The sequence below is a fragment of the Paenibacillus sp. S02 genome, assembly GCF_019454065.1.
In the GTDB taxonomy this organism is placed as follows: domain Bacteria; phylum Bacillota; class Bacilli; order Paenibacillales; family Paenibacillaceae; genus Paenibacillus; species Paenibacillus polymyxa_B.
The window spans coordinates 1453339-1511009 of sequence record NZ_CP073682.1; the positions used below are offsets into that span (position 1 = coordinate 1453339).

54 protein-coding genes, 6 tRNA genes and 2 riboswitches (2 of these 62 only partly in view) are annotated in these 57671 nt (G+C 44.9%); of the genes, 41 read left to right on the forward strand and 19 right to left on the reverse strand.

Annotated elements, in window-relative coordinates; genetic code table 11:
* The 6 genes from KAI36_RS06320 to KAI36_RS06345 all read left to right on the forward strand — a co-directional run.
* On the forward strand, window positions 1-155 hold the 3' portion of the coding sequence (locus KAI36_RS06320) for a hypothetical protein (protein ID WP_220027278.1). Its footprint begins 64 nt before the window's first position; only the last 155 of its 219 coding nucleotides appear in the window; the start codon falls outside the window, past its left edge; its stop codon occupies window positions 153-155.
* A 145-nt stretch (window positions 156-300) separates the two neighbouring features.
* Window positions 301-801 carry a hypothetical protein gene (locus KAI36_RS06325; protein WP_220027279.1) on the forward strand — a complete coding sequence of 167 codons (501 nt, stop codon included), beginning with the start codon at window positions 301-303 and terminating at the stop codon, window positions 799-801.
* Window positions 802-957: 156 nt separating this feature from the next.
* Window positions 958-1521, forward strand: coding sequence for a hypothetical protein (locus KAI36_RS06330; RefSeq protein ID WP_258382261.1), 564 nt, complete (start codon window positions 958-960; stop codon window positions 1519-1521).
* 304 nt (window positions 1522-1825) lie between these two features.
* Window positions 1826-3241, forward strand: a complete 1416-nt coding sequence (locus KAI36_RS06335; RefSeq protein ID WP_220027280.1) for a tetratricopeptide repeat protein — start codon at window positions 1826-1828, stop codon at window positions 3239-3241.
* A 176-nt stretch (window positions 3242-3417) separates the two neighbouring features.
* Window positions 3418-3621 carry a hypothetical protein gene (locus tag KAI36_RS06340; RefSeq protein WP_220027281.1) on the forward strand — a complete coding sequence of 68 codons (204 nt, stop codon included), beginning with the start codon at window positions 3418-3420 and terminating at the stop codon, window positions 3619-3621.
* A 73-nt stretch (window positions 3622-3694) separates the two neighbouring features.
* On the forward strand, window positions 3695-4117 hold the full coding sequence (locus tag KAI36_RS06345; protein ID WP_372239070.1) for a hypothetical protein: 423 nt from the start codon (window positions 3695-3697) through the stop codon (window positions 4115-4117).
* Window positions 4118-4881: 764 nt separating this feature from the next.
* Here the strand turns inward: KAI36_RS06345 and KAI36_RS06350 are convergent.
* Window positions 4882-5289 carry a MerR family transcriptional regulator gene (locus KAI36_RS06350; RefSeq protein ID WP_064798174.1) on the reverse strand — a complete coding sequence of 136 codons (408 nt, stop codon included), beginning with the start codon at window positions 5287-5289 and terminating at the stop codon, window positions 4882-4884.
* Between the two features lie 229 nt (window positions 5290-5518).
* Between KAI36_RS06350 and KAI36_RS06355 the strand changes: the two genes are divergently transcribed.
* The 3 genes from KAI36_RS06355 (at window position 5519) to KAI36_RS06365 (ending at window position 9832) form a co-directional block, all read left to right on the forward strand.
* Entirely contained in the window at window positions 5519-6463 is a 945-nt protein-coding gene (locus tag KAI36_RS06355) for an MBL fold metallo-hydrolase (RefSeq protein WP_076294990.1), read from the forward strand.
* A 1057-nt stretch (window positions 6464-7520) separates the two neighbouring features.
* A complete protein-coding gene (locus KAI36_RS06360; RefSeq protein WP_220027282.1) occupies window positions 7521-8402 on the forward strand; it encodes an AraC family transcriptional regulator in 882 nt (293 codons plus the stop codon).
* A 101-nt stretch (window positions 8403-8503) separates the two neighbouring features.
* Window positions 8504-9832, forward strand: a complete 1329-nt coding sequence (locus tag KAI36_RS06365; RefSeq protein ID WP_220027283.1) for a prolyl oligopeptidase family serine peptidase — start codon at window positions 8504-8506, stop codon at window positions 9830-9832.
* Window positions 9833-10125: 293 nt separating this feature from the next.
* Here the strand turns inward: KAI36_RS06365 and KAI36_RS06370 are convergent, their stop codons facing one another.
* Entirely contained in the window at window positions 10126-10914 is a 789-nt protein-coding gene (locus tag KAI36_RS06370) for a polysaccharide deacetylase family protein (RefSeq protein WP_220027284.1), read from the reverse strand.
* Between the two features lie 371 nt (window positions 10915-11285).
* Between KAI36_RS06370 and KAI36_RS06375 the strand changes: the two genes are divergently transcribed.
* Window positions 11286-11660, forward strand: coding sequence for a PH domain-containing protein (locus tag KAI36_RS06375; RefSeq protein ID WP_220027285.1), 375 nt, complete (start codon window positions 11286-11288; stop codon window positions 11658-11660).
* A gap of 114 nt (window positions 11661-11774) precedes the next feature.
* On the opposite strand, the gene KAI36_RS06380 is transcribed toward KAI36_RS06375, so the two are convergent.
* The gene (locus KAI36_RS06380) at window positions 11775-12095 is read right to left on the reverse strand and encodes a hypothetical protein (protein WP_220027286.1); all 321 of its coding nucleotides are present in this window, start codon (window positions 12093-12095) and stop codon (window positions 11775-11777) included.
* Window positions 12096-12287: 192 nt separating this feature from the next.
* On the opposite strand from KAI36_RS06380, the gene KAI36_RS06385 reads away from it, so the two are divergent.
* From KAI36_RS06385 to KAI36_RS06410, 6 genes are all read left to right on the forward strand, one after another.
* Window positions 12288-13253, forward strand: coding sequence for a carbohydrate ABC transporter permease (locus tag KAI36_RS06385; protein WP_023987573.1), 966 nt, complete (start codon window positions 12288-12290; stop codon window positions 13251-13253).
* On the forward strand, window positions 13250-14071 hold the full coding sequence (locus tag KAI36_RS06390) for a carbohydrate ABC transporter permease (RefSeq protein WP_025721535.1): 822 nt from the start codon (window positions 13250-13252) through the stop codon (window positions 14069-14071). Before KAI36_RS06385 ends, KAI36_RS06390 begins: the two co-directional genes overlap by 4 nt.
* Window positions 14072-14196: 125 nt before the next feature.
* Complete coding sequence (locus KAI36_RS06395) at window positions 14197-15558, forward strand: ABC transporter substrate-binding protein (protein WP_220027287.1); 1362 nt, start codon at window positions 14197-14199, stop codon at window positions 15556-15558.
* 255 nt (window positions 15559-15813) lie between these two features.
* A complete protein-coding gene (locus tag KAI36_RS06400; protein WP_220027288.1) occupies window positions 15814-16398 on the forward strand; it encodes a TetR/AcrR family transcriptional regulator in 585 nt (194 codons plus the stop codon).
* 23 nt (window positions 16399-16421) lie between these two features.
* Window positions 16422-17786, forward strand: coding sequence for an HlyD family secretion protein (locus tag KAI36_RS06405; RefSeq protein WP_023987577.1), 1365 nt, complete (start codon window positions 16422-16424; stop codon window positions 17784-17786).
* Window position 17787: 1 nt separating this feature from the next.
* Entirely contained in the window at window positions 17788-19011 is a 1224-nt protein-coding gene (locus KAI36_RS06410; protein ID WP_220027289.1) for an ABC transporter permease, read from the forward strand.
* Between the two features lie 95 nt (window positions 19012-19106).
* Here KAI36_RS06410 and KAI36_RS06415 read toward each other — a convergent pair whose 3' ends face one another.
* Together KAI36_RS06415 and KAI36_RS06420 are read right to left on the reverse strand one after the other, a co-directional pair.
* Entirely contained in the window at window positions 19107-21704 is a 2598-nt protein-coding gene (locus tag KAI36_RS06415; RefSeq protein ID WP_258382262.1) for a glycine betaine ABC transporter substrate-binding protein, read from the reverse strand.
* Window positions 21679-22902: a quaternary amine ABC transporter ATP-binding protein gene (locus tag KAI36_RS06420; RefSeq protein ID WP_029516322.1), complete on the reverse strand. Its 1224-nt coding sequence runs from the start codon at window positions 22900-22902 to the stop codon at window positions 21679-21681. The genes KAI36_RS06415 and KAI36_RS06420 overlap by 26 nt, the downstream gene beginning before the upstream one ends.
* 515 nt (window positions 22903-23417) lie before the next feature.
* On the opposite strand from KAI36_RS06420, the gene KAI36_RS06425 reads away from it, so the two are divergent.
* Together KAI36_RS06425 and KAI36_RS06430 are read left to right on the forward strand one after the other, a co-directional pair.
* On the forward strand, window positions 23418-23981 hold the full coding sequence (locus KAI36_RS06425) for a GbsR/MarR family transcriptional regulator (RefSeq protein WP_220027291.1): 564 nt from the start codon (window positions 23418-23420) through the stop codon (window positions 23979-23981).
* A 154-nt stretch (window positions 23982-24135) separates the two neighbouring features.
* Entirely contained in the window at window positions 24136-25617 is a 1482-nt protein-coding gene (locus KAI36_RS06430) for a carboxylesterase/lipase family protein (RefSeq protein ID WP_220028065.1), read from the forward strand.
* A gap of 167 nt (window positions 25618-25784) precedes the next feature.
* Here the strand turns inward: KAI36_RS06430 and KAI36_RS06435 are convergent, their stop codons facing one another.
* The 6 genes from KAI36_RS06435 to KAI36_RS06460 form a co-directional block, all read right to left on the reverse strand.
* Window positions 25785-27815 (reverse strand): methyl-accepting chemotaxis protein, encoded by a 2031-nt coding sequence (locus KAI36_RS06435; RefSeq protein WP_220027292.1) that lies wholly within the window; start codon window positions 27813-27815, stop codon window positions 25785-25787.
* 242 nt (window positions 27816-28057) lie between these two features.
* Entirely contained in the window at window positions 28058-29005 is a 948-nt protein-coding gene (locus KAI36_RS06440; protein WP_076292438.1) for a DMT family transporter, read from the reverse strand.
* A gap of 172 nt (window positions 29006-29177) precedes the next feature.
* Window positions 29178-29322: riboswitch (FMN riboswitch) on the reverse strand.
* 121 nt (window positions 29323-29443) lie between these two features.
* The gene (locus tag KAI36_RS06445; RefSeq protein WP_071639930.1) at window positions 29444-30139 is read right to left on the reverse strand and encodes an ABC transporter permease; all 696 of its coding nucleotides are present in this window, start codon (window positions 30137-30139) and stop codon (window positions 29444-29446) included.
* Entirely contained in the window at window positions 30132-31055 is a 924-nt protein-coding gene (locus KAI36_RS06450; RefSeq protein WP_076292440.1) for an ABC transporter ATP-binding protein, read from the reverse strand. The genes KAI36_RS06445 and KAI36_RS06450 overlap by 8 nt, the downstream gene beginning before the upstream one ends.
* Before the next feature lie 108 nt (window positions 31056-31163).
* On the reverse strand, window positions 31164-32108 hold the full coding sequence (locus KAI36_RS06455) for a sensor histidine kinase (RefSeq protein WP_220027293.1): 945 nt from the start codon (window positions 32106-32108) through the stop codon (window positions 31164-31166).
* Window position 32109: 1 nt separating this feature from the next.
* Window positions 32110-32817, reverse strand: a complete 708-nt coding sequence (locus KAI36_RS06460) for a response regulator transcription factor (RefSeq protein WP_220027294.1) — start codon at window positions 32815-32817, stop codon at window positions 32110-32112.
* Window positions 32818-33085: 268 nt separating this feature from the next.
* On the opposite strand from KAI36_RS06460, the gene KAI36_RS06465 reads away from it, so the two are divergent.
* From KAI36_RS06465 to KAI36_RS06475, 3 genes are all read left to right on the forward strand, one after another.
* Entirely contained in the window at window positions 33086-33589 is a 504-nt protein-coding gene (locus KAI36_RS06465; RefSeq protein ID WP_220027295.1) for a DUF6933 domain-containing protein, read from the forward strand.
* A gap of 100 nt (window positions 33590-33689) precedes the next feature.
* A complete protein-coding gene (locus KAI36_RS06470) occupies window positions 33690-33998 on the forward strand; it encodes a hypothetical protein (RefSeq protein ID WP_025722058.1) in 309 nt (102 codons plus the stop codon).
* A 212-nt stretch (window positions 33999-34210) separates the two neighbouring features.
* The gene (locus KAI36_RS06475) at window positions 34211-35842 is read left to right on the forward strand and encodes a formate--tetrahydrofolate ligase (protein ID WP_220027296.1); all 1632 of its coding nucleotides are present in this window, start codon (window positions 34211-34213) and stop codon (window positions 35840-35842) included.
* A gap of 24 nt (window positions 35843-35866) precedes the next feature.
* On the opposite strand, the gene KAI36_RS06480 is transcribed toward KAI36_RS06475, so the two are convergent.
* Both KAI36_RS06480 and KAI36_RS06485 read right to left on the reverse strand, forming a co-directional pair.
* On the reverse strand, window positions 35867-37597 hold the full coding sequence (locus KAI36_RS06480) for an ABC transporter substrate-binding protein (RefSeq protein ID WP_220027297.1): 1731 nt from the start codon (window positions 37595-37597) through the stop codon (window positions 35867-35869).
* A 108-nt stretch (window positions 37598-37705) separates the two neighbouring features.
* A complete protein-coding gene (locus tag KAI36_RS06485; RefSeq protein ID WP_025722055.1) occupies window positions 37706-38698 on the reverse strand; it encodes an ABC transporter substrate-binding protein in 993 nt (330 codons plus the stop codon).
* A 234-nt stretch (window positions 38699-38932) separates the two neighbouring features.
* Here KAI36_RS06485 and KAI36_RS06490 point away from each other — a divergent pair, with 234 nt between their 5' ends.
* The 6 genes from KAI36_RS06490 to KAI36_RS06515 all read left to right on the forward strand — a co-directional run bounded on the left by KAI36_RS06490 (window position 38933) and on the right by KAI36_RS06515 (window position 45741).
* On the forward strand, window positions 38933-39565 hold the full coding sequence (locus KAI36_RS06490; RefSeq protein WP_220027298.1) for a LysE family translocator: 633 nt from the start codon (window positions 38933-38935) through the stop codon (window positions 39563-39565).
* Between the two features lie 110 nt (window positions 39566-39675).
* Window positions 39676-40953, forward strand: coding sequence for an outer membrane lipoprotein-sorting protein (locus KAI36_RS06495; RefSeq protein ID WP_025722053.1), 1278 nt, complete (start codon window positions 39676-39678; stop codon window positions 40951-40953).
* A gap of 258 nt (window positions 40954-41211) precedes the next feature.
* Window positions 41212-42408, forward strand: a complete 1197-nt coding sequence (alr, locus tag KAI36_RS06500; RefSeq protein ID WP_220027299.1) for an alanine racemase — start codon at window positions 41212-41214, stop codon at window positions 42406-42408.
* Window positions 42409-42701: 293 nt separating this feature from the next.
* Window positions 42702-42983 carry a CopG family ribbon-helix-helix protein gene (locus KAI36_RS06505; RefSeq protein WP_007429334.1) on the forward strand — a complete coding sequence of 94 codons (282 nt, stop codon included), beginning with the start codon at window positions 42702-42704 and terminating at the stop codon, window positions 42981-42983.
* 6 nt (window positions 42984-42989) lie between these two features.
* Window positions 42990-43340, forward strand: coding sequence for a type II toxin-antitoxin system PemK/MazF family toxin (locus KAI36_RS06510; protein WP_007429335.1), 351 nt, complete (start codon window positions 42990-42992; stop codon window positions 43338-43340).
* A gap of 178 nt (window positions 43341-43518) precedes the next feature.
* Window positions 43519-45741 (forward strand): Tex family protein, encoded by a 2223-nt coding sequence (locus tag KAI36_RS06515; RefSeq protein ID WP_220027300.1) that lies wholly within the window; start codon window positions 43519-43521, stop codon window positions 45739-45741.
* 104 nt (window positions 45742-45845) lie between these two features.
* On the opposite strand, the gene cmpA is transcribed toward KAI36_RS06515, so the two are convergent.
* Window positions 45846-45980 (reverse strand): cortex morphogenetic protein CmpA, encoded by a 135-nt coding sequence (gene cmpA / locus KAI36_RS06520; RefSeq protein WP_007429337.1) that lies wholly within the window; start codon window positions 45978-45980, stop codon window positions 45846-45848.
* Between the two features lie 144 nt (window positions 45981-46124).
* On the opposite strand from cmpA, the gene KAI36_RS06525 reads away from it, so the two are divergent.
* From KAI36_RS06525 to KAI36_RS06535, 3 genes are all read left to right on the forward strand, one after another.
* A complete protein-coding gene (locus KAI36_RS06525; protein WP_071639939.1) occupies window positions 46125-46637 on the forward strand; it encodes a SprT family protein in 513 nt (170 codons plus the stop codon).
* A gap of 44 nt (window positions 46638-46681) precedes the next feature.
* Window positions 46682-46757: transfer RNA gene (locus KAI36_RS06530), tRNA-Asn, on the forward strand.
* A 1-nt stretch (window position 46758) separates the two neighbouring features.
* Window positions 46759-46847, forward strand: a tRNA-Ser gene (locus KAI36_RS06535).
* A gap of 179 nt (window positions 46848-47026) precedes the next feature.
* Here KAI36_RS06535 and KAI36_RS06540 read toward each other — a convergent pair.
* On the reverse strand, window positions 47027-47902 hold the full coding sequence (locus KAI36_RS06540; protein ID WP_220027301.1) for a Cof-type HAD-IIB family hydrolase: 876 nt from the start codon (window positions 47900-47902) through the stop codon (window positions 47027-47029).
* 69 nt (window positions 47903-47971) lie between these two features.
* A complete protein-coding gene (locus tag KAI36_RS06545; RefSeq protein ID WP_068939853.1) occupies window positions 47972-48733 on the reverse strand; it encodes a DeoR/GlpR family DNA-binding transcription regulator in 762 nt (253 codons plus the stop codon).
* A 243-nt stretch (window positions 48734-48976) separates the two neighbouring features.
* Between KAI36_RS06545 and KAI36_RS06550 the strand changes: the two genes are divergently transcribed.
* The 6 genes from KAI36_RS06550 to KAI36_RS06575 all read left to right on the forward strand — a co-directional run bounded on the left by KAI36_RS06550 (window position 48977) and on the right by KAI36_RS06575 (window position 50962).
* Window positions 48977-49048, forward strand: a tRNA-Glu gene (locus KAI36_RS06550).
* 86 nt (window positions 49049-49134) lie between these two features.
* Window positions 49135-49210 (forward strand) — tRNA-Lys (locus KAI36_RS06555).
* 15 nt (window positions 49211-49225) lie between these two features.
* A tRNA-Leu gene (locus KAI36_RS06560) sits at window positions 49226-49308 on the forward strand.
* 163 nt (window positions 49309-49471) lie between these two features.
* Window positions 49472-49927: a MarR family winged helix-turn-helix transcriptional regulator gene (locus KAI36_RS06565; RefSeq protein ID WP_103048855.1), complete on the forward strand. Its 456-nt coding sequence runs from the start codon at window positions 49472-49474 to the stop codon at window positions 49925-49927.
* Window positions 49928-50111: 184 nt separating this feature from the next.
* Window positions 50112-50516, forward strand: coding sequence for a helix-turn-helix domain-containing protein (locus tag KAI36_RS06570; protein ID WP_220027302.1), 405 nt, complete (start codon window positions 50112-50114; stop codon window positions 50514-50516).
* A gap of 62 nt (window positions 50517-50578) precedes the next feature.
* Window positions 50579-50962: a helix-turn-helix domain-containing protein gene (locus KAI36_RS06575; protein ID WP_013309253.1), complete on the forward strand. Its 384-nt coding sequence runs from the start codon at window positions 50579-50581 to the stop codon at window positions 50960-50962.
* Window positions 50963-51057: 95 nt separating this feature from the next.
* On the opposite strand, the gene KAI36_RS06580 is transcribed toward KAI36_RS06575, so the two are convergent.
* Both KAI36_RS06580 and KAI36_RS06585 read right to left on the reverse strand, forming a co-directional pair.
* Window positions 51058-51306 carry a hypothetical protein gene (locus KAI36_RS06580; protein WP_013309254.1) on the reverse strand — a complete coding sequence of 83 codons (249 nt, stop codon included), beginning with the start codon at window positions 51304-51306 and terminating at the stop codon, window positions 51058-51060.
* A gap of 296 nt (window positions 51307-51602) precedes the next feature.
* Window positions 51603-52340 (reverse strand): urease accessory protein UreF, encoded by a 738-nt coding sequence (locus KAI36_RS06585; RefSeq protein WP_220027303.1) that lies wholly within the window; start codon window positions 52338-52340, stop codon window positions 51603-51605.
* Between the two features lie 263 nt (window positions 52341-52603).
* Here KAI36_RS06585 and KAI36_RS06590 point away from each other — a divergent pair.
* Window positions 52604-52686 (forward strand) — tRNA-Leu (locus KAI36_RS06590).
* A 146-nt stretch (window positions 52687-52832) separates the two neighbouring features.
* Here the strand turns inward: KAI36_RS06590 and KAI36_RS06595 are convergent.
* Entirely contained in the window at window positions 52833-53318 is a 486-nt protein-coding gene (locus KAI36_RS06595; RefSeq protein WP_220027304.1) for a glutathione peroxidase, read from the reverse strand.
* 466 nt (window positions 53319-53784) lie between these two features.
* A riboswitch (cyclic di-AMP (ydaO/yuaA leader) is annotated at window positions 53785-53957 on the forward strand.
* A 115-nt stretch (window positions 53958-54072) separates the two neighbouring features.
* Here KAI36_RS06595 and KAI36_RS06600 point away from each other — a divergent pair.
* The 4 genes from KAI36_RS06600 to kdpB all read left to right on the forward strand — a co-directional run.
* Window positions 54073-54468, forward strand: coding sequence for a hypothetical protein (locus KAI36_RS06600; RefSeq protein WP_023987603.1), 396 nt, complete (start codon window positions 54073-54075; stop codon window positions 54466-54468).
* A gap of 182 nt (window positions 54469-54650) precedes the next feature.
* On the forward strand, window positions 54651-54728 hold the full coding sequence (locus KAI36_RS27660; RefSeq protein ID WP_071559652.1) for a potassium-transporting ATPase subunit F: 78 nt from the start codon (window positions 54651-54653) through the stop codon (window positions 54726-54728).
* Window positions 54729-54878: 150 nt separating this feature from the next.
* Complete coding sequence (kdpA, locus tag KAI36_RS06610) at window positions 54879-56555, forward strand: potassium-transporting ATPase subunit KdpA (protein WP_220027305.1); 1677 nt, start codon at window positions 54879-54881, stop codon at window positions 56553-56555.
* A gap of 37 nt (window positions 56556-56592) precedes the next feature.
* Window positions 56593-57671 carry the 5' portion of a potassium-transporting ATPase subunit KdpB gene (gene kdpB, locus KAI36_RS06615; RefSeq protein ID WP_220027306.1) on the forward strand. The gene runs 952 nt beyond the window's last position, so only the first 1079 of its 2031 coding nucleotides appear in the window; its start codon is at window positions 56593-56595; its stop codon lies beyond the right edge, outside the window.

The following is a 57671-nucleotide window of genomic DNA, read 5'->3' on the forward strand; positions in this document are numbered from 1 at the left end:
TCCTTGAAAGCAAGGTGCAGTACCGGAAGATTGTTAAGGCTGGCATAGCTCAGTGGGTCAAAGACCTGCAAGCTGGAAATATAAAAATGCAGACGGTCCAGGACTTGGATCGTCTGATTGAGCTGGATATAAAGCTTCAAAAGGATGAGTTGTAAAAGCATATAATAATCTTGTTAGTTAATGCATAAATATGGATTTATTAAACAATATTAAGATTTTATTGTAAAATAAATTAGAAACATGGAATCTTTTAGTAGAATGAGGTGGTAGTTTAATATATTAAGGAGGAATAGAGGTATTATGAAGAAGAAACATTTAATTGCGTCAGCCTTATCTTTGGGTTTGCTAGGAGGAGCTATTGCTGTACCCAGTGCGATCTTTGCGGATTCAGATGCTGCAACTAATTCCGCAAATACATCGACGTACGCGACCCACGATGAGGTGAAAACACCTGGTAATCATGATATAAGTCTTTTTAGAACAAAAGATCTTTTTAATGTGAACCTTGACGGCAAGTCGCCATTAACAGAGTTCTCCATAGATCCTGGATATGGTCATGTTAAGATTCGTGTAAGAAACAACACCAAAGCTACGCTTATTTTTACCTTAAAGCATGTCGACAGTGGGAAAGATTATTTTACCAAGTATGTGGGTGCTGGTGATACATTTAATTGGTATAGCACAGATGGGTTTTCAAGCGGATTGCGCTCAGGAAAATATGAAATACAGTGGCGTGCCGGCGGAGCTTATGTAGACGCCTCAGCATGGGCTATATCAGCCACTAACCCAGATGAACTTTAATTAAACCAAGCTATAAAGTTTTGTATAAGAAAAGCTAACTAGTAGCTCGCTTGATTGGAGAAGTTTCTTATACTGCAACGAAGCAAGGAAAGCTTCAGGCCATTCGGTTTGAAGCTTTCCTTGCTTCGTTTATAACTCAAAGGAGAAATGATATTGGTGAAAAAGAAAAAAAATTTTTCATCAGCCTTATCTATTAGTTTGTTGGGGGCTGTTGTTGTGCCGAGTGTGATCTGTGCAAGTTCAGATGCGTCTGATTCTGCAAATACATCCAGTATTGCGACCAAAAATGCTGTTAAATCAACTATTAGTGACCAAGTCATAACTCCTCAAAAATCAAGAGATGTTTTTGATGACATTTTCGACAAAAAGGACCCAGTATCACGTTTTGTATTAGATCCGGGATACGGGCATCTTAAAATTTTTGCCAAAAATAGAGGTGGTTCAACCATTACCTTTAGCCTGGTGCATACAGACAGTGGAAAACAATATATTGTTAAGACTATTGGTGCTCATAAAAAATTGTTCTGGGATAGTGTAAATTCTTTTTCACAAGGGCTGCGCTCAGGAAATTATGAAATACAATGGAGAGCTAACGGCGACATTGTGCATGTCACAACATGGGGTGTATCAGGAAATGATTCTGCAGATACATCCACTACGGCGACCCAAGATGCTGGTAAAACAACTACTGGTGAACATGTTTACTCCACAAGCTACTGATGGACAAATTGTTGATCGTCCAGTAGCTGGCAAACAGTCACCTACAAAACGCCCGAGGTGACGTGGAAGCTGCTGGAGCAATGGAAGGGTAAGCCGGTTGTGCTCAATTTTGAAAATCTGTTTGTAATCCCACCCTGCTGGCTAAAGCCAGTGGGGTGTTTTTTGTTTACAGGAGTGCTCTTATGACAAACGCAGTATTTCTACATAATTCGCAAAAAAAGATATTGACAACTGGTTAATTGCTGGACAAAAATAGTAAATGATTATAAAATACTGGAATTTCTATGCGAAGGGTGGCTATGACATGAAGCATACACCTACGATTCGAGCAGAATTAGACAGATATCTACAGCAAGAGGGTTTGAACATAGCGCAGTTTGGACAAATTGCAGGCATGAATAGGGGAATAATAAGTGCTATTGTAACAGGGAATAAGTCTATGTCTATTAACCAACTGGATCGAATTACTGAGGCTATGGGTTTACCGGAAGGTCACTTTTATGACTTGTTCATAGAAAACTACATCATCGACCATCCTCCGAATATGAGGCGAATCGAGCCATTTTTGTTTCGCTGTGCGGAGTTGGACAAGTTGGATGCGATCCGTCGAGTGGTGGGAGCCATCATGGACAATCTACTATATTCACCCAAACTATTTGAAATTGCAGAAGAATTATTGGCACAGGGACGAAACGCGGCTGCATTGCTGCTCTATGAGAGGGTAGCTGAAGCGGAGAAATATCAACATTCAGAACGATTGGCAGTCTGTCAGTATCGTATATTTACGATTCAAGTTGGTGACGATCAAAGTCGTAATCTCAAGGCAGCTACGTTGTTCGAGCCTTACATTGAACGTCTGGATGAAATGGACCAACTTGACGCACTGAAGGATTTAGCTAACGTGTACAGGTCTTTGCGTAAATGGGACAAGGTTGAGGAAGTAGCAAGAATAATGAGAGCTAAAGCGGAAATTCAATATATTTTGAAACATGAACAGAAGAGTCGAGAACGTAATGAATCTACTAAGAAGCTGACTCGTCCTTTGTTTGTATACATTTCCTATGCTGACCTGCTGTGTGCAAGTGTCTATGAAGCCCAAGGCGATTATCAACAAGCTCTACAATATACATACGCCTATGCTAATTTAGATTGGGTTAAAGAAACAGATGAAGATACCCAACACTGGATTGGCTTGTTTAAGCACTGGGCAAAAGCTAATGTTATTGTGAATAAGCTTTTATCCGGAGATACAAAGATGCTACAAGATTATGTTGAATATATTGATACGGCGGAGGATACAACTGAAGAAGACAGGGTCATCCAACTGCTGAATATTATGATAGCGGCTAACCGATATGATATCGATGTTAGTAATATAATTAAACGCTTTGAAGCGGACATGGTATCATTATCGCAACACTCATCAAGTGATATGTATACTCAACAAGTGGTACCAGATTATTTTGCGTGGTGTGGTTACGAGTTAGCTCATTATTATTTACATCGAAGTTTTTACGATGATGGTTTTAAACATTTGATGTATTCAATGGTAAGTTATCATACACTAAATAATGAGACTTATTTTATAAATTGTATGGGGCTATTTTTACATTTTCGGGATCATGCAGTTCCTGAAACCAAAGCAGCATTTTTAAATCTCATTGAAAAGGTGTGGATGAACAATGTTAAAAAAAATGGTACTGTTGATCATCGCGGCTAGCTTTTTATTTATCGTTACTGTACCCGTTCACTCGCATGATATACGGCCTCAAGTACAGCATGGGGGCGCTTAAACGTAAGCAGTGCAAATCCCCGCTAACCTTAACTGGTGGGTGGGGATTTTTTATTGAAGGAATTACCACACCGTTCACCGAATGAATTATCGAGGTGATCAGCATGAACCATACATATAAAGTGTTAAACTCAGATATCGAACTATTTGCAGCTGCATTAAGCCAGGTAAGAGTATACGTTGTTCAGTCATTGGGAGAAGACGTGGTATCGGTTGTAGACTATGGAGGGACAGTAGAAAAGTTTTCGCCCGATACGATTAAGATTGCCGGAGCGTACTATATGCGGAATCAGTTTGAATTAGAGTAGATATGAAAGGACCTACCAGATTGTAGACGGTAGTCTCTTTAAGGTAGACCATATCAAAAAATAGAAGGGGAAAATGATGAAGAAAAGAATATTTCTGTTCTCGGTTTTGTCTTTAAGCATGGCGATTACGGTAGGGGCTACTTCAGCTTCAACAAGTAAAACTAGCGAAAACATCATAATTAATCAAAGATCGAGCGGAGGCGCAACTGTAGGAGAGTCCTTTGATGTCCCTAAGGGATGGGGGCATGTTAAACTTCGTATGAAAAATCACTCTAATCATCCAGTAAAAGTAAGTTTAACTCATAACGGTTCAAACAAACTATATATTGAAGCATTAGTAATTGCTCCTCATGACACAGTTATTTGGAAAAGTACTGATGAAGGTATCACCAACGGTTTGCGTTCTGGAAACTACACACTTCAGTGGAGAGGCAGTGATTATAAAGTTAATGGGGAAACATGGGGAATAGCTGATTCACAGCCTGGAAACCTCTAAATTACCCTGCTATACAACTTGTCCTTCAAGCCATTTGGTGAGGAAGGTTAATTATGTGTTTGTTCAAGCCAGCAAGTGAATTAATCCCCTTAATTGGTCGGGAGAGCTTTTTTCATTGATCAGTTTGAATTTAGAGTAGATATGAAGAATTAGGTGTCGGGATGGTTAGCTGATATTATTGCTAGAGCTATCGAGCTATATTCCTTTAATAACTGTGATTAACAACGATTAATGACGGAGGAAGAATGAAAAGAAAGTGGTATTTAAGACCAATGGTCATAATTTTAATGATCCTCATAACTCCACCGATAGGCTATTTGAATGTGTTCTTCAATAAAAAGAAATTTGAACCATCTGAACGCTTAGGCTATTTGACAATAGCCACAGTATTCGCTGCCCTATGGTTAACAAAATTTCTACCGAATCCATGGCGAATTCCCGCTATAATAGTTGTTGCACTTATTGGGATGTTCATATTCAGAAAAAATAAATAGTCGAGTAATAAAAAAGCTCTGCAAACCTTAATTGGTCGGCAGAGCTTTTTAATTAAAGAAATTGTTTACAGACGGACATTCAAGGTGCTATGAATCCACTTTTTAAATGTTCGATGAAAATAAAGTTTTGATAACTACAACAAAAGAAACAATGGTAGCCTAGGACGGGAAAATAAAGCCCTAGACTATCGCTATTTCATTGAACTAACGTTACCCGTTAGTTCAATCAATTCTGTTGCCATCGTATATGCTGGTGGTGAACCAGGTCTTCTACATTACTATATCGTCTTTCGTAAGTTTTTGGTACAGGGCTATCTTCTCGTTGGCAAGGGAAATCATGCACTCAAGTTCCTGCCGCTTGGATTTCAGTTCCACCAGATGCTTTTCAAGAATTTCTATCCGTATGTGTAAGGCAGGAGTAAAATTAGCAACTTCTTCCCCTTTTTGAATTTTATCCAGTACACATCCGTCACGAGTAAATTCCGTAATCTCCTCAAGCGACAATCCCAATTTTTTTAATCTAATTAAACATTGTATATATGAAACCTCACTTTCGGTATAAATGCGTGTCCTTCCATTTCTTCGATTTGGTTCCTGTAGCACTCCAATTTTTTCATAATAGCGAATCGTATAAGGAGTTAGCCCCGTTCTTTCTGATACTTGACTTATAGTAAGCATTGTTTTTTTATGTCACTCCTTTTTTCTAAACCAAAATTTAAAACTATTATACATCTTTAAGTCAACTCGAAGTCGATATTTGCACCTCTAACTTCATTTCAAAAATTTGTGCTTGATTTCTAGTTGACTCTAACTTGTAAGCTAAAGTTGCTAATTGATATACATGAAACATAAAAAACTAAAGATAAAAGGAAATGGTGTCAAACTTATTTTGATGGAGGCATAAACAATGAACAACAAATATTTCACGATTCAACAAGCAGCGGAAGGTATCTGGGGTGCTATTTCGGTACCTGGTAGTGGTTCGCTGGGGAATGCAGCAATTATTGACATTGGGGATTTGACCGTTGTTGTGGACACAACCAACCTACCGCATTCTGGTGCTTTGTTACGTCAAACCGCAGAACAATTAACGAATAAACCAATTAAATATGTGATCAATACTCATTTCCATGGAGATCATGTCAACGGCAATCAGGAATTCATGGAAAGTGATTTTATATCTACCGTTTGGACAAGAGATTTGCTATCTGAAATGGGTAAAGTGAATATTGATCTAATGCAACAAAACATTCAGAAGTTAATAAATAGCCTACATCAAGTACGTTCACAAGAAAAAAATCCGCACATGTTAACCGAAATCGGCTATGATCTTTCCGTGCAGAGAGCCCTGTATGATGCTATCCCTTCCCTTCGTAGGGTGATACCCACGATAACTTTTGACGATAAACTAGTTATAAAAGGAGCAAAACGCACTGTCGAAGTTTTATCTTACGGAGGCGGCCATTCTTTAAGCGATGCCGTTATTTACGTGCCTGAAGAACGAACCTTGATTGCTGGTGATTTAATAACCAACAAGACGATTCCGGTCATGCCATACGGTAATCCCTACGCTTGGATACGCATCCTTAGACGCATTCAAAGAGATCTGAAGGTAGATACTGTCATTCCCGGGCATGGAGATGTGTCCACTCCAGATAAAATCCTAGATGTCATTCGCTTTTTAGAAAAAACGATCGCTTATGTGTCTGAAGCTGCGACGAGCGGAAAACCAGAGTCTTACTGGTTAAATGAAGGTGTATTAAATGGCTATGAAGATTGGCATCTAGCTCAGTATTTCAGATGGAATTTTCGCTGGCTCTTCAATACAATGCTTGTTCAAAATAATAGATGAGACACAACTAGCACTCCCTTTAACTCCACCAGATTCACAAAGCCAGTTCTGAATGTCAACCCGGCAGCACGTTTGGGTATTTTCAAACGTAATTGGCAGTCTGCTTGTTAGGTTAACCTGCCACGTTAGCTTAACATCGCCGTTCAGTCTACAACTTTTCAGCAGGCTGCCTTAATATGTTAGTTCTGGAGATAAAGACGCGGAGGTGTACAGAAAGCATAAAAGTTAGTTGCTTGCTTTAGAGCAAAATAACTATATTATGGGGCCGGATAAGTCTACACTACGAGATATCGTCATTCTGGAGAGTTGGGAGCGGGATAGAGCATACCTATGCCGTCAAGAGAAGGTGAGATATTTTAGAAAATTAAATTCTCAGAAATATCATTGCTACTTTGTATACCCCATTATACAATTGTAAGGAAGTTGTTGATTAGAATGAATTATGTGGGGGGCAACATGGTTATTTGAATCACAAAAAATCACATGAAAAATCACAATTCCGGCGAATGAGGGCGGATGTAGACGAATAAAACTTTCTGAAGATAAGCCCAAACAAGCTATACAATAGAAGATAAGTTTTACGACGTTCCTCTGCGAGAGTAAATCAAAGATGGGCGGAATGATGTAATAGGTTTGAAAAAACCTTATGCATCAAGGGCTTCTATGATTAGAAGCCCTGTTTGACCACATAGCATATAACCAAAGGCTGATTATGGACTCTCTCATAATCAGCCTTTTATAATGATCAAAAATGCAGTGTTATATTTACACATGATTTATAAGATTTTTTTGTTTCATTACGTTTAATATGAAAGCGTTGACATGGATTTCAACCCACTATATACTTAGCTTAATTAAATGAATAGTATTAGGATTGTTACTGTTACGCAGGCAAAACCTAAGGAACAAAATGTTAAGATCTAAGGATCTTATGTATTTTGTTATACTTAGGTTTTTTTGTTTATAGAGAGAGGAAGGTTAAATACAAGTGGTTTCGGCACTCTGCTGAAGCCATTTTCTTCTATTTATATGTTCACATCTGAGAGGAGCGACAAATTTGGAATACAAATATGAGCTGGTCCAGGCAGACAATCATTTTCCGTTAAAAATTATAGTTCATTCCTCAAATGAACCAGCGTACATACCTGGGCATTGGCACGACAGCATCGAAATATCCTATGTGCTTTCAGGAAGAATCGATAATATCTATATTGATGGCGCGAGTTATAGCTCCAAAGAAGGAGATATTGTGCTCATTAATTCGAATGCCATTCATTCCTTTTCTGTAGCTAAGGGAAAAGGAAGAGAGGCTATAACCGTTCTGATTCCTTCTGAATTTATTGGAGCAAATGTTAACGACAGTAACCCCATTTCATTTGACTGTATATCCATTTTCGAAACTAACGAGCAGAGATTACAGCATTTTGCGGAGCTGCGTGATTTGTTAAACACCTTATTTGTGGCTTATCTCAACCAGCATAATGACTCTTTAGCACATATCCATTTAACATCGCTATCTTATAAACTGGTGTATCTGTTATTAATGCATTTTAAAATTGATAATGAATCTATCCGTGGCTTTAACTCCGATAAATATTTGGAGCGGCTGACGTTGATAACCAATTATATCAAAGAGAATTACGATCAAAGCTTATCCTTGGATTCGATAGCCCAGGTTTTTAGTTTGTCTCCCGAATATTTGTCCCGTTTTTTTGTCAAGCATGTAGGGATGACCCTATTTCAATATATCAATGCCATCCGTCTGGAGAGATCTTATCGTGTTCTTATGAATACGGATCATTCCATTATACAAATTGCGCTGGAGCACGGATTTCCGAACGAGAAGTCTTTTGCCAGGGTATTTAAGAAGGTTTTTCAGGCAACACCGCATCAATATCGAAAAGAGAACAAGAGGCATTCTGGAGCAAGGAGTCAGTAATTGACCTGAATTAGGCTAATAAAAGACAGGATGCAAATAAAAAAAATTATTAAAATAAATAATGTAAGCGTTTTATTAATGGACCTGGGAGGTAAGACATCATGTTTAAACGGTTTCAAAAGGCTGCTAAAACAACTATGTTACTCACTTTAGCTATCGGTACGACTCTTGCTTTCAGCTCCGGTGCATGGGCCAAGGATGTAAAGATACAGTCCACCTCATACCGGACGGTTGCGGAGGTTAAGGATTGGGGAGCAGCCATTACGAAGATCATTGTTTACCTGGGTAAGCCAGTACCTAAAGATGCGATAACAAAGGATACATTTAAGGTCCATGTGGGAAGAAGCGACAACAGGCTTGTAAATCCCTTTATTGAGAATGGCAACCGGAAAGTCACCAAGGCCTATGTATCGGACAAAAGTGGCAACCCTGTAAATAAAACCGGAAGCTACGTTGTATTGGAAATGGAAATCGGTCCGGCCTTAACACTAAGCTCCGCTATTCATTATGATGCGGCAGGCTCCGGGTTTAATGCATGGAATGATAACAAATACACGATCACGCAGCAAAAAGCTATTAAAACCAAATCAGGAACGATTTCCGGCTTGAAGATTGATACTTCCGCAGGAGAGATACGGAAGCTGGTTGATCAATTTACAACTGGCAAAGCTACTTTTGACGGTGTTACTTTAACGTATGTGGACTACGCACCGGCACAAGACAAAGTGAAAAACCCTCTAGTGATCTGGCTGCACGGTATGGGTGAGGGAGGTACCGATCCGACGATTCCGATTTCCGGAAATAAAGCAGCGAATTTTGCTTCTAAGGATATCCAATCTTATTTTGGCGGGGCTTATGTGTTGGCACCTCAGACCCCAACCTACTGGATGGATGGCTTTACAGGCTTTGGAGATGGAACCTCCAAGTACGAGCAAGCATTGATGTCCTTAATTAAGGAGTACGTGGCCAAGAACAAAGACATTGATACAGATCGAATCTACATTGGCGGAGACTCCAACGGTGGTTACATGACTATGCTGATGATCCGTGATTATAAAGATTATTTTGCAGCGGCTGTGGTGGCCTGTGAAGCCTTAAAGGATAGCCTTATAACCGATGAACAAATTAACGAAATGAAGGACCTGCCGATCTGGTTTGTGGCTGCCAAAACCGACACCGTAGTACCGCCCAACGATTATACGATTCCGACCTACAACCGTTTAGTGAATGCCGGAGCAAAGGATGTTCATATGTCGTTATTTGATAACGTAGTGGATACTTCTGGTTTGTACAAGAAGAGCGACCAAACACCGTATGAATACAACGGCCACTGGTCCTGGATTTACGTGTATAACAACGAAGTATCGAAGGTGATTGACGGAAAGAAAACAACCATGATGCAATGGCTGGCCTCCAAAACATTGGACTAAAAGGTATAGCTATGTAAATAAAATGGGTATTTAAACCACGATTCAAGTGAATATGGCTAATCTAAGCAAATGAAAATAGCAATATGATGTAATAGGCTTCTTTAAAGTTCAATGAAAAACTATTGAAAAATAGATTATGCTTTTGGGAAGCCAGCCTTACCGTACATTCTCTGAGTCATTCGTTAACAACACATTATCGCTCGGAGTATTATCAGTTCCTTATTGGGTTTTCGCAAAATCCTCATGTATAAAACTCCGTCAACAAATAATTGACGGAGTTTTATTGCTCTCTTTTACTTATTCACTTCAATCAGCCCATCCGGTTTTTCCCGATTAGAGAGTAATTCGGATACCGTAACGAAGGTATAACCTCTCTTCTTGAGCTCGGGGAGAATAATTTTCAAGGCTTCAACGGTTTGTGTACTTTGATGTACATAATCGTGCATGAGGACAATGTCGCCGTTACGGGCGTTGCGAAGGACCTTATTAGCGATGCGATGCACACCAGGCTTTCGCCAATCTAAGGTATCCTGATGCCAGGACCATAAAATAATTTTCAGCCCTTTCTCCTTGGAGAGCTTAACCAGCGAATCAGTATAGGAGCCGCCGGGCGGCCTAAAAAGATGGGTTCCCGTGCCAGTTGCCTGAACAATGCTCGCCTGAGCTTGATCCAATTCGGACAGAGCTTTGTTGCGGGAAATATACTGAAAGGATGAGTGAAGGAAGGTATGGTTGCCAATTTCATGCCCTTCTTCTCGTTCCCGCTTGACAAGGTGAGGCAGCTTTTCTACACGACTGCCGACGACAAAAAATGTCGCTTTAGCATCATATTCTTTAAGCAAATCCAAAATGGCAGGCGTGTTGCTTTCGTCCGGTCCGTCATCGAATGTGAGAGCGATAAGCTTACGATGGGTAGGAACTTCCCATACAATGTCGCCCCGTTCTTCGTAATAGGCCCTTCCCTTTGTAGGAGTAGGGGAGGCGTATGATGGGGCTTGTGCATTGGTAGATGGAGTGGGACAAGAGCTGATACAGAGTAAAGAAACAGCGATTCCAGCGCACAGCAAACGGTTATATTTCATAAGGCTTCTTCTCCGTTCTAACGTATTCTCACATTAGCTTGCCAAGAAGAAGCATATACCATTCCTCGTTTCTGAAATTCATCAATTCCAATCACTTAAAATTAGATCTAATTGCTTCTTCAGCAAGGCGCAGATTACGGAGTTATGCTCAAAAAGAGTGATAGCTTGCTTGTTGATAACATCCTGTACCCATGTTAAGTTGTACATATCCATCCTTGGTTTCAATGTGCAGTTGAGGTAGGTCATTGTCCAGTTCGTGAGAGTCTTAATCTGACGAAAAATGAAGAGGTCGACGGGACAAGCCGCAAAAGCTGATCTGAGGTCAAGGAACTGCGACTCGTTCCTGAACTTCGAACAGGAGATGAGACGGGATGAAAACAAATGAAAAAGAGTTGCGGGCTATTAGTCTGACATTAGAAGCGGGCGAACACATCCGATCATATATGGGGTGTACGTATGATTTGCAACAGAGCTCCCAGAAGATATCGCTTCATGGAATGCTGGCAGTGACGTCCGAACGAATCATCTTTTATTCCTGCACTATGGGTACTCCTTGGGTCAAGTTCATCAATTATCACCATATTTCACTGGCTAAGCTAGATAAGGATTTGTCGGATTCTAGGGGGAACATCACGCTGATCAATCAGGGTGTGAACGAGGTGTTCACCCACCTGCCGAGTGGAGATTGTATAGAGGGCTTTGTAGCTGTACTAGAGCAAGAAGCAGGTATCTCTTGTGAGAACTAATGATTATGGAAAACGAATAACTAAAACCTCCAACTTCGTAATGTGCCAAGAAGGCTCCTTACAGAATTTGGAGGTTTTTTTGTCTTTTAATTAGAGAGAGATAGGGATCGAGCGCTAACTCAACAGGGTTATAACCAATAAATTATATAATACCAGCGGCAGAATGACATTGTTGTAGGCATAGGAGCGATCAGGGGTTGTGGTGCCTGAGAAGGGGGAGTGATATTGCTGAGGGGCTCTCAGATATAAATGATCCGCATCGATGTGCACAATCGTTCCTTCATATACTTGATGATCCATCGTTTGTACTCTAACCGTGTGATTCATGTAGGGGCTTAATTGATAATGCAAATGATCGCGGATATTATTGAGTTCCGCCTGTAATTCCGGTCTAGCTTGATATAAAGTTTGCGGACTGACGGTGTTGTACGGCATTCGCCTCTAACCTCCATACCATGTAATGATGCATCGTATGCAGGAGTCTATGTCTTTGTGCTCATACCTATAGAGAGTTGCTTTTACAAAAAGAAAAAACATTAACATTTTACTCCAGCCCACTTGACGTTCCCTTTACATCGAAACGATACACTTACTGAGGTTGGTTTGAAAAGAAAGGGGCGATCCGTTTTGGGTGAGCTTAACAAATCTATGGGACTGGGGACGAGGAGTCAGCAACAGACTTCGTCTAAAGCCCGCATACGCACGGGTTCGCTAAAAATTCAAAGACTGCGCGAAAACGCGCTGGCGTATACCTTTTTGGCTCCATCGCTTATTTTGTTTGCTGTATTTATGTTTTATCCGATGATCAAGTCCGTTTATCTCAGCTTGCATTCTACAGATCCCGCAGGAAACGTTGCAGCTTATGTGGGGTTAGATAATTTCACTACACTTTTCAGCTCGGGACTGTTTCTGCAAGGGATTAAGGTGACACTCCTGTTTGCACTGCTAACAGTACCAGTAGGTATTTTATTGGCGCTGGTACTGGCTGCACTTACACACAGTAAATTACGGGGAATGCGTATCTTCCAGTTTGCCTTTTCGCTGCCGATGGTGTTGTCGGTCGGTTCATCTGCGGTCATTTGGAAATTTCTTTTTCATCCGACACTGGGGATGTTCAACTATGTGCTTTCCCTACTACATATCAATCCGGTTCCATGGCTGACCAGCCCGGATTGGGCGCTGTTCTCAGTAGCCATGATGACCATCTGGATGAATCTAGGCTTCAATTACATTATCTTATCAAGCGGACTTCAAGGGATTCCAGATGACATGTATGAAAGTGCCAAAATGGACGGAGCTGGCCCGCTCGTCACGTTCTGGCGTATCTCCATGCCACTGTTATCACCGACAATCTTTTTTGTGACTGTAGTTTCCATCATTGGAGCCTTCCAGTCTTTTGCTCAAATTAACATTTTGACCAAAGGCGGCCCGGTGAACAGTACGAATGTATTCGTGTATTCCATCTATCAGGAAGCTTTCGTTAATTTCCGGTTCGGTACGGGGAGCGCGCAGGCGATTGTCTTGTTTGCTGTCATTCTGCTGCTCACGATGATTCAGTTCAAATGGGTGGAAAGAAAGGTGCATTACCAATGAAACGACACCTAAATTCAACACTGCTGTATGTGCTGCTTACGATTGCAGCTGCTCTCATTTTGTATCCGGTTATATATACGTTTTTTATGGCAGTCATGTCGCCGGAGGAAGCAAGCGCTTATCCACCAAGCTTTCTTCCACATTCTTTTCATATGGCGAATTTCACTGAAGTGTTTGAAATTGTTCCGATTGCAGCCTTTATTGGAAATACATTTCTCATTTCGGGTCTGACCATGATTGGGCAGCTGATTACAGCCAGCTTGGCGGCCTACGCCTTTGCCAAAATGGAATTCAAGGGGAAAAACTTCATTTTCAGCATGTTTGTAGCGACGATGATGATCCCTTGGGAAGTGACCATTATTCCGAACTACCTGACGGTACGAAGCTGGAACTGGCTTGATACATATCAAGGATTGACGGTTCCTTTTCTGGCGACGGCATTCGGGACATTCTTATTAAGGCAATTTTTTCTCCAGCTTCCCAAGGAACTGTTTGAGGCGGCTCGTATGGATGGGTGCGGGCATATCCGTTACTTTCTGTTCCATGTGCTTCCGTTATCGCGCCCTGCGCTCGGAACACTGGCTGTGTATTCGTTCCTGAATATGTACAATTCGTACCTCTGGCCTTTACTGATCACCAATAGCGAGAATATGCGTACGGTACAGATCGGAATCTCCATGCTCGAATTTCAGGAATCGACTTCATGGAATCTGGTATTTGCGGGTACGGCCCTAGTCATTTTACCGTCTCTGCTTCTGCTGATCTTTGGACTAAAACAGTTGGTTCGTGGAATGGCAGCGGGTGCGCTTAAAGGCTGAGCACATTTGTCAAATGAAAAGCAACACCTGCGCAAGCAGCCCATATACAGAGCTTCAACACACAAGAATATCGCAAGAGAATGCTAATTCAAGAATCATTTAATCAAAGGGAGAGAAGAGAGATTATGAGATTTTTTCGTCTGAAAAGTGCATTGACCCTGCTTATTCTGACTGCCATGGTGGTTGCAGCAGGTTGTAGCAATACTGCTGCAGAGAAGCCGAGTAATGGTAGTGATGGGGCAGCAGCGGCTTCTCCAGTGAAGCTGACTTGGTGGCATTCGATGTCCGGTAACGGTGAAAAAGCAATCAAGCAGATCGCTGCTGACTTTAACGCCAGTCATAAGGACATTCAGGTAGAGCCAGTATATCAAGGCAAATATGATGACAGCTTGAACAAGCTGAAAGCATCGCTTGGATCCAATAGCGGACCGGACATCATTCAGGTATACGAAATCGGCAGTAAATTTATGATCGACTCCAAAATGATCACACCCGTACAACAATTTATTGATGCAGATAAGTTTGATCTGTCGCAGCTAGAGCCGAATATTACACGATACTACACGATTGATGGTAAATTGAACGCCATGCCGTTCAATACGTCAAACCCGATTTTATATTACAACAAGGACGCGTTCAAAGCCGCAGGACTTGATCCAGCTAATCCTCCGAAAACGTATGATGAGTTCGAAAAGGCTGCAAAAGCCTTGAGCAAGGATGGTAAATCCGGTGCTTCCATTGCCATCTACGGCTGGTTCATGGAGCAACTGTTTGCCAATCAGAACGCGGATTATGTGAATAATGGCAATGGTCGTGATCAAGCGGCAACGGAATCCATGCTAAATTCGGATGCCGGTGTAAAAACGCTGACGTGGTGGAAGAAAATGATCGATGAAAAGGTTGTATCCAATCTGGGACGTAACTCGGACGATACGGCAAAGGCTTTTTCCGCAGGACAAATTGCGATGACGCTGGATTCCACCGCTTCGCTACGTAATATTGTGGAGCAGGTTGGCGATAAATTTGAAGTAGGCACAGGATTCTTGCCAAGAGCCAATGAGGCTAAAGAAGGCGGCGTGGTTGTAGGCGGCGCAAGCTTGTACATCATGAACAACAAGCCCGAAGCTCAGCAGAAGGCAGCATGGGAGTTCATTAAATTCGTCGCTTCCCCAGCTGTACAGGCACAATGGAGTGTAAATACCGGGTACTTCCCGATCACGAAAGCAGCCTATGACGAGAAGGTACTCAAAGACAATATGGTAAAATATCCGCAATTCCAGACGGCGGTTGACCAATTGCACGCATCGGCACAATCCACCGCTACACAGGGCGCAGTGATGGGTGTATTCCCAGAAGCGCGTCAAATCGTAGAAGGTGCAATTGAGGCCGTTCTGAGTGGTCAGCAACAGCCAAAACAGGCATTGGATCAAGCTGCACAAGAAATTACAGGCAAAATTGCTCAATACAATCAAACCGTAAAAAAATAGTTGGCCTTCCCTTAAAATCGGTTGATAATCTGTAGAATGGCCCCCTTATCATCCGATTTTATGACATAACGGATCGAATGAGTGACCCCCTCACTTATTCGATCCGTTTTTGCATTTTCATTTTTAGAATGAGTGTTTAGACGGAATGTCTAAAATGAATTATTTTCATTTTTCCTATTGCTGGATAACTAAAAATGGGCTTATAATGAATACATAATTTTTGTACTGGACGGTCAGTTCAAAAAAGGAGGAAGCATGAAACAGCAGACAAAGGAAATTATTTTTAACGGCGCACTTAAAGCTTTTTCCGAACGAGGCTTTAATGAAACAAATATGGAGGAAATCGCCAAGGTATGCGGCATAGCTAAGGGCACCCTGTATTACAATTTTAAAAACAAGCAAGAATTGTACATTTACATTTTGAAGATGGGGATGGAGCGTTTTGTCCGGGATATCCATGAAGCAATGGCTCATACTCCTAAAGATCAGGTGGAGCTTAGGGTTCGTAAGCTGATCCAAGTACATATTGAGTTTATTGTGAGAGAGCCGGACTTTTGCCGTCTATTGGTCAGTAAGGGCTGGGTTTCGCAAGAGCAGCATTTTAATATTAGGCAGGTGCTGGCTGATTATTTTGATTTTATGGAGGCAGAGATTGATTCCGGTAAGTTATATGGGAAAATTTCAAGTAAGCTGGATGCCAAAACAACAGCCAATTGCTTATTTGGGATTTATATTTTTGCTCCAATGCGGTCTATGGTTTGGGGCGAAACGATGAATCTGCAAGAGGTTCGAGAAAGTATTGAAGTATTTGTGTGTAATGCATTGGGCATGCAACATTAATAGACAGATGGAGTGATGAGAACATGAAAGCTAAAAAATATACGATTTACGTCGTACTTATTATTTTAATCGCGGTTGGAATATATGCCTTGACTGCTTTTCCACGGGGTGGAAGCAGCTTGTCTGCGGATCAGTCTTCTTCCATTCCTACGGCTTATGTGGAGTCGGATACCCTCAATGCCAGCTTTAAAATGGCAGGACGGATTGACCAGATGCTCGTCAAAGAAGGCGATCAGGTTAAAAAGGGGCAGGTGTTAGCCCATCTGGAAAGTCGCGAGTTGGAAGATAAGGTGAAGCAGGCACAGGCGGCATTGTTGGCAGCCAAGAGTAATGTATCCAAAGCAAAAGCTGGAGTGTTGCAGGCTCAAGCAGGCGTAGGTCAGGCACAGGCTACTGTGAGCGCCGCTCAGGCCAAGAAGAGCCAAGGTACGACATCGGTCAGTGTGACCGCTGAGGCTTCCTCCAGCCAGATTGAACAGGCCAAAGCGGCTGCGAACGCCGCCAAGGCAAAACTGGATGCCCTCAAGAGCGGGGCAAGACCGCAGGAGCTTGAGCAATTGCAAGTATCTGTGAAGATAGCCAAGGAAACGCTGGACCTGACCGTTAAAAATCTGGAGCGTGCCAAAAAGCTTCAAGAAGCCGGAGCAGCAACCCAGGCATCTTTGGATCAAGCGACATTGGAACATCAACAGGCAGTGGCCAAGTATAATGCAGAGTCGCAAAAATTGGATATGGCACGGGAGGGAAGCCGCAAGGAGGAAATTACGGCGGCTGAAGCTCAATACCGTCAAGCCTTGGCTGCGGTGAAGGAAGCACAGGCAGGAGCGGGCAAAGTTGCTGTGCAACAGGAAGATGTCAAAGCTGCTCAGGCTTCGGTAGAGCAAGCGCAATCCGCTGTGAAGGCGGCGCAATCCACAGTTGAGCAGGCTCAATCTGCGGTTGCAGGTGCCAATGCTCAGGTAGCCCAAGCGGAAGCAGCACTTCAAGAGGCTCAGACCTATTTGAGCTACACTACGCTATATGCGTCAGAAGATGGAATCATAAAATCCAAGTCGCTTAGCCTAGGTGAAATGGCTAGCGCAGGATTCCCGGTCTATACCATTGAAACTTCGACACAACGTTGGGCAAAATTCTATGTACCTGAAACGTCTCTGAACGGTCTTCAAGCAGGGGATACCGTCCAAATTAAATTGCTGTCTGGCGGTAAGGAGCTGAAGGGTAAAGTCATTCTGTTAGAATCGGCTGCGGACTTTGCCATTCAAAAACCGAGCCAAAGCTCCGGTGACAAGGATGTCCGTTCCTTCGGTGTTAAAGTAGCATTGCCAGACCTTGCTGCTTCGGTTCCAACGGGCTCCACGGTTCTGTTTACAGGCAAAGGGGCGCAGTAATATGCAGGATTCACAGGAAAGACTTCGTATCCGCGATGTGTTTCGCGAGGAATGGCTGAGCATCTTCCGGGACCGCCGCTTTATGGCTATTCTGCTGATTACGCCGATTGTGTATACGATACTGTTCGGCTTCCTGTATTCACATCAGCGGATTACCGAGATGCCTGTCACAGTGTACGACGGAGATAATTCGCAGCTCAGTCGCCAGATCATTCAGGCGTTTGATTCGACCGATTCATTTGCCGTTACACGGCAAGCGACCAATCAGGAAGATGTTGTCCGTCAGGTAGAGACCGGGGAAGCTAAGGTCGGAATCGTCATTCCCGACAACTTTACGACTCGGCTTAAGCATGGGGAAAATCCACCCGTGCTCACGCTGATTGACGGCAGTAATATGATGTATTCCAATAGTGCCAGTCGGATTGCGAATCAGGTCATTAGCAGCGTGAGCGCTGGAGTATCGGTCAATTCCATGAAGCAAAAGGGAATGAACGCCGATCAGGCTGCCGCGACGCTGACTACCATCCCGTTCCGGTCCAGAGTGTTGTTTAACCCGGTATATGATTATAAGCTTTTCATGCCGCTGGGGGTTATTTCTGCGGCTCTCCAGCAGTGTCTGTTGCTTGGTATTGCATTGTCCTGCACGCGTGATAAGGAAGCAGGGACTTGGGGGAGGTTTGGTGCATGGAGAAATACCCCTTGGCGTTTGGCTATTGCCAAACTGGCACCGTATTATGCAGCGGGAGCTTTCAATGTGCTGACTGTATTCAGTATCAGCGCTTTATGCTTCGATATTCCGTTTAGGGGACAGGTACTGCCGTTGATTTTAGTGTCGCTGGCCTTTAACTTTGCATTGTGCGGGTTAGGATTCCTATTCAGTCTCTTTTCCAAGACTAGGGTGGATGCGACCCAAACTCTGATGCTGATTGCTGTTCCTTCCTTTATGCTGTCAGGCTATACGTGGCCATTGGAAGCAATGCCCGGCTTCTTGCGGGGACTTGCTGAAATATTACCACTGACGTATTACCTGGATGCTGTACGGAACATCACGCTCAAAGGACTGGATATCACATACATCTTCAAAGATATGATTGCCCTGGGCGTCATTGGTTGTGTGAGTCTGCTGGTGTCCTTCGCGATCTATCCGTTATTCTTTAGACAGCAGCAGACGACAGGGCAGCATGCCGATGTGCCTGCTCAAGAAGGATTCACGCTAAAAGGCTGAAAGCAACTTTAAATATGGATATCATAAAAAAGAAGATCAGGATTTAATCCTGATCTTCTTTTTGCTTGTTCGTATGGTTTAAAAGTGGAAAAATATTATTGCGGCGGCTTAAGATCCTCGATAGAATCAATCGGCACATAGGATGGAACGACAAGCCCGGACATAACGCCAGTCATGCTGGTTCCGATGTCATCCACCTTATCCTTGTATTGAGCCCAATAATCAGCATGCGTCAATGGAAGCCAAGCAGCAGCAGTAGCATCTACACTTCCGCCGGCCACGCCAGTCCACATTGGGCCGATTTCCACTTGCAGGGCTGTAACTTTATAGCCCAATTTTTGTTCCAATACATATTTCAATACGTTCGTACTGGCAATTTCAGAATCCCAAGCAGCGTAGCTCAGCTTCAAAGGATCACCGTTGACGGGCTGTAGGCCCTTGATCCATTCCTGTACCTTGTCAGGATGTTTATCAGCCCAGTTCTTGGCAGCCTGCTGTGGGGCAGTACCGTCCTGAATCGCGATCATCACTTCACCCATATCTTCAGCAGTCCACTTAAATCGGCTTAGAAATTCATAAGCCACAGGAGCATCCTGCTTCAAGCCTTTGCGGGCGATGGTATGAATTTCTTCCTTATCACCGTACGCTTTTTTAGGATCTTTCAAGTATTTCAAATCATATTTGTTAAACATCCAGTGAGGAGTCCAACCTGTTACGACGATAGGCTGCTTGGCTTTGATAGCTTTATCCAGTGTAGCGGTCATAGCAGCTCCAGAGCTTTCAAGCAGCTTCCAGTCGGATAAGCCATAGTCATTCATAGCTTTAGCGGTCAGCTTCATTAGTCCGGCACCAGGGTCGGTACCGACAATGCGGTAGCCGACCTCTTTGCCAAAGTCCTCAGTTGAGGCGGAAGCCGGAGACGCTTCGGCTCCGTTATCCTGCAAATCAGTAATCGATTTAACATCCATGTAAGCTGGAACGACCAATCCGGTTTTAACACCGCTCATATTAGCCCCAAGATCGTCGAGCTTATCCTTGTATTTAGCCCAGTAATCCGCATGTGTTAACGGCAGCCATGCAGCCGGTGAAGCATCTACATCACCACTAGCGACACCCGTCCACATAGGACCTGCTTCCACTTGAAGTGCGGTTACTTTGTAACCCAGTTTGTTCTCCAAAATATAACTTAGCAAATTCGTACTGGCAATTTCGGAATCCCAAGCGACATAACTCAGCTTGAACGTGTCGCCATTGACAGGTTGCAGTCCTTTAGTCCATTCCTGAACCTTGTCGGCATGTTTCTCCGCCCAATCCTGGGCAGCTTGTTCAGGACTGGTTCCGGCTTGAATGGCGACCATCATTTCACCCATATCTTCTGGTGTCCATTTGAAACGTTTCAGAAACTCATAAGCGATAGGAGCATCCTGTTGCAATCCTTTACGGGCAATCGTATGAATACCCTCGGCTTCACCATAAGACTTCTTAGGGTCTTCCAAATATTTGAGATCATACTTGTTGAACATCCAATGAGGAGTCCAACCTGTAATAATGATCGGTTTTTTCGCTTTAATGGCTTTGTCCAGTGTGGCTGTCATGGCTGCTCCGGAACCTTCAACGAGCTTCCAATCAGACAAATTGTAGTCTTGAATTGCTTTGGCAGTCGATTTCATAATGCCTGCCCCGGCATCAATACCGATAATTTTGTAACCGACTTCTTCGCCAACCGGGTTGGCAGCAGCGTTACCTTTGCCAGATGCGGAATGATCCGTTCCAACAAAATATTGGGATGCACCAGCGATCAAAATGACAGCTGTAACTGCAGAAGTAATCCATACTTTTTGCTTGCTGGATACGCGGCCTTTGCCTTTTTGCGTAGGTTTAAACAGGTTTTGCGTAAAACGGTCAAGCACAATAGCCAGAACGACAACAGCTAAGCCGGCTTCAAAACCTTTACCGATTTGCAGCTGTGTCACAGCACGGTATACAACAGCACCGATGCCTTCAGCACCGATCATGGAAGCAATGACAACCATGGACAGTGACAGCATAATCGTCTGGTTAATACCAGCCATTAAGGTAGGCAATGCCAGGGGAAGCTGAACTTTGAACAGCTTTTGCGCAGATGTTGAACCGAAAGCGTCTGAGGCTTCGATCAGCTCACCTGATACTTGCATAATTCCCAAATTGGTCATGCGAATGGTTGGGGGGATAGCAAAGATAACAGATGCGATAACACCCGGCACAACACCCAAGCTGAAAAAGGTAACCGCTGGGAGCAAGTAGACGAATGCAGGCATCGTCTGCATAAAATCAAGTAAAGGCGTGATAATGCGTGATGCGGATTTGCTGTATGCACACCAGATCCCGATGGGAATCCCGATAACAATGGATACGAGCGCAGACGTGATGACCAATCCGAGCGTATTCATTGTTTCACTCCAATAGCCGAGATTATCAATCAGCAGGAAGCCGATGACAGTAAACAGCGTAAGCTGAACCCGCCCGATCATAAAGGCGATAATCCCGATGATCACGATGAACACCAGAGGGTGCGGAAGCATGAACAGACCTGAGAAAAAGCCTACTACAGCTTCTATAATGGAAGAAATAACATTAAACAATCCAGCCAGATGAATACCCATCCAGTCGACAATGGCTTGAATCCACTCAGCGATTGGCAGTTTCGGTATCATGGGCATTCACCTCCTTCGTAGTGGTAACATCTCCACCAAGTGCGCCGAGCAATGCTCCACGGACGATAACGCCCAGCAGCTTTTGCTTGTCATCGACCACAGCCAGCGGTACCTTGGACGAGCTTGTAATTTCAAACAAATCATTAATGACAGTCTCGGCAGCAACCTGCGGTCCGTCAGTGATCAAAATATCTTCAATCTTCAAATTATTGCGCAGTGCATGAACAGCATCCTCGGCGTTAATAACACCCAGTAGCTTTTTAGTGCGGTCAATGACGAACAAATTGGAAATCCCACGCTCCCGCATCAATTCCAGAGCCACACGCGGACCACGATCCATGGTGATGGTTTCTGGACGAAGCATGACATGAGCAGCCGTCAATACCTTGGACAGATCCACATCCTCGACGAAGCGGGCTACATAAGAGTTAGCCGGTTGGATCATAATTTCTTCCGGTGTACCGATTTGTACGACCGCACCGTCTCGCATCAATGCAATCCGGTCACCAATCCGCAACGCTTCATCCAGATCATGGGTGATAAACACTATTGTTTTCTTCATTTTATCTTGAAGCTCCAATAGCTCATCCTGCATGTCACGGCGAATGAGCGGGTCCAATGCACTGAACGCTTCATCCATCAGGAGCACTTCAGGGTCATTAGCCAGCGCCCGTGCCAGACCGACACGCTGCTGCATACCGCCACTCAATTCATCGGGCATTTTATCGCCCCAGTTTTTAAGACCAACCAGTTCCAGCGCTTGTTGCGCCTTTTCCTGACGCTGTGCTTTTTCTACCTTTTGAATTTCAAGACCATATTCTACATTCTCTAATACAGTCCGATGTGGGAACAGGGCGAATTTTTGAAAAACCATGCTGATGGTTTTACGACGAACTTCGCGAAGTTGTTCTTTGTTCATCTTACGGAGATCTTTGCCGTGGACCAGAATTTCACCGGAGGTAGGCTCAATCAAGCGATTTAGCATTCGCACCAAAGTGGACTTGCCACTGCCCGATAGCCCCATAATTACGAAAATTTCACCTTGCTTAATTTCCATGTTGGCCTTATTGACACCAACAGTAATCTGTTTTTCTTTGGCCAACTTTTCCTTGCCCCAGCCTTGCTCCAGGAGCGGAACACCTTGCTCTGCGTGAGGACCAAAGAGTTTGCTGACATTTTTGACTTCCAAAATCGTCATACATACACCTCTTCTTTCTATACTTTGCTTGGTATTAACCCCTTGTTGCATTAAGGATTGAGTATAAAAATCATAATTCTGAACATCCTGAACGGTTAATGACAAAATTAATTGTAACAGAAGCATTGCTTACATTTCAAACAAAAAAACTGTTCGTAAAGTACGTACAGAAAAAACTGTACGAAGTTTCCTTTGATATGCTCCTTCGTTCTATAGAATGCTCAAACATTCGGAACTTTACAACCGATAGTGCTTTTTTTAAAATAGACAATGAAATATAACCATAAGAAAAAGATTTATGTATATCCATAATTTAAAAAGTTTACTATCATTAGCAATTTTGCGAATTATGATTTTGAACGACCCATGCTGTTGTAATATGGACAGAAGCTTTGCTTTTGAAACATTTCATTTATTGTTGAAAGATTTCATATATTGCGTCAAAGCTAATCTTTTACGGGTAAATCGTTCATACTAGGTTGTGCAAAATGCTCTAAAATTAGGAGGTTGCAAGCATGAGCTTGTACCAGTTAGGTGATGAGCAGCAGGCTTCGCTGCAAAAAATTCGCAAACGTGTCATAGAAGCTATAGGTAAAAACATGGACCTGTATGGGATCACTTTGTCTGCGGGGCATTTATACGGTTTGCTTTTTTTTGCGGATAAACCGATGACGCTGGACGAGATGGGCCGTGAAATGGAAATGAGCAAAACGAGTATGAGTACAGGAGTTCGAACATTATTGGATCTTAAAATGGTAAATAAGGTATGGAGCAAGGGCTCACGCAAGGACTTGTATGAAGTCGAATATGACTGGCATCAAACATTTACTGACTTTTTCGCTATTAAATGGAGAAAAGCGGTAGAAACAAATTTACTGGTGCTGCGCAAAGCCATTGATGAGCTGGATAGATTGATGAATCAGGGTGAAGAGTACGAGGAATTTAAGGCGATTCTTCAGCAAGATCGTTTGAAAATGAAGCAGGCCGTCGCTTATTACAAGTGGCTAGACAGACTAATTGACTCTATGGAAAGCGAAGAAATTTACAAGCTGATTCCAAAAGAAGAAGTTGGGGATTAATCGCTATTTCCCTATCTTGTTTATAAAAATGCCGGAGGCGCAAAAGTGCTTCCGGTATTTTTTGGTTTGGCCCTGTGCAAAGGGTATAATAGAGATATGTAAAGATTGATATTAATCCGTTGTGTTGAATATACGAGATAAAGGAGGCTTCATGATGGAGAGTATTACGGTACATACTCGTCTAGGTCAATTACGTGGGGAAACGGGGAATGGATATCATGTATGGAAAGGTATCCCATATGCACAGCCTCCTATTGGAAAACTACGTTTTCACGCACCCCAGCCTTTGGAGCCTTGGGAGGGTGTGCGGGCTGCGACGAGTTTTGGGCCAATCTGTCCGCAACCTATGCCATCCGCTGAAAGTATGACTGGAAATCTGGTGGAACCGCCTAAGCAGTCAGAGGATTGCTTATACCTGAACGTTTGGACACCTGCTTCGAAGGCACCTGAGAAGGGACGCCCGGTGATGGTGTGGATTCATGGCGGTGCCTTTGTCACGGGGTCCGGGATTATACCTTTATATGACGGGGAACGCATGGCGAAGAATGGCGATGTTGTGGTTGTTACGATCAATTATCGATTGGGGCCGTTAGGATTTTTGCATCTGACTCCAAAGGGAGATGGCCTGACCTCTAATGCGGGACTGCTGGATCAGATCGCTGCGCTGGAATGGGTTAGGGATCACATTTCTGCCTTTGGCGGTAACCCGGACGAAGTAACGGTGTTCGGTGAATCGGCAGGGGCGATGAGTATTGCCGCTTTATTGGCGATGCCAGCAGCTGAGGGACTGTTCCAGCGTGCGATTTTGCAGAGTGGTGCGTCACAGGTATTGTCAACTTCACAGGCCGAACAAGTGACGGCTGTGTATCTGCAGCAGCTGGGTGTGAACACTCAGCATCCAGAACGGTTGTTTACGCTGCCGACAGATGCGCTGATGCTAGCTATGGCGAAGACGCATGAAGTCATCGGACCAGGGATGGCGATGATCTATCAACCCGTCGTGGACGGTGTGACCTTACCAGATGTACCGCTGTCTGCAATCGCGCAAGGTTCAGCAAAGCAGGTATCCGTTTTGATTGGAACGAACTTGCATGAGGGGGCCTATTTCATCCGAAAAGAATCCCATCTAATGAACAAGTCAACAGCGAGTCAGGCATTGGAAATGATGACGGGCATGTCAGACATCGGCGATCTGATAGAACCATTTCCGGTTACGATTGAGGGACAGGCGCAAATGTTGACTGATCTATTTTTTTGGCGTCCTGCGTTGGCTCTTGCTGTTGCGCAGTCGGCGCATACGCCTGTATGGATGTATCGTTTTGATTGGACATTGCCGGGGCATCCTACCTTTGGACAAGCGGTTCACGGTGCAGAAATTGCGTTTGTTTTCGATAATCTGGAGCTGCTAGGTAAGCTTGGATTAGAGATTCAACCGTCGATGCAGAAGCTGGCTCAAGATATGCAGCAGGCATGGGTTGCTTTTGCACGTGATGGGAAGCCAGTGCTGTCTGAGGGGGCTTGGCCGATGTACGACAGGGAAGAGCGGACTACAGCTATTTTCCATCAGGATATTAAGGTAGAGAACGACCCCGAAGGAGATAGACGCCGTCAGTTAACCGGTCAGATGACCATATAAGTAAACAAGAGAGAGCATCCCAAGAACTCAAATGTAAAAAGCCTTCGCCCGTAATTTGTATACGGACGAAGGCTTTTGTTAGTCGGGATTTTGCAAAATCCTCTAGTAATTAGATGTATTGCTGTTCATTCTTACTTGCATGAAATTGCAACGATACTATGTGTAACTTAAATCTTGAATCGCTTAACCAGCTGTTGCAAATCCTGCGCCATGTTGGACAACTCCTGAGACGAAGATGCGATTTCCTCCATAGCCGCCATTTGCTCCTGAGCGGCAGCAGATGTTGTCTGCGAACTGTCCGCCGAATTGCGAGACAGACTTGCTAAATGGGTGACAGTAGCGGAAACTTCCTCTGTACTGGCTGAAATTTGTTCAGCCGCAGCGGATACACTTTGAATTTGTTCCACGATATGAGATGTAGAGCGTTCAATATTCGTAAATGCACCTTCTGCATCTTGGCTAATACGTAATCCTTCACCTACCTGGTTACGAACATTACCGTTCATGGTAGCGGTGGAGCGTTGAATCAAATCGAGCATCTGAGTAATGATCTGACTGATGGAATCCGCGCTTTCCTTGGATTGCTCAGACAGCTTGCGTACCTCTATAGCGACTACGGCAAATCCACGCCCGGCTTCGCCTGCTCTGGAAGCTTCAATAGACGCGTTCAGAGACAACAAGTTGGTTTGCTTGGCAATGGCGGCAATAGCTGTATTCATCTGCTTTGCATCGTCCGAGAGCTGGGATAGCTCATCCATCAGGCTAGCCGTTTGGCTTACAGCTTCCAGAATACGGTCCATTTGTGTCCGCACATGGCTGATCATTTGACTGCCTTGAGCCACATCATGCTCGGTTTGTCCTGCTGAATCCACGATGGAGCTTGCCGATTCGGCAATGGTGCTGACACCCTTTGCCATTTCTTCAACGGCATTAGCGGTTTGCTCGGACGCCTCGGCGCTGGTGGCTGCATTTTCCGCGGATTCCATAACCGTTTCCGCTACATGTTGTACGGACTCCGTCGTTTGCTCTGTGCTTTCCTTGATCATCAGAGAAGAGGAGGCAAGTCGGGAGGACGTTTGATTGACCTCGGAAACCATCGTATGCAAGGAATGCGTCATCTGGTCAAAATTCTGTGCCAGTTCGCCGAACTCATCCTTGCTGGATAGATTAACACGTTCGGTCAGATTTCCGTCACGGACGATGCGTGTTCCTGCTTGCAGCTTGCGCAGCGGAATTAAGAACGAGCGGACCATAAGCACAATGATGATTGCAGCTGCAAGTATGGAAATGACAATCACAATCAGGCTTTGCTTCAGAATCGGTTGGGCTGCATCACTGTAATCCTCCAGATCCGACAGTGCGACAATGCTCCAACCGGTGAGAGGGTCCTTAAGTGTAAAGGCCAGCATATCTCGATTCATAAATTGAATTTGCGACATGGAAGGAGTATCATTTTCGACAGTTGTCGCCACTTCGGGAAGTCCCTCTATGGCGTCAGCCGGTTTTTTGCCTGCCTTGTTAAAGGCTGTTCCAGTCCCAGATACAACTTTATGTTCAGAATCAACAATAATGAGTCCTCCGCGTTCACCAATCTTGACAGACTGCAGACTTTCACTCATCTTGTCCAGATTCAAAGCCAATGAAACAGCTCCTTCACCGTCCTCCAGCGTTCCCGATATATTAACGACTAAATTCCCTGTCGTGACGCTGGCAACTGGAACACCGACGAATACTTTTCCCTTTTCCAGCATTGCATTTTTGTACCATTTTCTCTCCCGGGGGTCATAATCGTCCTCCTGTTTTTTCGGCGAACGTATGTATTGCCCTTCTGCATTGCCGAGGAGCGCGGCATCTAACTCGGGATGAGCCTTGACGATGACATCCAACTTTTTCTGAAGGGCCTCTTGGTTGGTACCAATGGAATCAGATTCGATTTCAGTGGTAAGCACGTCCAGGTCTTTCATAATGGGCGCTACATACTGATTGACATTGCTTCGGATCAAATACAGATTCGTAGATACGGAACCGCCCATTTGCTGACTGAGTTGTGTCGTAGCCCCCTGATAGGAAAAGTACCCGATAAGTACGCTCGGAATCAATAACACAGCCAAAAAAGATATTATTAGTCTTGTCTTCATTAAATAAAACTGCTTGAGAAACCTGTTCCACCACGGAACTGTTTGTTTTGTTTTAGTCATAGTTTTTTCTCCTCTGTGTCTGATGGTCACTACATTGTTTTATTCGACATAAATCGACGAATTTTATAGATGTAATCTTTGAGAAACGAGGAATAATGGCGTGTTTTAGACGCTTTTTTTGAAAAATAGGTCTAAAGAACTATATTTTATATGAATACGAATACATAAAAAAAGCCAAATCGGAGATGCAAAAGCATCTTCACGATTTGGCTTGGGTGAGTCATGAAAGGGACATTGAACTGTTAATTTTTTTGCTGACGTGAAATCATAAAGAGCGTAATCCAGATGAGCATAAAACCAGTCAATTGCGCTACAGTGACAATTTGCTGAAATGCGATCCAGTTAATCACGACACCAACCATGGGAAAGCTTAATTCTGCCATCGTAGCATAAGACGCTTTGGTCGTACTTAAGCCTTTGTAATACAGCAATAAGCTAAGAAGACCCGGAAGCAATGCCTGCAATAGCAGATTGATAATCACAGCTGCGCCCGCCCATGTACCGGCAGGCATATTCCATGGCGCATGCTCTACAGAGGTGAGGACAATCAGCAGAGGGAGCGCCACCATGAAGCGGAGGGAGGTTACCGTTTCATATTTCATTGAACGAAGCAAGTAACTTCCCATGACTGTCGAACCGCCCCACAGAACTGCTGCACCGAGTGCAAGCAGACTACCGACCTGGACAAAATCACGAACATGTCCGAAGGGGAGCGACCAACCGAAGGTCAGAAGATACGTCCCAAACAGAGCAACGACAATTAATAATCCAAAATGACGCGGCAACATTTCCTTCAATATAATACGGGCTAGAACAATAGCGACCAGTGGTTGAAGCTTCTGGAGTAAGAGTACAGCATTCAAATCACCATTGCTGAGTGCCATGGTGAAAATTACGCTGGCCAGCGCCGAGCCTCCCCACGAGACGAACAAAATAGCGAAAACTTGACGAAGCCGTACCGCTTTGAGTTCCTCACGATGCTTCCACAACATCGGTGTCAGAGCGAGGAAGAGCAACACATGCTCCATTAGTACAATTTGTGTTGAAGTAAATGACTTTAACAAAATAATACGAAACAGCGGGTCTGCGCCCCACAAGGCCGCTCCAATTGCGACCAGCCAAAAACCGCTTTTCATGTGGGAGCTACGATCAAAACCTTTGGATGTTAGAACAGTAGAAGATTGACTCATACTCAATTAGCTCCTTGCGAATACAGGACCGGTGGCACAAAAACCCCCGTCCATGGCGAAAGGCCATGCAAGACGGGGGTTGATCAAATAAACTTGCCGCTTTATGCAAGTTAAATGAAGTTACTGCAAAACCAATAACGCAGTATTCATCCACTTCGCGGCATGTTGATATTTCGATCTTCTTCCATCCGGACTTTACCGTCGGCTTTGGCATCTCACCAAATCAGTCCGTATCCTGTTGCCAGATACAGAGTCGCGGGCTTAGCTCCATGAGCCATACCGCCGGTTGGGAATTTCACCCTACCCCGAAGATCCTTATTCCGTTTTTAATTTCTCCTATAGGATATACCTGTTTTAGAATGAAGTCCAGTGAAAAATGTGTGTATATCTAACAATGATTTTCATCTGTTTTTTGAAAGCGCTCTACGAAATTACATATTACGAGGTAATATCCTTATACTCAATACGTCGAATCGCCGCATAAGCCACAAGCATTCCCAGTATAGAGAAGCCTATTTGCACGGGGGCAATGGAGCTAAGTGTAGCGCCGTTATTATTGGAGAAAAGCAATGCTACAATCAGGATTGAGGTCACAATGGTGGTGGGTACAGAGTATCTTCGCATCCCCATATACAGCGGAACCAGTCCCATAAAGCTGGCAGCAACGGCATTGATTAGCGTTCGTGCTGATTGTTGGCCCAGTACGGAAAGAGTAAGGTTATCCGGTACAATCAAGACAAACTGGTTGAGCAGATGAATAGCAGCCGTAATGATTATTTCCGATATAATAATAGATAAGAACGTAAACAGCAGCACAACCAAGAGCTTGGCGATCATCAGCTTTTGACGGTGAATCGGATACATGAACAAGATCGTAATCGATTTGGATTTAAATTCTCCGACGATAAAGCGGCATAGCAAAACGGAGGAAAACACAATAAATGTGGCTCTCACAAAATTGTCCATGATATCCAAAAGTTGAGTGTAATGTGTGAATTCGGGTATTCCTTCGCTTTGACTGTCCAGTGCAATAATACAGATCAGCCCAAGAATGCATGCATTGGCGATCAGTGCTGAACGGATATAACCCGCCAGATGAAATTTTTTCAGTTCTAACTGCATCAATTTAAGCATGGAGATTACCTCCGTTTAACAGCCGTAAAAAGTAGTCTTCCAGCGTGCTGCTTTTCTGATGAATGGAATCCACCTCTATATCATTTAAAATGAGCGTCTTCATAATTTGTTTCTGCGGTACATTTGAATCGTAAATACGTATACTCTGTTCATTTAGTACCCTTATATTATTCAGATTCAGATGATGGGAGAGGACGTAGGTCGCTTTTTTACAATCGTTGGTCGTAAATTCGATATATTCCGTATTGGTTTCCCGCACCTGCTCCATCGACACTTCCTCAATTAGCCTTCCGTGATTAATCACGCCTACCGTATCCGCAATCTGCTCTATTTCCGCTAAAATATGACTGGACACGAGCAGAGTCATCCCATATTCCTTGCATAGCATGTGGAATAGTTGGCGGATTTCCTTGATTCCTACTGGGTCCAGACCATTAATGGGTTCATCCAAAATGAGTAGCTCTGGCTTAGTCGCAATAGCGCGGGCAATCCCGAGACGTTGTTTCATTCCTAGCGAAAAATCCTTTACCGGCTTGTCATCCGCATTTCGCAAATTCACTAATTCCAGGGCATCCCGAACAGCCTGCTTATTATAATAGCCCATGTATTCACAATGAAGTTCGAGATTTTGCTGTGCCGTCAGCCTGTCATAAAAAATCGGGTATTCAATAATCGAACCCATCCGTCCGAGCAGATGATACGATTTTGGCGTTAATTTCTCACCGAATAATTCAATTTCACCCGATGTTGGCTTGAGTAAATTCGTAATCATTTTCATCATCGTCGTCTTGCCTGCCCCGTTAGGGCCGAGAAAGCCATAGGTTTCTCCCTTGCGCACATTCATACTGACTCCCGCTACAATTTCGTTGCCCTTCAGGGCCTTGGTCAACTGATGTGTACGTATTACGTAAGTCATGGGTGTTCTCCCTTCGTATACTGCTGATAATTCAAGGATAAAGGGCGAATTGTTCATTTTTCTTTCGTGATTCTTACAAATTTATTAAGTTGAGCATGTTTAGTTCGATTAATAGTTGATTTTCTTCAATGTAAAAGAGAAGACCGTCCGCTCATAAGGTCTGCTAGTCAATTGAATCTCTCCGTTCATCGTTTCAACCAGGCGTTTGGCAATCGTAAGGCCCAGTCCGCTGCCTTGTACCGCCTTATTGCGGGAGTCCTCCAGTGTGTACATGCGTTCAAAAACTTTATCTTGCTCAGATTCCTGTATGCCTTTGCCACGATCCCATACCTCTATACGCACCGTATCCTGCTGTTCCGATAAAGCCAGACCCAGCGTCCGTCCGTCTGCCCCATAGCGAATGGCATTCGAGATCAGATTGTTTAGCACCCGCCCAATTGCTCCTTCGTTCCCCAAGGCATGAATGGGGTGCTCCGGGATTTCAATATGCACAGTAAATCCCCGTGCGGTCAGCAGGTCATAAAACTCCAAAATGCTGCGTCTGCACAGTTCTCCCACTTCCAGTCGAGTCAACGGAATATCCGTATCATTAGCCTCCAGCTTCGCCAAGCTAAAAAAGCTGCCGATCAGCTCAATCGCTTCGCTTGTCTTTTGATGAATTTTGGATAGCAGCTTTATACGTTCTTCTGGCAAAATAGTCGGATCGCCATCCAGCATCTCGGCATATCCAAGCACAACCGTAAGCGGGGTCTTGAGATCGTGGGAGATGTTCGAAATCATTTTGCGCATAGCGATTTGGCTCCGGTTGTAATCTGCAGATACTCTGAGATTCAAGTCCAGCAGTCGATTAATTTCCGTCATGAGTCGTTGCAATTCAACGTCACCTGTGACATATAGCAGCTTTTCCGCATGATTCACCGTCACAATCCGCTCTAGTAGGGTTCGGATATCCTTTATTTTGCGCTTATAGGCCATACGCTCCCGCCAAAGCCATACTATAACGATTGACATGATGAGGCCGACAATCCATTCAGAAATGTTTTCGATGTTCATATCAGCCATTCTCCCATTTGTAGCCAATGCCCCATAGCGTTTTAATGTGGACAGGATGAGAGGGATCTTCTTCGATTTTCTCGCGCAGGCGGCGAATATGGACGTTAATCACGTTCTCGTCGCCCATATAATCGTCTTTCCAAATAAATCCGTATAATTGTGCTTTTGTAAATACCCGGTTCGGATTAGCTACAAATAGCTTCAAAATATCGGACTCTTTGGCTGTTAGCTGAATTTCATTTTCATTGCGTATGACTGTAAAATGATCAAAATCAATGCGCAGACTGCCGTAGGTCAAAACTTGTGCTTGCAGCTGTTCCTCCTGTTGTTGCTGACGGGCATATGTAGTAGATCTGCGGATCGCGGACTGAATACGAGCCGTCATTTCCAGCATTGAAAAAGGTTTGGCAACATAATCGTCTGCCCCAAAGCCCAGTCCAAGCGCTTTATCCACATCGCTGTCCTTGGCTGACATAATCAGAATAGGTACGGCGCTGTGGGTACGGATCCGGCGGATCACCTCCATACCGTCCACCTTCGGCATCATCAAATCCACCAGTACCAGATCATAGGTATGACGTTCAAAGGCAAGAAGACCCTCTTCCCCGTCATAGGCAGTGGTTAGACTGTATCCTTCTTTAGTGAGTGCTTTGAGTAGCATTTCGGCAATGGATAGATCGTCTTCAATAAGTAAAATATGCTGTGACATAGGTGTGGAACACCCCTAATTTTTAGATTAAGCTCGCGTGACGAACTGTACCTGAATTATATAGAGCAGTGGAGGGGATTTCCATAAAAAATATCCAAAGGGAAAATTAATGTGTCTGGTAATATATCATTCCCCTATATTATACTGAAAGAGTTTATAATCCGATGTTTGGAATACGGTGTTATGATATCCGGGACATGCTTCATGTGAGAGATTAGGCATGTCGAATCACGCTGCGGTACAGGACCGTCAATAAAGGAGAGCAACGATGTTTGTTATACGAGGAACACATAAACTGCTGAAGGAATGGGAGACCGAACCACTTCAAGTTGATATTTATCCGCCTTTGAATAGTTGGCATGCCAGCTTGTTTTTACTTAATCGAAGAAAAAATATAGTGTTTATGCATGATATATCCCGCTTAAGTGTCACGCTTTTTGGAATTAAAAAATCGCAGTACAACAACCTGCCAGTTCTTTTTGTGCAAGCTTTGAAGGAATTAATGATCAGCGAAGGCTTTGATGAACAGATCGTAAAGGCATACACACAGGAAGGCGAGCAGATGCTGGCTACGACGACGAATAGTCATAGTGTAATGGGAACCTTGGATGAGATTATTTTTATCATGAAGGAACTAGATATGGAGCATGGGTGCGAGCTGGAAAAAAACCAGTGGAATAACCGGATTGTTTTCAAAACTGTTGAATACAAGTACCCTGTTGATGTTTTTAAAGAAATGCTAGAGAAGCATTATAAACTAGAGAGTATTTGAGAAATTTATGATTTTACCGAAATTAAGTTCCATTTATTCCCTCTGTCCTATATAATCTAATATAGTTCTAAAAGACTATATAAAGAGAGGTAAGGGGTAAATGAAGATTAAATTAAGAAATAAAACTGGAATGATCAAGGAACGCAAAGTAGGTTTTTCATGGACTACGCTCTTTTTCGGTTTTTTCCCTGCGTTGTTTAGAGGGGATTGGAAGTGGGCAGTTATTATTTTTCTGGTATCGATCCTTACGAGTGGGGCGTCCAACTTTGTATTTTGCTTCATTTATAACCGCTTACATATTAATGATCTGCTGACCCAAGGCTATGGTCCTGCTACTAAGAAATCCCAAGCTATCCTGATTTCTAAGGGATTTATTGCTGAAAATTACGCTGCTAACTTTGCAGGTTAATTTGAGAGCTGCTTGTTAAACGAGACGTATCAAAAGAGCATCCACCAAAGTCCATGCGGGCGGGGAATGCTCTTTTTTTATAACTCACATGATAGCAACGCTTGCGATGAAATGAATCATAGCGCAATAAGCGGCACACTTTGGTAAAATAAAACGATACAGGGTTTGGCACCATCGGTCAGACTTATAAAACGGGGGGTACATAACGAAAGATGAAGAGGATTATTGATATAGCCAAAGAAGCAGGAATTGAAGAAGAACATCTGGAGACGTATGGAAAATATAAAGCGAAGCTGAATCCGTCCCTGTGGGAGCAGTTAAAGGATCGCCCGAATGGAAAGCTGGTGCTGGTTACAGCGATGAATCCCACGCCAGCGGGAGAAGGAAAAACGCTGACAACCATCGGGCTGTCACAGGCGCTGAATGCGCTGGGGCATAAAACCGTTGCTGCGTTGCGTGAGCCGTCCCTTGGCCCTTGCTTCGGCATGAAAGGAGGAGCAACCGGGGGAGGACAAGCCCAGATTGTTCCGGCAGAAGACATTAACCTGCATTTTACAGGTGATATTCACGCGATTTCAGCTGCGCATAATTTGCTGGCAGCGATGATCGATAACCATTTGTTTCATGGAAATGCTTTGCGGTTGAAACCGGAGCGGATCGTGTGGAAACGCGCTGTCGATATGAACGACCGGAGTTTACGAAATATTGTGACCGGATTGGGGTCAGGTAATGGAGCGGTGAGAGAAAGTGGCTTTCTGATTACCTCGGCTTCAGAAGTAATGGCGGTATTATGTTTAAGTGAAGATATGGACGATCTTAAAGTTCGATTGGGTCGGATGGTGATTGGTTATAACGTAGATGGCGAAACGGTAACAGCTGAGGAACTACATGCGGTGGAAGGTATGGCTGTGCTGCTTCGGGAAGCATTGAAACCCAATCTGGTGCAAACGTTGGAGGGAACTCCAGTTATTGTGCATGGCGGACCTTTTGCGAATATTGCGCATGGATGCAGTAGTTTGATCGGTACGAAGCTAGCCCTGAAGCTGGGAGAGGTGGTCGTCACGGAGGCTGGATTCGGGGCTGAGCTGGGGGCAGAAAAGTTTTTTGACATCAAGTGCCGTCAATCTGGTTTGCAGCCAGATGCGGCTCTGTTGGTCGTAACCGCCAAAGCGCTGAAATATAACGGCGGTGTAGCTAAAAATGAGCTGGACGCAGAAAATCTGGAGCAATTGCAACTTGGATTAGCCAACATGAACCGGCATGTACGGAATTTACAAAAGTTTGGCGTGCCAGTACTGGTAGCAGTCAACCATTTTGTAACAGATAGCGAAGCCGAGCTGGAACTAATATTCTCCGAATGCCGCAAGCTGGGTGTACCCGCAGAACTGTCACAGGTGTGGGCACAGGGAAGCCAAGGGGGAGAAAAGCTGGCCCAAAGCCTGCTCAACCTGCTCCAGGAGGACAAAGCCCATTTTGCACCATTGTATGAGCATACACTTGATTTGCAAGCGAAAATTAGTGTCATTGCGAAGGAGCTTTACGGTGCGGCAGAGGTAGCTTACACTCCTGCGGCCAAACGGGCGTTGGCCGGTATGGAGCAGCTTGGTTTTGGACAACTGCCTGTATGCATGGCCAAAACGCCGTATTCTTTCTCAGATCAACCTTCTCTGCTAGGTGCACCGGAGGGCTTTACCATTCACGTGTCCAGCGTTTCTTTGTCCGCAGGGGCAGGCTTTGTGGTCGTGGAAACAGGTAATACCATGACGATGCCAGGATTGCCTAAATCCCCAGCAGCTGAGCATATGTCGCTGGAGGCAGATGGGAGCATTCAAGGTCTAATGTAGTATCTTTAGAAAAATGGCAGCTTCTTAGGATGAAGTGCCGAGCAGTTTGGGCAGTGCAGTAAGCAATTTTTGCCGGGTCATGGCATCGCTCCAGTTCCAGCGGTCAGCTTCTACGAAATATACCCGACCTTGACGTACAGCAGGAAGGCTGCGCCAGAGAGGGCTGCTGATCATGCGTTCCAGCGTACGTTTGGATTCTGGAGCTGTTGGGACAAGCATAAAAATGCGGTCCCCGGCGTAATCAGGCAATTCGTTCGGATCAATTTCCGCGAAGCCTTGTTCCGCGTCGAGCACCTTTTGGATCGGCTCAACGGGCTGAAAGCCCTGTGGGTGGTAGAGGGCCGACGAGAATCCAGACATACCCATGACAAAGAGCCGATCACCATGATCGAAGATGAAGACGGAGGCCGTTTCTCCGGCTGTGATTTGTGTACCGAGCTGCTGCCACATTGCCAGATTGCGGGTTGTAAAGGTAGACAACCAGCGTTCGGCCTCCCGCTCCTTACCGAGCCAGACGCCAAGTGTACGCATCCGTTCCTCCAGCGTGGCGAAGGAGTTGAAGGTGACGGTAGGAGCGATACTGGCAATGCGCTCATATTCCTGTTCATCCGAATTGGCGATGATAATTAGATCGGGATCAAGAGCGCTAGTCAAGCGAATATCCAGTGGAAGGCCCACATCGGCGACATTCACAAGGCGATGTTTATAGACGCTGTATTCACTGAGTCGCAGACTTCCACCGATGGCTTTGGCCCCTAATGCCAATAGATCGCCCATCGTTTCTCCATGATAGATGATGCGGCTTGCTCGGCGCGGAATGTGAATCTGGTGACCCGTCCAATCCTTGACGCGCACAGAACCGGAGACAGAGAGTGCGTACTTGCCAGGGGGAATCCCGGTCATTTGCCTAAACCGTCGATTAAAATAATATTCGTCAGAGAAACCAACCTGACGGGCAATTTCACGTAAAGGCCGTTTGCATTCCAGCAGCAGCCGCTTGGCATGGTTCAAGCGCAGCTCAGTGAGGTAATGCAGCGGCTTTTTGCCTGTAATTTTACGAAACAATTGGGAGTATTGCCATATGGAAACGTTCGCTTGTTTAGCGAGCTGCTTGACGGTAATGGGCTTTTCATAGTGGTTTTCCATATATGAAAGGGTACCTTCCACCGATACTGGCAATGCCGGATTAGAGGTATTATTTTGATCAATATGGGTGTGGTCTTCCTGCCACAGCAAGAGCAACTCTTGAAACATGATTTGCTGCCGTAATACAGATGTTTGGTTATGCGGCTGTTCCGTTTGTTGGGTACTATGAAATAACTCTTCAGTCAACTGAATAAGTTTGGAGGAAGAAGAGGAGGCGATGTATTCGCGCGGTCCCGGCAGGACAGGTCCATGATATAGGGATGGCATACGTGCTGCGTGTTCGGCCAAGGCCAAGTCCACTTGTGGTTCTGATGGCAAAGCGATGACCTCAAACGTGATTGTGTAGTATTCGGGTACAGTTCCATTCAGGGGATCGATTTGATAGGATTCACCTGGAGCTAGCCAATACCCATGACCTGTATAGAATAGATACTGCTCTGGGCCAATGTCCACCATACCTGTCCCACCGATGAATATAAGCAGACAGTGATATGAATTGGGACGTGATAATAATTCATCGGTAGGCTCACCAACCAACGCAATTTCTTTAAAATGAAAAAGCAGTGAGCTGAATGGGGGAGGATATACGGACGACGGAGACTGGTTCACGGTATTGCTCCTTTTATTGAGAATGGTTATCATGTATGTATAAGTATACCTCCTTTAGGTTCAACAAAAAAGAAGCCTATCAACAAGTGTCGATAAGCTTCTCCAATTTTATTTGATGAGCTTGGGCAATTCCTCCAGCAGCCATTCTCGAGTGGAAGCATCACTTTCAGTTTTGCCAATATCCTGAGTGTACACACGCCCCTGTTTGACAGCAGGAAGCTGGAGCCACAGCTTGCTTTTCATTAACTGTTCGGTGGATTGTTGGGCTTCTGAACTTGGAGTTCTTAGTATGAAAATCCGATCTCCAGCGTATTGTCCGATAACCTCCTGAGATATTTGTACAAATCCTTTGTCTTCATCCAGTGCTTTCTGAATAAGAGGAGTAGGCTTGAAACCATTCTTTTCATACAGTATTTGTGACAGTCCTGTCCGTCCCATTGCGAATAAACGGTCGCCCGGATAGTAGGTAAACACTGAAGCAGTTTCCCCCGCCTTAACACCCTCTGCGTGAAGCTTGGTCCACATCTCCGCTTCCTTTATTTTATATTGGGCAAGCCAATCTTCAGCAGCCTTTTTCTTGTTCACAATGTCTCCGAGATGCAGCAAACGTTCGTTTAACGGGGCAAAGGTGTCGAACATAATTGTAGGTGCAATTTTTGTTAACGCTGCGTATTGTTTTTCATCTGTATCGGCGGTAATGATCAGGTCAGGCTGTAGTTCCAAGGCTTTTTCCAAATTAATCGGGAACCCCAGATCGGCCACGTTCTGAACCTGCTTCTCATAAACCTTGCCTTCAATCATAGAAGTCGATGTACCTATAGCTTGTACGTCTAAAACCAATAGATCCCCATAGTTTTCTCCGAAGTAAGCAATGCGCCCAGGAGTCGTGGGAATGTTCACTGTATGTCCCTTATAGTCTGTGTAGTCACGAGTTGTGGCAGCTTCCGATGTTTTTGTAGATGCTGTTGTGTTGCTGCTTGCAGTCTGATTGTCAGATGCGCCGCATCCCAGTAGCAATGCCCCCATAAGAAAGAAAAGGCAGATCAGAGCAGTGTATTGTCGAGTAGAATTTTTGTTGATTGTCGAGTTCTTGTTGGTCATAGCAACCTCCGTATAATAGAATGATTCAGAATTTTGTAAATGAGAATTATTATCACAAAAGCAATGATAAGGGCTGAACCCTCAATACTCAATGGACAAACTTGGTCAATGCATCCGATTTTGTACAAAATAAGTCTCATGAGTTCTTAGCTCATTTCAGGTTTCAAATTTTATTGATGTGTCATTTTTTATGGTATATAATACCATTTTTATACATTTGAAAGGGGTTTTGAAATGGCATTGTTTATTACATATGTTTTACTAGGTTTCTCTATAGCACTACCTGTAGGTACAATTACCATCGAAATGACGAAGCAAGGGCTAAAGAATGGATTCATGCATGGATGGATTGTGGGCCTTGGGGGGATGACCGTCGATTTGTTATTAATCATTGGTTTATATTTTGGTCTGGCCTCTGTTTTGTCATTATCTGTTGTACAGGTGATCATGTGGCTCATTGGAGCTATATTTTTGTGCTACGTGGGGTACGACAGCATTAAAAATGCAGATCATGATATTGCGCTAGAAGGAGAGAAAAAGACGAAATCATTATTTTCTTCCTATAAAAATGGGCTGCTTGTAGCTGTTTCACCAGGAAATTTAGTGTTTTGGGTGAGTGTTTTTGGAACTGTGCTGGCAAGTTCATTTGATCGGTCAAATACAAGTCAGTTCTTGATTGTTGGCTTAGGTATTTTGTTTGGTATTCTTATCCATGATTTAGGCTTGATGATCCTTGTAGCGACAACACGAAAAGCGATGAATCGAACCGCCATCAAGTGGGTTACAATCGGTGCCGGCGTGGTTTTGATCGGTTTTTCGATTTATTTTCTGTATGAATTTATGATTACTCTCCAAAATATTTTATAGCATTACACAAGGATACGTTCAAGCTTGTCATGCCAGTCTGCATAAATCGAACAAGTCCTTCATAGACATGTACTAATTCATTTAAAACATGTGCTGAAGGGGTTGATGACATGCGCCGGATTTCATGGATGCTTGCCATGGTCATGTGTGTAACGCTGCTGCTGGCCGGGTGCGGCAAGAAGAGCGCGGACGATGTGGTTAAAGATTTGAGTGACGTGGTGAGCGACCTGAACAGCTACCACGGTACAGCTTTGATGACGCTGCATACCGGCGACACGCCGCAGGAATACAAGGTGGATATTTCCTACCGCAAGCCGTCCTATTACCGAATTGCCATGACGAACGAGAAAAAGGATGTTACGCAAATTGTGCTTCGTAATGATGAGGGTGTATTTGTACTGACACCCAGCCTGAACAAAAGCTTCCGTTTCAAAAGCGACTGGCCAAACAATCAGGGTCAAGTATATTTATATGAAACGTTAGTTCGCAGCATTATCGGCGATGCCTCCCGCCAGTTGGCTACCGACGATAAGTCCTATGTGTTTGATGTGGCGGCGAATTACAACAGCCATGCGCTGGTGAGACAAAAGATATGGCTGTCCAAAAATGACTATGCACCCACTCAGGTACAGGTGTCTGATGCGAATGCCAAGGTAGTTGTTGATCTGAAATTCGATCAATTTGCTTTTGATACGAAGTTTGACAAGGACTCTTTTGATATGGAGCGGAACATGGCTTCAGGTAAGACGAGTACGGGTAGCGGAGGGGCGCCATCTTCTGGAGCAGTGGATCCCAGCGGTCAGCTTGATCCTTCCGGTACGATGGATGGGACGACTGGCGTGACGTCTGGCGAACCCGGACAAGAGCAGGGAACAACAGGGGATGCAGTCCAGCAGCCGTCAGGGGAAGCGAAGGTGGACGGTACTGCCACAAACGATACATCCAAACCGGACGCAGCAGCCAACGCAGAGGCGCAGCAACAAACCCCAGGCACATCGGATGCTGCAAACGGAACGTCAGCGGGAACAGATGCGGCAGAAGCTGTGATGGGTGAGTTCGGTTTGATCGAACCGTCCTACACGCCAGCCGGAGTACAGATCAAGGATACGCCGGAGCTGGAGGATAATGGTACACATGCGGTAATGCTGCGGTATAGTGGAACATATAACTATACCATTGTAGAGGCGCGTCCCAAAGATCGGGCGGTCGCACTGGCCGCAGGCGAACTGGTTGATATTGGAGGGAGCTTTGCCGTTCTGACCGGAGGCGAACAGCAGACGATGACCTGGATGAATGACGGAATCGAGTTCAGAATCACCAGTGCTGACCTGCCTGTGAGCGAAATGATACAAATTGCCGCTTCTATACAGGATCAATCGGGTAAATAAAACTTTATAGACGGATGCAGACGGTCTAGAGTGTAAAAATGCTCTGCTGCCGCCCGTATCCGTCTTTTGTTCATTCGCGGTCTAGGATGTGCACCGCTTGTATGTCGTGTTCATTGTAGAGGATGCTGGCAAACGTCTCCTGCCATTGACAGCCACGTTTTTGAACATTACCATTAACCTTTGGTAGCAAGAACTTTGCCACACTCCGAATGGTAAAAGGTTATGTTACAGGCTAACAATTGAAGAAGGTGACTGGATTTGCAAGCACAATACAGATCGACCCGGGCCGAAATCAACCTGGATCACCTTGGCGCCAACTATGAAGCTTTTCGCAAGGCTTTGCCAGCGGATAAGCTGATACTGGTCTGTGTCAAGGCTAATGCCTACGGACACGGTGCCGTGGAAATTTCAAAGGAATTGGAACGCCTTGGTGCGGATTATTTGAGCGTCGCTTTTCTGGATGAAGCGTTGGAGCTTCGTCATGCGGGGGTTCAGCTACCGATTCTTGTACTCGGCTATACCTCACCGGAAGCTGTACAAACGGCTTGGGAGCATGATATCTCATTGACTGTGTTCAGTGAAGAAGTGCTGGAGGGTATCCGAAGACTGGACCGCCAAGGAAACGAACGCAAGCTGAAGGTGCACATCAAAATAGACAGCGGCATGGGAAGACTGGGTTTGCTGCCTGGAGAAGAGGCTATGGCTTTTTTCCGGCAGGCTCACGAATTAGAGCAGGTGCTGCTGGAAGGCATGTACACCCATTTTGCCCGCGCGGATGAAGAAGACAAAAGCTATACACTGCTACAATATGATCGGTTTCGGGGCGTGGCGGAAGCGCTAAGGGAACAAGGTATCACCATTCCCATTATACATACGGGCAACAGCGCCGCCACCATTGATACCCCTTCTCTTTCCCCCAATATGGTGCGGATTGGTATCAGTATATACGGTCTGTACCCGTCTGATGAGGTTAATCGGCAAGCCATTGAGCTGCTGCCTGTATTATCATTGAAGACGGCGGTGGTTTACACCAAAACGCTTCCTCCCGGCTGGGGAGTTAGCTATGGCACCCGGTATGTAACCTCCAGTGAAGAACGGATCGGTACACTGCCAATCGGCTATGCGGATGGATACTCCCGCATGCTGAGTGGGAAGATCGAAGTGTTGATACGCGGTCGCCGCGTCCCGGTACTCGGTACGATTTGCATGGACCAGTGTATGGTATCCTTACAATCTTTCGCAGAAGATGCGGAAGAAATCCAAACCGGCGAAGAGGTTGTTCTCATCGGCCAGCAGTCCGGCGATACTATCGCGGCGGATGAGCTGGCATCCAAGCTTGGTACGATCCACTATGAGGTGATCTGCATGATCGCAGACAGGGTACCGCGTGTATACACACGAGGTCATGTTCCTGTTGTTCGAGTGAACTCGCTTCTTCCAACCCGCTGGAATTAATTTCATAACGCAAATTACCGAATAAAAGCAGGAGTTTTCGCAGAACGTCCCGAAATATGTACAAAGGAAAGAAAAGAGCGCTATAACTGTCAAAAGACGCATCAGGCTCCGCTGACACTTGTATTTCGGGGATCAAACGCCTGTACGAAAACGAACTGCGTAGTTTATAATGGAATGCAGCATAGATGATATACGAATATCATATACATTCTCTTGTATTCCGTTTGAATAAATTACCGGGAATAACGTTATAATGGTACAATGGCGACAAGGTTTTGGGGGTGGAAGAGAAGTTGGCCAATTTGCAGAACACCAAAAGAATAATGATCAGTTTGCCAGATCATCTCTTGCAGGAAGTGGACGGGATCGTAGCTATGGAAAATTCCAACCGCAGTGAATTTATTAGGCAGGCCATGAAGCTGTATGTAGGCGAACGTAAAAAACGTTACATTCGTGAAGCTATGCAGCGTGGATACATGGAAATGGCTAAAATTAACTTAACCATGGCATCCGAAGCCTTTCACGCGGAGGAAGATGCAAACAGCACCTTGGGCCGTACAGTTAGCGGGGTGTAATCCATATTGATCGTAAAGCGCGGCGACGTTTTTTTTGCAGACCTTTCACCCGTAGTCGGTTCCGAGCAAGGTGGCGTCAGACCTGTGCTGATCATTCAAAATGATATCGGCAACCGGTTTAGTCCTACTGTGATCGTAGCAGCCATCACCGCCCAGATTCAGAAGGCAAAGCTGCCTACACACGTGGAAATCGACGCGGCGACGCATGGCTTTGATCGTGATTCTGTTGTTCTTCTGGAGCAAATTCGGACGATCGACAAGCAAAGGCTTACCGACAAAATCACCCATTTAGATGAAGAAACCATGCGCAAAGTGAGCGATTCGCTACAAATTAGTCTCGGTTTGATTGATTTTTAGCGTGATGGAACGACGAGTGAAACGGGAAAAGGGCAGCGCTTGGGCGCTGTCCTTTTGCGTGTCCAATGAAAAATGCAGGTAGGGCTTGCTTTAACGTCCCTGCTGGCGCTTTGAATCATTTTTTGTGATAATGAAAGACATGGTGTATGACAAGAGCTGTGAGGAAGAAGGGATAGGTTTGTCTAACGAGGAAACGAAGACGGAAATCCGGCAGGAGCCGAACGAAGCAGAACGCCAAGAGCGGATTGTCAAACAAGTGGCGAGAGAGCTGTCGCTGGCACTCAAGCAAATCCGGACAACGATCAGTTTGTTGGATGAAGGGAATACAATTCCTTTTATCGCGCGTTATCGTAAGGAAATGACAGGAGAGCTGGATGAAAATCAGTTGCGCGAAATTGAAGATCGTGTGGTGTATTTGCGTAATCTGGAAGATCGTAAGGTAGAGGTCATCCGCATTATTGATGAGCAGGGCAAGCTGACGGAAGACCTGCAGGCTGCTATCACCTCTGCGGTTAAACTCCAGGAAGTGGAGGATCTGTATCGTCCGTATCGGCAAAAACGCAAAACCCGCGCCAGTGTAGCGAAGGAACGGGGACTGGAGCCGCTGTCCATCTGGATCTGGAGCCAGCCGAAGCAGGGCGATGCTCTGAAAGAAGCCGAGTCTTATGTTAATGCGGAACTGGGAGTGGACAGCGCCGAGGCGGCCATCCAAGGAGCCTTGGACATTTTAGCTGAAAATATAGCGGATGATGCGGCTATTCGCCAATGGGTACGCCGATATACGCTGGACCATGGTATGTTGACCTCCGAAGCGAAGGACGCGGAGCAAGAATCCGTGTATGAGAACTACTACAGCTATCGTGAGCTCGCTAAGAAAATGCCACCTCACCGTATTCTGGCGATTAATCGCGGGGAGCGGGAAGGCATTCTTAAGGTTGGTCTGGAGGTAGCGCCAGATTCCATTTACAATTACGTGGCTGGCCAAGTGATTAAAGGGTCGTCTGTCGTGCAAGATCTGCTGCGCAGTGTCATTGAGGATGCGTATAAAAGACTTATCGCGCCATCTATCGAGCGTGAAGTACGCGCTGAAATGACGGAGAAGGGCGAGCAGCAGGCCATCTCCATCTTTGCAGGCAACTTGCGCAGCCTGTTGCTACAGGCTCCGATCAAGGGCCGACGTGTGCTCGGTGTCGATCCCGCCTATCGGACAGGCTGTAAGCTGGCGGTTGTCGATGACACCGGCAAGCTGCTAGAAGTGGCTGTGACGTATCCGACACCGCCGAACAACAAGAAGCGCGAGGCTGCTGAAAAGTTCAAGCAGCTAATTGCCCAATACGGTATCGAATTGATTGTCATTGGTAACGGAACCGCTTCGCGCGAGACAGAGCAATTCGTAGCGGAAGTCATCGCGGACATTGGTGACAGCAGTCTAGCGTATCTGATCGTCAATGAGGCGGGCGCAAGCGTATACTCTGCCTCCAAGCTGGCACAGGAGGAATTTCCTGATTTGGACGTGGCTGAGCGCAGTGCGGCTTCCATCGCACGTCGTGTGCAGGACCCGCTGGCTGAGTTGGTCAAGATTGAGCCAAAGGCTATTGGTGTAGGCCAATACCAGCATGATGTGTCGCAGAAACATCTGGATGAAAGCTTAAAGGACGTTGTCGAATCAGCCGTTAACCATGTCGGTGTGGATGTGAACACGGCTTCCTCTGCGCTGTTATCCTATGTAGCGGGGATCAATGCGACGATTGCCAAAAACATCGTTAAGTACCGTGAGGAAAACGGTAAATTCAGCAACCGTCGTCAGTTGCAGAAGGTGCCACGTCTTGGTGCAAAAACCTACGAGCAATCTGTAGGCTTTATCCGTATACCGGGTGGAGAAAATCCGCTGGACCGTACACCGATTCACCCTGAATCGTATGCTGTCGTAGACCGCTTGTTGGCGGAACTGGACATCAGCGCCCACGATCTGGGTACTAAGACTGCAATGGAAGCACTGAGCGTGTCCAACATTGACGAATTGGCCGCGAAGCTGGAAGTCGGCGTGCCGACACTGAAGGACATTCTGGACAGCCTCCAGCGTCCGGGCCGTGACCCGCGTGACGAGCTGCCGTTGCCTGTATTCCGCAAGGATGTGCTGAAGATCGAGGATCTCTCACCGGGTATGGAGCTTCAGGGAACCGTCCGCAATGTCATTGATTTCGGCGCGTTTGTCGATATCGGTATTAAAAGTGACGGGTTGGTTCATATTTCACAGCTGCGCAGTGGCTTCGTAAAGCATCCGATGGATGTCGTATCTGTCGGTGATAACGTAACGGTGTGGGTGTTGAATGTTGATTTGAAAAAAGGCAGGGTTGGTCTGACGATGAAACCTCCTGCAGAGGCGCAATCGCAGGCATAATACTTTAAATAAAGCTGCACAACCTTCTTGTGAAGGTATAACAAAAGCCGGAATCTCCGAACTGCATCGGAGATTCCGGCTTTCATTTTTGGATGCCTTAGCTTCTACCCGTTGTTGGCATCGAACTCCACGCCAGGTGCTTTATGATAAAAAAACCAACAATCGTTCAACAGTTTAATTTGGCGCCGGTCCTTTTTGTAAAAGGCCCGCATGAGCTGGTTGCTGAGCCATTGAGGCAAGCCGATCTCCTCCTCTGCGTTACTTCTGTATGTTTAGCATATGGGGTGGGTACCTAAAGTGTGCTTATGAATTGGGGGTTAGACTTCGGCCGTTATTTTATAATATGCTTGTCAGTAAGGAGCAAAGGAGGAGAGACCGGAAGGATGGAGTCTAAGTCCCTGAGCAATTCAATGAACCATTCTATGAGTAATGAAGAGCTTCAAGAATGGGTAGAGCGCATTTCGCTGGAGAGCTTCGGCGTGCCGTTTCGACATCAAGCCACCTTTAATGCGCGCCTGTCTTCCACAGGCGGTAGGTATTTTATGAAAAGTCATCATATTGAAATTAATCCACATCAACTCGCAGCTTACGGACGTTCTGAGGTGGAGAAGATTATTAAGCATGAGCTGTGCCATTATCATTTACATTTGCGTGGGATGGGCTATCAGCATCGAGATGCTGACTTCAAAGCATGGCTGGCCCGTGTAGGAGGGAGCAGGCATTGTCAGACTCTGCCGGGAAGAACGGAACGTAAGCCTCAGCCTTATCGTTACAAGCTAGTATGCGTTTCCTGTAAACAGGAGTATATGCGCAAGCGTAAGATGAATCCTCAGCGGTATCGCTGTGGGAAATGTGGAGGTAAGCTTCGCCTGTTGGCACTTGACGGCACCCCCTGAATCATGGTAAATTAACCATACTGTATGATAATTTACAGTAATGTTCCCTGATAGCTCAGTTGGTAGAGCACTCGACTGTTAATCGAGTTGTCACAGGTTCGAGTCCTGTTCGGGGAGCCATGGAGAGGTACCCAAGTGGCTATAAGGGGACCCTCTGCTAAGGGGTTAGGCTGCGAAAGCGGTGCGAGGGTTCGAATCCCTCTCTCTCCGTTGGTATTTTAAGCAGAAAAAGGACGCTCGTATGCATTGTAATGATGCTTGCGAGCGTCCTTTTCGTCTATATCTGCTTTGAGAATAACGGTGGGCTGAAATCGTTTAAATGGAGAGGCGGACGTGCTGCGTACAGCATGAAGCGACGTTAGCCTGCCTTGTACACAGCCAATGACTTCTTATTTCACGGTGTCAGTCTCGACTGTCTTGAGTATGTTCAATAGAGCATGAGCGACGCCATCTTCCGCATTAGTCAGAGTCACTTCGGAGCAGACGGCCTTGATGTCGTCTTTTGCATTGCCCATGGCAATGCCTGTTCCTGCCATCGTCAGCATGGAGATATCGTTGTAGCTGTCCCCAATCGCTACGGCTTCCTGCATGGGAATGTTCAGATGATTCGCCAGATAACGCAATGCATTACCTTTAGACGCATCCCTATGCTCGACTTCAAAGTTACGGTCTGAAGAGATGACCATGTTCAGGCCCTGAAAACTTCGGTAACGTTCACGGCCCCGATCCAATTTGGCTTGATCAAAGGAGAAACAGAGCACGTTATAAATCTCTACATCCAGTGGAATGTCCTCATATGAAGCGATGCGGGTATGTCCGGTCTGTTCATATTGTTTTTCAGCTGCATGTAATAAAGTATCCAGCGAAATATCCGGGTTGGAGCTCAGCAAGCGGTCCATTTCAACAGCAAGCAGCTGATGTCCATTTTGTGGAGAATAAATAGCGCGGTCTGTCATGACCTCATAGTAAAAGTCGTTGTCATGCAGCCAGCTCAGCACTTCGAACGTTTCACTGCGGCCCATAGGAGTAGAGGTTAACTGACGACGATGCACATCGTGTACGGTTGCGCCGTTTGCTCCAATGACTGGAGTTACAAGCTCTGCTTCCTCTAGCTTTGTCCAGGCGTCATAAGCAGCTCTACCAGTGGCAATTGTCACCTGAACGCCTAGCTGCTGTGCTTGGCGTATAGCCTCCGCGTTCACTTTGCTTATTTTTCCTTCCTCGTTCAGCAGTGTTCCATCCATATCAATCGCAAACAGTTTCATTTCTCTCCAGCTCCTGTCTTTCGATATCTCTGTGATAAATCTTGAGTTCTAGCTAATCGGCTTCGTATTTTATGAGGGTACAACAACTTCCACATCATAATGTTGCAAAATTTCCAGCATCGCTGGTTCTGGCAATCTGTCGGTGATCACGATATTAACTTCAGACAGATCGGCAAAACGATATGGAAAATTGATTCCGAATTTCGAATGGTCTGCAAGGACGATCACCTGATCTGCCTGTTTCATCATTTGATGCTTCAACATACCGTCTTCTTCATGAATCAGGCTTAGTCCGTGGGCAGATATACCACCAATCCCGATAAAGGCTTTGTCTACAAAATAGTGAGACAAAGTGGCGATCACGGAGGAGCCATATACATATCGGTGTTCTTTTTGCAGACGGCCTCCCAACAGATGTATGGAGACACCGTCTTTTCCAGATAGCACGTCAGCCTGATTGATTGAATTGGTGATGACCGAACATTCCTGCACATTCAGTCTTTCTGCACACGCCTGTACGGTAGTAGAGGAATCCAATATAATACGATCCTTATCTCGTACCATGCTGGCAGCCAGCTGTCCGATCACTTGTTTCTCCTCGGATACAGTAAGTAGTCTTTCATTATAATTTCCAATTGGATCGTGATGAAGTGTAGGGAGAAGAGCGCCGCCGCGGGTGCGAATAATTTTTTGATGCTCTTCAAGTTTTACGAGGTCTCGACGGGCCGTATCTCGTGAAACATTAAAAAATTCACAAATATCATCCACCGAAATACGCTTATGAAGCTGTAAGTAATCAACGATTTTTAACATTCGTTCTTCCTGATACATAAAAAGCTCCTCTGATATATAATTATTTCGGTATCTCGTAAGTGATTATAAGTAAATTCAAGTGATATTGCAATCATTTATCGCTATTTTCAGGATTTTAGTGATTTGAGATAAGGTATTGTAAGTAAATACGCATTTTGTACTTATAAAAACTGCTTTTTTAAAAATTTTAGAAATAGTATTGCCATTCGTTATTCTATTTGATATACTCTTTCTTGTCGCCAAGTTGGCGCATAATAATAAGGCCCGTTGGTCAAGGGGTTAAGACACCTCCCTTTCACGGAGGTAACAGGGGTTCGAATCCCCTACGGGTCATTGTTGTCTTTATAGACTACATGTTGCATGCTTAAGGGAAATTCCTGAGGTCTGGTCTAATGGCGGACAGCTTGGATGAACAGCATGAGCCATTAGCTCAGTTGGTAGAGCACCTGACTTTTAATCAGGGTGTCGAAGGTTCGAGTCCTTCATGGCTCACCATTTATATTTTGTTATGCGGTCGTGGTGGAATGGCAGACACGCTATCTTGAGGGGGTAGTGAGCGTACGCTCGTGGAGGTTCGAGTCCTCTCGACCGCATCAATGGAATAAACGGAAAAGTCTCTCGCGGTAGAGGCTTTTTTTATTTGTGTAGTGATGTAATAAAGTAATGATTATGATGAAATAATGATTCCATAGTATAATATAATGCCATAATGTTATAGAATGATAAGTATAAACTTATGAAGTGACGGTGAAAAATATGGACACTCAACTGTTAGGAAATATATCAGAAAATATTTTGGGCTTGTTTCCGATTGTGAAGAAGAAATTTTTCACCTACGGTCCGCTCGATTTCCCATTACACTTGTCGCCTAATAACTTTCAGGTATTACTGCTTCTGCGTGAGGTGCGCTTGTCTACGGTATCTGATTTATCCAAACAGCTCAATGTCTCACGTCCGAACATGACTCCTCTTCTGGACAAACTGGTGGAGCATGGGTTAGCTGACCGCCAGTCGTGTGATTCGGATCGCAGAGTCGTGAATGTGGCGATTACACAGGAAGGCGATGCTTTTTGTGAACAGGTATTTCATACCTTCTCCAATAAAATTCAAGAAAGACTGGTGTATCTGCCAGAAGAAGATTTATTGCATCTGAGTGAAACTTTGAATGAATTGAAGCATATCTTACTTAAAATCGACAACTCTGCTACGTGATTGGCATAAGTGAACTGCTTAAAGACCGCCCTTTCTTCGGAAAACAGGCGGTTTTTGTTGCGTGTTGTGGTATAATGGAAACCAACATACATAATTCGGTAATTTTAGCATACGTGATCTTTGAAATGGGAACAGAGAACATGATATCGTTATTTGAGAGCCTGCTAGGGAGGAAGGAACTTCTATGCAATCTATTTACCATCGCATTGAGGAACTCATCAAGGAACGGGGAATGACGAAAAAGGCGTTCTGCCAGCAGTTAGGCATTAGTACAGGGAACTTCGGGGATTGGAAAAGAGGAAAAACGACGCCGGGCACGAATAAACTCATTGAAATTGCTTCGTTTTTTGATGCCAGTCTGGATTGGATCATGCTGGGTCGAGATGTACAGGGTGAGGTGCTAAAGGAGTCGCAAGACCCTTATTTTTTTGACGCTTCAGGGCAACTGAATTGCCAGGGGGAACCGCTTAGTGAGGCGGAAAGAAATTTTATACTTGAGTATATTGAATTTACCCGCTTTCGTAAAGAGAAAAACCAGCGCAATTCTACTAGGGGTAATGGTTGCTTAGGATTTGATGAGGATTACTAATGAGTAAGGCTGAAAAATGAAAATTATTTCAGAAAAAGTTACTGTGTCGGAGGGGAAACATTTTGGGAGATCAAACTATTTATCAGCGGATTGAAGCTTTGATTAAGGATCGCGGAATGACCAAGAAGGCATTTTGTGAAAAACTTAAAATCAGTTCAGGGAATCTCGGTGATTGGAGAAGGGGTAAAACAACGCCGGGTACCACCCATTTGATTCAGATTTCGGACTTTTTTAATGTATCGCTCGATTGGTTAATGAAAGGGATTAAGCCAGGAGAAGGCGTACTTCAGGAGCAGAAGGCTGCTTATTTTTTTGGAGTGATGGGGCCACTGAATTGCCAGGCAGAAGATCTTGAGACGGAAGAACAGAATTTTATTTTAGAATATGTTGAATTTGCGAAATACCGTAAGCAAAAAAGTGAGAAGGATAAAACAAAGCCGGAATAACTTTTTGGCTAAAGATGTCTGGGTTGAAAACCCGTAAACGAACTGGAGGGGTTCGCTTTACGGGTTTATTTGGTTTCTTGGTGATATGGAATGACCTATATGTAACTGGAATGCTTGTTAGGTTTAGAGTGCGGTGCCTCCTTATAATCGTTATCGTCGATGTTCAGAATTGCAGCTACTTGTTTTCTGTACCTTTGTGCTTTGCGGGTGCCGTGAATCAGATTGGACAAGCGTGAAGGCGGAATATTGTGTGTCTCACAAAATGTTTTCTGATCCAGTCGAAGTTCGACAAGCCGTTGTTTGATGGCCCACCCGAAGGAGGTGACAGGCATTTTGTTATTCAAGAGAAATCTCCCCTTACGGATTCTTGCGGAATAATTGGTGTGTTATAATAATCATCAGTAAACATGTTAGAATTAACCATCTGACACTATGATACACTTTTATACGTGTTTTTACAATCGTAAATGCGTCATTTTGTTGAATTAATTACTTAATTAAGTACTAGATGGCTCTAATAATCCGTCTAGAGTCTGCTAATGGTGTGAATTTCGATTATTTGTGGATAAAAAACACTCTGCCACCTGAGGAAAGGGACAGAGTGTTTTTGGTGTTGTGGCCACATTGGCGAAACGACGCATCAGGGGGATGCTGGAAGGCGTTTGAATAGACCTGAGGAGGAAAACAGTCTAGGTTCATCCAATTGGCTATTATGGCTCATATAAAGAGGTAGAGTGATGTAGGAACTGGACCAATGTCTGTGAAGAAGGCGACGCTGAAATGCGGTTGGCTCAGGTTCGTTAAGCTTCTTCCAGGCGGAGAGCAGCTCGCTGGTCATACGCTCCATAAGAGGGTTCTTTTCCTCATAAGGAGGATTGAGTAGTTTGAAGGCATCTTCCACACAGAAGGACACCGCTGCGCTAAGATAGCCGTGAACGGTCTGTTCTACATCGTTTCCGAGGAGGAAGTTAATCCAGGTGTGAACGGTAGCGAGTGTGCCAATCGCATTGTATTGAATGAGTATGGATTCCAACTGGTCAAATTCAAGCCAAGGATAAAGAGCCTTAGCGAGCTTGAGTAGACGCTGACCGGATAGACGAAACTCCTTCACATGCTGCCAGGAGGGACGTTGGGTATGCAGCATCTTATCAATGAGGGCGATCCGCCAACTGTCATTCTGCTGGATGGCGACATACAGACTTTTGATAGCCATGCCGTCAACGGTTGTAAATTGAGGATACAAATCATCCAGCATGTAATGTTCCAGGTCTTGTAGACTGTTCAAATGTCCGTTACGAAATAGTTTCTCCAGTCCGTTAAAACGGGTGAAGCCACCAACAGGTAGGGAAGGGTCCAACAATAATGCATAGTTCAGCAAGCGGTTGCCTTTATGCAGGGTGGTTCGCCTCCTCGAAGTGAATCCTTATGTTATGTTATTTTACTCTTTACTTGGGGAAAACGAAACATATTCGAAATGTATGTAATATATATTTACATTTAAATAGCTTTTGTGTCAAATTAAATATTCTTATCGCTCATATATGTTAGTTAAAATAACATATAAAATAATTATTATATTTTTGTTTACAAATAGTTGATGAGAGAGTATAATAAATCTGTTGCCTCATTACATTATGATTTGCGGTCGTGGTGGAATGGCAGACACGCTATCTTGAGGGGGTAGTGGGCGTACGCCCGTGGAGGTTCGAGTCCTCTCGACCGCATTATATGCAAGACTCAGTTAAAAAAGCATCCTGACACGGTTTACGTGAAGGGATGCTTTTTTTGTTAAGCATTTTTCGTTATATCCTTTAGCCACAGAAGCAACGGTAGACAATAGGTCGTTTATTAACTGTGATAAATAAGGATGTCAGTTTTGCTGCAAAAGCTTCTCTATATCTCCCGCCAGCTTATCTGGAGTGGTTTGCGGTGCATAGCGCTTAAATACGTTACCTTCTCGTGTAATTAAGAATTTAGTAAAATTCCATTTGATCGCTTTGGATCCTAATACCCCCGGAGCAGTTTGGGTCAGGTAGCGAAATAAGGGGTGCGCTTGATCGCCATTGACATCTGTCTTGGCGAACATCGGAAAGGTAACACCATAATTGATCTGGCAAAACTCAGAAATCTCCTCGCTGGAACCTGGCTCTTGTTTGGCAAACTGGTTGCTGGGAAATCCCAAAATTTCGAGCCCCTGTTCATGGTACTGATCATATAGCTCTTGTAGCGCTTTGTATTGGGGGGTTAATCCACATTTGCTGGCAGTGTTCACGATAAGCAGAACGTTCCCTTCATATGTGGATAACGGAATTTGTTTCCCTTGCAGGGTTTGCGCAGCATATTCATAAACGGTCATAGTATCTCTCCTTATTCAATATTCAGCAATTAAATTGTAAGCAATTAAAAGCGAGGTTGCAAGTCTGGAAAAGCTGTATCAAGCCTTTAGCCGCTGTAAAATCGTATTTTGTTCAAAACAGTAAATCGCACCGCAAATGGAGCGAATTAAGGTGTTTCTTCTTATAAAAGCGGGTTCAATCGGTGTTTAGCTGGTACATATAGCGTATTTTCTTCTCTTTTTACAAAAAAAGACCAAAAACGCTCTACCCTACGCCAATATTGACATGCTTGTCATTTTCGAAAAGGGATGAAAAACAGAGATTGAAGGAGCTGTGAGAAGCATAGTTGCGTTGTAAGCGCTATTATTAATCTTCTATGCTCTAAAGGCCGATTTATAACCCCGCAGTTGAGCTTTACAGTCTTCCATGCGCGGGTGTATGATTCAAGACGTAATTTCAAATTAACTTGAATGAAGCAACAACGAAATGTCTATAGCGCTGAATTTTGCAGTTGCAAAAGCGGGGGAACCAATCGAGACTGTACGGCTTCGGAAGCCGTGTGTCTCATGGGGTGAATTTTCCGGTCAAGTGCCAGAAATAGGGCGACTCTCACGTCCGAATCCGACAGCTAACCTCGTAAGCGTACAGGGAGAGGCAACAAACCGCCGTGTGCAGCCATGGTTTATTTTATCATGGATATGTAAGAAGCCGGAGGAAAGCCTTTTTCCTTCGGCTTCTTTTTGTTGTCTTTTTATACCGGGAGAGGAGCTACTGATGGAAGGTCGGTTAATTATTGTCACTGCACCGAATGAAGCGGGCAGAAGTTTTGTGAAATTGCTTATTTTCAAAAAATTGGCGTTTGCAGTTCTCACGAATAGCGCCCAGGAGGAACGACAGCTCAAAAAAATGGGTGTGGAGCACATTGTCCGCATCAATACCATGCAAGCAGGAAAATGGAATTTTCCAAAAAAAGAAATTGGTAGTGTGTATTTGTTCGAGAACAGCTTGAATCTGACTTGCCGTTTCCTGCAAATATGTCGGCCGCTAACATCGGAATCGATCTATGTTATTACGCACGGCTGTAATCCACAAGGAATTTATCGGGGATTGGGAGCGGACCATGTGATCTACACATTGAACGGAGAGGTGGGTTTTCTGCTGAACGGATAAGCACTTATAACATAGTTGTTTTATGATTTTATGATCAAATAAGATGGCGATCTGAGGACCGATACGGAGGGTATAAACATGATGGATATATACATGCTGCTCGTCATGGCTGTGAGTTATGGAGTGATACTGCTGTTTGTACGCTGGTGTGATGCGCAGACCTCTAAAGGAGGACGAAGAGGATGATCGTTATACTTGGGCTTACGGCTATTGTGTTTATGTATTTAATCTACGCACTCCTGAACCCTGAAAAGTTCTAGTCAGCTATAGGGGATAGAGCGGGCGGGAACAACAGATCTGAATATTAAGCATCATAGGTAGCAGGCTTTCGCAAACGTGTGCACACGTTTGGTGCTCTGAAGCAGGTCTGTTGTTCCAAACGCAGGAGCATTTTGAAGGAGGAATAAAGGATGGAGCTGCTTCAAATTGGAATTGTGATCGTCATATTGCTGCTCTTGGTAAAGCCAGTGGGCACCTATATGTATCATGTATTCTCGAATGAACCTAATCGGACGGATCGGATTTTTGGCGGAACAGAAAAGCTAATTTATAAGGTAGTAGGATTGAAGAAGCTGGAGAGCATGCGTTGGACTACGTATGTTATGAGTTTCATTGCAACGAATGTCGTGCTTGTGGCGATCAGCTACTTGCTGTTGCGTTTACAGGGAATGCTTCCCGGTAATCCGGCTGGAAACAGTAATATGGAAGCATCACTAGCTTTTAATACGGTAATCAGCTTTATGACGAATACGAATCTCCAACATTATAGCGGAGAAAGCGGGCTTACGTATCTGACACAGATGGCGTTCGTCACGATGATGATGTTCACTTCGGCTGCTTCCGGTTTTGCGGTTGCTGCGGCTTTTATGAGAGGATTGACGCGGCGCGGTGAAGGGATGGGCAATTTTTTTCAAGATTTTATTAAAGCCATTATAAGAATTTTCCTGCCGCTGGCCTTTGCGCTTACGCTGGTGCTGGTTGGATTGAAGGTACCACAGACGCTACAGCCTACGGCGGATCTTACGACACTGAGCGGAACACAGCAGCAAATTTCTATGGGACCCATTGCTTCTCTGGAGTCCATCAAGCATTTGGGGACGAATGGAGGCGGTTATGCGGGAGCTAACTCTGCGCATCCTTTTGAAAATCCAAGTCCTTGGACGAACGTGCTGGAAATTTTGGCAATGTGGGTAATGCCGGCTTCGTTGCCGTATACCTTTGGATTGTTTGCCCGTAATCGTAAGCAGGGCTGGATTATTTTTGGCTCCATGATGGTATTGTTTCTTATTTTTCTATCCATTACGTACGTGTCTGAAAAGACAGGTAATCCGTTAATCCAGACACTGGGTGTGGATGCTTCTCAAGGAAGCATGGAAGGGAAAGAGGTTCGTTTCGGCATTGGACAATCGGCTTTATTCACTGCGGTCACAACAGCAGCAACGACGGGTTCGGTCAATAATATGCATGATACACTAACCCCGCTGGGTGGCATGGCTGCTTTGGGAGAAATGATGCTAAACGTCATTTTTGGCGGCAAGGGTGTCGGGCTGATGAATATGCTGATGTATGCGATTCTGGGTGTGTTTATATGCGGACTGATGGTCGGGAGAACTCCAGAATTTATGGGAAGGAAAATTGAAGGCAAGGAAATGAAGCTGATCGCGATTGCCATTTTGGTACATCCGTTTCTCATTCTCGCCCCAACTGCGCTTGCATTTATGAGTCATTGGGGATACGACGCGATCACTAACCCTGGCTATCACGGGTTGACTCAGGTGCTCTATGAATATGCGTCATCTGCTGCAAATAACGGTTCGGGATTTGAAGGTCTTTCGGATAACAACGTATTCTGGAACATGACAACGGGGATGGTTATGTTCTTCGGACGATATGTATCTATGATTGCATTGTTGGCTGTGGCGGCTTCGTTGAATGCCAAAGCACCGACTCCGGTGACGACGGGGACACTGCGCACGGACAACAAGTTATTTGGAGCCATTCTGATCGGGGTCGTGCTGCTGATTGGTGCGTTGACCTTTTTACCCGTCATCGTATTGGGACCTGTTGCTGAATTTTTGACCATGTGAAGAAGAAAATGAGAATGGATGAACGGGGTGTTTGATCATGAAGGAACAACGCAAACACATGCTGGACAGAAGCATTTTGAAGCATGCGATCAAGGATAGCTTTATAAAATTAAATCCGATGATTATGATGAAAAATCCTGTCATGTTCGTCGTGGAGATCGGTACATTGGTTGTGCTGCTAATGTTACTGCTTCCCGGTTATTTTGGAACTGGCAAGGAAATGGGCTTTAACCTGGCCGTGTTTGTTATTCTGTTGTTTACGTTGCTTTTTGCTAATTTTGCCGAAGCGCTCGCGGAGGGGCGGGGTAAGGCACAAGCTGCCTCTTTAAAAAAATCCAAGCAGGATACGCAAGCTAACAAGCTCATCGGAAATGACATTCAGGTGGTTAGCTCAACCGAATTGCGTAAGGGGGACGTGGTTATTGTCTCTCAGGGCGAAATGATTCCAAGCGATGGTGAGGTTATTGAAGGTCTGGCTTCGGTGGATGAATCTGCAATTACGGGAGAATCGGCTCCGGTCATCAAGGAATCGGGTGGTGACTTTTGCTCGGTAACCGGCGGGACGCGAGTGGTCAGTGACCGGATTAAGGTGCGGATTACGACAGAGCCGGGCGAGACATTTATTGATAAAATGATTTCGCTCGTCGAAGGCGCACAGCGGCAAAAAACGCCGAATGAGATTGCGCTGAACACTTTGCTGATTAGCTTGACGATTATTTTTCTAATTGTAGTGGTTACGCTAGCGCCGATTGCCCGTCATTTTAATATTGATTTGCCTGTTCCTGTGCTGATTTCGTTGCTAGTCTGTCTGATTCCAACCACGATTGGAGGACTGCTGTCAGCCATCGGGATTGCCGGTATGGACCGGGTCACCCAGTTTAACGTGCTGGCCATGTCAGGCAAGGCGGTAGAAGCTTCTGGGGATATCAACACGATGATTCTGGATAAAACAGGTACAATCACCTTCGGGAACCGAATGGCGAGTGAATTCGTGCCTGTAGAGGGCGTGGAGAAGGCAGAGTTAGTGAAGTGGGCAGCGATTAGCTCTATGAAGGATGAGACGCCAGAGGGTCGCTCGGTTCTCGAATTGATGCGCAAACAGGAGCATACGTTGGA

Excerpts from the sequence above, each read along its gene's own strand:
- KAI36_RS06325 (WP_220027279.1), top strand. The coding sequence starts at position 301 with ATGAAGAAGAAACATTTAATTGCGTCAGCCTTATCTTTGGGTTTGCTA.
- KAI36_RS06335 (WP_220027280.1), top strand. The coding sequence starts at position 1,826 with ATGAAGCATACACCTACGATTCGAGCAGAATTAGACAGATATCTACAG.
- KAI36_RS06340 (WP_220027281.1), top strand. The coding sequence starts at position 3,418 with ATGAACCATACATATAAAGTGTTAAACTCAGATATCGAACTATTTGCA.
- KAI36_RS06345 (WP_372239070.1), top strand. The coding sequence starts at position 3,695 with ATGATGAAGAAAAGAATATTTCTGTTCTCGGTTTTGTCTTTAAGCATG.
- KAI36_RS06350 (WP_064798174.1), bottom strand. The coding sequence starts at position 5,289 with ATGCTTACTATAAGTCAAGTATCAGAAAGAACGGGGCTAACTCCTTAT.
- KAI36_RS06355 (WP_076294990.1), top strand. The coding sequence starts at position 5,519 with ATGAACAACAAATATTTCACGATTCAACAAGCAGCGGAAGGTATCTGG.
- KAI36_RS06365 (WP_220027283.1), top strand. The coding sequence starts at position 8,504 with ATGTTTAAACGGTTTCAAAAGGCTGCTAAAACAACTATGTTACTCACT.
- KAI36_RS06370 (WP_220027284.1), bottom strand. The coding sequence starts at position 10,914 with ATGAAATATAACCGTTTGCTGTGCGCTGGAATCGCTGTTTCTTTACTC.
- KAI36_RS06375 (WP_220027285.1), top strand. The coding sequence starts at position 11,286 with ATGAAAACAAATGAAAAAGAGTTGCGGGCTATTAGTCTGACATTAGAA.
- KAI36_RS06380 (WP_220027286.1), bottom strand. The coding sequence starts at position 12,095 with ATGCCGTACAACACCGTCAGTCCGCAAACTTTATATCAAGCTAGACCG.
- KAI36_RS06390 (WP_025721535.1), top strand. The coding sequence starts at position 13,250 with ATGAAACGACACCTAAATTCAACACTGCTGTATGTGCTGCTTACGATT.
- KAI36_RS06395 (WP_220027287.1), top strand. The coding sequence starts at position 14,197 with ATGAGATTTTTTCGTCTGAAAAGTGCATTGACCCTGCTTATTCTGACT.
- KAI36_RS06400 (WP_220027288.1), top strand. The coding sequence starts at position 15,814 with ATGAAACAGCAGACAAAGGAAATTATTTTTAACGGCGCACTTAAAGCT.
- KAI36_RS06405 (WP_023987577.1), top strand. The coding sequence starts at position 16,422 with ATGAAAGCTAAAAAATATACGATTTACGTCGTACTTATTATTTTAATC.
- KAI36_RS06410 (WP_220027289.1), top strand. The coding sequence starts at position 17,788 with ATGCAGGATTCACAGGAAAGACTTCGTATCCGCGATGTGTTTCGCGAG.
- KAI36_RS06415 (WP_258382262.1), bottom strand. The coding sequence starts at position 21,704 with ATGATACCGAAACTGCCAATCGCTGAGTGGATTCAAGCCATTGTCGAC.
- KAI36_RS06420 (WP_029516322.1), bottom strand. The coding sequence starts at position 22,902 with ATGACGATTTTGGAAGTCAAAAATGTCAGCAAACTCTTTGGTCCTCAC.
- KAI36_RS06425 (WP_220027291.1), top strand. The coding sequence starts at position 23,418 with ATGAGCTTGTACCAGTTAGGTGATGAGCAGCAGGCTTCGCTGCAAAAA.
- KAI36_RS06430 (WP_220028065.1), top strand. The coding sequence starts at position 24,136 with ATGGAGAGTATTACGGTACATACTCGTCTAGGTCAATTACGTGGGGAA.
- KAI36_RS06435 (WP_220027292.1), bottom strand. The coding sequence starts at position 27,815 with ATGACTAAAACAAAACAAACAGTTCCGTGGTGGAACAGGTTTCTCAAG.
- KAI36_RS06440 (WP_076292438.1), bottom strand. The coding sequence starts at position 29,005 with ATGAGTCAATCTTCTACTGTTCTAACATCCAAAGGTTTTGATCGTAGC.
- KAI36_RS06445 (WP_071639930.1), bottom strand. The coding sequence starts at position 30,139 with ATGCTTAAATTGATGCAGTTAGAACTGAAAAAATTTCATCTGGCGGGT.
- KAI36_RS06450 (WP_076292440.1), bottom strand. The coding sequence starts at position 31,055 with ATGACTTACGTAATACGTACACATCAGTTGACCAAGGCCCTGAAGGGC.
- KAI36_RS06455 (WP_220027293.1), bottom strand. The coding sequence starts at position 32,108 with ATGAACATCGAAAACATTTCTGAATGGATTGTCGGCCTCATCATGTCA.
- KAI36_RS06460 (WP_220027294.1), bottom strand. The coding sequence starts at position 32,817 with ATGTCACAGCATATTTTACTTATTGAAGACGATCTATCCATTGCCGAA.
- KAI36_RS06465 (WP_220027295.1), top strand. The coding sequence starts at position 33,086 with ATGTTTGTTATACGAGGAACACATAAACTGCTGAAGGAATGGGAGACC.
- KAI36_RS06470 (WP_025722058.1), top strand. The coding sequence starts at position 33,690 with ATGAAGATTAAATTAAGAAATAAAACTGGAATGATCAAGGAACGCAAA.
- KAI36_RS06475 (WP_220027296.1), top strand. The coding sequence starts at position 34,211 with ATGAAGAGGATTATTGATATAGCCAAAGAAGCAGGAATTGAAGAAGAA.
- KAI36_RS06485 (WP_025722055.1), bottom strand. The coding sequence starts at position 38,698 with ATGACCAACAAGAACTCGACAATCAACAAAAATTCTACTCGACAATAC.
- KAI36_RS06490 (WP_220027298.1), top strand. The coding sequence starts at position 38,933 with ATGGCATTGTTTATTACATATGTTTTACTAGGTTTCTCTATAGCACTA.
- KAI36_RS06495 (WP_025722053.1), top strand. The coding sequence starts at position 39,676 with ATGCGCCGGATTTCATGGATGCTTGCCATGGTCATGTGTGTAACGCTG.
- KAI36_RS06525 (WP_071639939.1), top strand. The coding sequence starts at position 46,125 with ATGGAGTCTAAGTCCCTGAGCAATTCAATGAACCATTCTATGAGTAAT.
- KAI36_RS06540 (WP_220027301.1), bottom strand. The coding sequence starts at position 47,902 with ATGAAACTGTTTGCGATTGATATGGATGGAACACTGCTGAACGAGGAA.
- KAI36_RS06545 (WP_068939853.1), bottom strand. The coding sequence starts at position 48,733 with ATGTATCAGGAAGAACGAATGTTAAAAATCGTTGATTACTTACAGCTT.
- KAI36_RS06565 (WP_103048855.1), top strand. The coding sequence starts at position 49,472 with ATGGACACTCAACTGTTAGGAAATATATCAGAAAATATTTTGGGCTTG.
- KAI36_RS06570 (WP_220027302.1), top strand. The coding sequence starts at position 50,112 with ATGCAATCTATTTACCATCGCATTGAGGAACTCATCAAGGAACGGGGA.
- KAI36_RS06595 (WP_220027304.1), bottom strand. The coding sequence starts at position 53,318 with ATGACCGTTTATGAATATGCTGCGCAAACCCTGCAAGGGAAACAAATT.
- KAI36_RS06600 (WP_023987603.1), top strand. The coding sequence starts at position 54,073 with ATGGAAGGTCGGTTAATTATTGTCACTGCACCGAATGAAGCGGGCAGA.
- KAI36_RS27660 (WP_071559652.1), top strand. The coding sequence starts at position 54,651 with ATGATCGTTATACTTGGGCTTACGGCTATTGTGTTTATGTATTTAATC.
- kdpA (WP_220027305.1), top strand. The coding sequence starts at position 54,879 with ATGGAGCTGCTTCAAATTGGAATTGTGATCGTCATATTGCTGCTCTTG.